The organism is Paraburkholderia fungorum (assembly GCF_046026025.1).
Taxonomy (GTDB): domain Bacteria; phylum Pseudomonadota; class Gammaproteobacteria; order Burkholderiales; family Burkholderiaceae; genus Paraburkholderia; species Paraburkholderia fungorum_E.
The window spans coordinates 57,282-110,669 of record NZ_JAQQFL010000032.1 but is presented as its reverse complement, the minus strand read 5'-3'; the positions used below and the strand labels follow the sequence as shown (position 1 = coordinate 110,669).

At 61.8% G+C, this 53,388-nt stretch carries 46 protein-coding genes and 2 pseudogenes (1 of these 48 cut by a window edge); 25 read left to right on the top strand and 23 right to left on the bottom strand.

What is annotated here, in order from left to right; all coding sequences use genetic code 11:
• Positions 1-294 precede the first annotated feature (294 nt).
• The 9 genes and pseudogenes from PQR67_RS29090 (at position 295) to PQR67_RS29050 (ending at position 12,217) form a co-directional block, all read left to right on the top strand.
• On the top strand, positions 295-1,758 hold the full coding sequence (locus PQR67_RS29090) for an MFS transporter (RefSeq protein WP_408466292.1): 1,464 nt from the start codon (positions 295-297) through the stop codon (positions 1,756-1,758).
• Positions 1,755-3,290, top strand: coding sequence for an FGGY family carbohydrate kinase (locus PQR67_RS29085; protein ID WP_408466291.1), 1,536 nt, complete (start codon positions 1,755-1,757; stop codon positions 3,288-3,290). The genes PQR67_RS29090 and PQR67_RS29085 overlap by 4 nt, the downstream gene beginning before the upstream one ends.
• Before the next feature lie 5 nt (positions 3,291-3,295).
• Positions 3,296-4,975, top strand: a complete 1,680-nt coding sequence (locus PQR67_RS29080; RefSeq protein ID WP_408466290.1) for a glycerol-3-phosphate dehydrogenase/oxidase — start codon at positions 3,296-3,298, stop codon at positions 4,973-4,975.
• Positions 4,972-6,549 (top strand): FAD-binding oxidoreductase, encoded by a 1,578-nt coding sequence (locus PQR67_RS29075; protein WP_408466289.1) that lies wholly within the window; start codon positions 4,972-4,974, stop codon positions 6,547-6,549. The genes PQR67_RS29080 and PQR67_RS29075 overlap by 4 nt, the downstream gene beginning before the upstream one ends.
• A gap of 4 nt (positions 6,550-6,553) precedes the next feature.
• Positions 6,554-7,129 (top strand): glycerol-3-phosphate responsive antiterminator, encoded by a 576-nt coding sequence (locus PQR67_RS29070; protein WP_408466288.1) that lies wholly within the window; start codon positions 6,554-6,556, stop codon positions 7,127-7,129.
• 25 nt (positions 7,130-7,154) lie between these two features.
• The gene (locus tag PQR67_RS29065) at positions 7,155-7,463 is read left to right on the top strand and encodes a putative quinol monooxygenase (protein WP_408466287.1); all 309 of its coding nucleotides are present in this window, start codon (positions 7,155-7,157) and stop codon (positions 7,461-7,463) included.
• A complete protein-coding gene (locus PQR67_RS29060) occupies positions 7,463-8,623 on the top strand; it encodes an iron-containing alcohol dehydrogenase (RefSeq protein WP_408466296.1) in 1,161 nt (386 codons plus the stop codon). Before PQR67_RS29065 ends, PQR67_RS29060 begins: the two co-directional genes overlap by 1 nt.
• A gap of 656 nt (positions 8,624-9,279) precedes the next feature.
• Positions 9,280-10,860, top strand: a pseudogene (locus tag PQR67_RS29055) (collagen-like triple helix repeat-containing protein); the annotation flags it as partial.
• A gap of 88 nt (positions 10,861-10,948) precedes the next feature.
• Entirely contained in the window at positions 10,949-12,217 is a 1,269-nt protein-coding gene (locus PQR67_RS29050) for an isoprenylcysteine carboxylmethyltransferase family protein (RefSeq protein WP_408466285.1), read from the top strand.
• Between the two features lie 207 nt (positions 12,218-12,424).
• On the opposite strand, the gene PQR67_RS29045 is transcribed toward PQR67_RS29050, so the two are convergent.
• A complete protein-coding gene (locus PQR67_RS29045; RefSeq protein ID WP_408466284.1) occupies positions 12,425-13,303 on the bottom strand; it encodes an EAL domain-containing protein in 879 nt (292 codons plus the stop codon).
• Positions 13,304-13,737: 434 nt separating this feature from the next.
• Here PQR67_RS29045 and PQR67_RS29040 point away from each other — a divergent pair, with 434 nt between their 5' ends.
• Positions 13,738-14,016, top strand: a complete 279-nt coding sequence (locus PQR67_RS29040; RefSeq protein WP_408466283.1) for a transposase — start codon at positions 13,738-13,740, stop codon at positions 14,014-14,016.
• A gap of 103 nt (positions 14,017-14,119) precedes the next feature.
• Here PQR67_RS29040 and PQR67_RS29035 read toward each other — a convergent pair whose 3' ends face one another.
• The 6 genes from PQR67_RS29035 to PQR67_RS29010 form a co-directional block, all read right to left on the bottom strand.
• Entirely contained in the window at positions 14,120-14,539 is a 420-nt protein-coding gene (locus PQR67_RS29035; protein ID WP_408466282.1) for a histidine kinase, read from the bottom strand.
• Positions 14,540-14,622: 83 nt separating this feature from the next.
• Complete coding sequence (locus PQR67_RS29030) at positions 14,623-15,378, bottom strand: COG4705 family protein (RefSeq protein WP_408466281.1); 756 nt, start codon at positions 15,376-15,378, stop codon at positions 14,623-14,625.
• A 241-nt stretch (positions 15,379-15,619) separates the two neighbouring features.
• The gene (locus tag PQR67_RS29025; RefSeq protein WP_408466280.1) at positions 15,620-16,315 is read right to left on the bottom strand and encodes a response regulator; all 696 of its coding nucleotides are present in this window, start codon (positions 16,313-16,315) and stop codon (positions 15,620-15,622) included.
• Positions 16,316-16,340: 25 nt separating this feature from the next.
• Positions 16,341-17,723 (bottom strand): sensor histidine kinase, encoded by a 1,383-nt coding sequence (locus PQR67_RS29020; protein ID WP_408466279.1) that lies wholly within the window; start codon positions 17,721-17,723, stop codon positions 16,341-16,343.
• Between the two features lie 181 nt (positions 17,724-17,904).
• Entirely contained in the window at positions 17,905-19,299 is a 1,395-nt protein-coding gene (locus PQR67_RS29015) for a sensor histidine kinase (RefSeq protein WP_408466278.1), read from the bottom strand.
• The gene (locus PQR67_RS29010; RefSeq protein ID WP_120342417.1) at positions 19,289-19,966 is read right to left on the bottom strand and encodes a response regulator; all 678 of its coding nucleotides are present in this window, start codon (positions 19,964-19,966) and stop codon (positions 19,289-19,291) included. Before PQR67_RS29010 ends, PQR67_RS29015 begins: the two co-directional genes overlap by 11 nt.
• A gap of 296 nt (positions 19,967-20,262) precedes the next feature.
• Between PQR67_RS29010 and PQR67_RS29005 the strand changes: the two genes are divergently transcribed.
• The 4 genes from PQR67_RS29005 to PQR67_RS28990 all read left to right on the top strand — a co-directional run bounded on the left by PQR67_RS29005 (position 20,263) and on the right by PQR67_RS28990 (position 23,511).
• Positions 20,263-21,282, top strand: a complete 1,020-nt coding sequence (locus PQR67_RS29005) for an ABC transporter substrate-binding protein (protein WP_408466277.1) — start codon at positions 20,263-20,265, stop codon at positions 21,280-21,282.
• Between the two features lie 53 nt (positions 21,283-21,335).
• Entirely contained in the window at positions 21,336-22,130 is a 795-nt protein-coding gene (locus tag PQR67_RS29000) for an ABC transporter ATP-binding protein (RefSeq protein ID WP_408466276.1), read from the top strand.
• A gap of 16 nt (positions 22,131-22,146) precedes the next feature.
• Positions 22,147-23,010, top strand: a complete 864-nt coding sequence (locus tag PQR67_RS28995) for an ABC transporter permease (protein WP_408466275.1) — start codon at positions 22,147-22,149, stop codon at positions 23,008-23,010.
• 183 nt (positions 23,011-23,193) lie between these two features.
• On the top strand, positions 23,194-23,511 hold the full coding sequence (locus PQR67_RS28990; protein WP_408466274.1) for a DUF4148 domain-containing protein: 318 nt from the start codon (positions 23,194-23,196) through the stop codon (positions 23,509-23,511).
• A gap of 285 nt (positions 23,512-23,796) precedes the next feature.
• Here PQR67_RS28990 and PQR67_RS28985 read toward each other — a convergent pair whose 3' ends face one another.
• Positions 23,797-24,045 (bottom strand): hypothetical protein, encoded by a 249-nt coding sequence (locus PQR67_RS28985; protein ID WP_093637584.1) that lies wholly within the window; start codon positions 24,043-24,045, stop codon positions 23,797-23,799.
• Positions 24,046-24,408: 363 nt separating this feature from the next.
• Positions 24,409-25,455, bottom strand: a complete 1,047-nt coding sequence (locus PQR67_RS28980) for a phytoene/squalene synthase family protein (protein ID WP_408466273.1) — start codon at positions 25,453-25,455, stop codon at positions 24,409-24,411.
• 475 nt (positions 25,456-25,930) lie between these two features.
• On the opposite strand from PQR67_RS28980, the gene PQR67_RS28975 reads away from it, so the two are divergent.
• The 4 genes from PQR67_RS28975 to PQR67_RS28960 all read left to right on the top strand — a co-directional run bounded on the left by PQR67_RS28975 (position 25,931) and on the right by PQR67_RS28960 (position 29,910).
• Positions 25,931-26,281, top strand: coding sequence for a response regulator (locus tag PQR67_RS28975; RefSeq protein ID WP_408466272.1), 351 nt, complete (start codon positions 25,931-25,933; stop codon positions 26,279-26,281).
• Between the two features lie 123 nt (positions 26,282-26,404).
• On the top strand, positions 26,405-27,838 hold the full coding sequence (locus PQR67_RS28970; RefSeq protein ID WP_408466271.1) for an MFS transporter: 1,434 nt from the start codon (positions 26,405-26,407) through the stop codon (positions 27,836-27,838).
• A gap of 45 nt (positions 27,839-27,883) precedes the next feature.
• Positions 27,884-29,083: a CaiB/BaiF CoA transferase family protein gene (locus tag PQR67_RS28965; RefSeq protein ID WP_408466270.1), complete on the top strand. Its 1,200-nt coding sequence runs from the start codon at positions 27,884-27,886 to the stop codon at positions 29,081-29,083.
• A 2-nt stretch (positions 29,084-29,085) separates the two neighbouring features.
• Complete coding sequence (locus PQR67_RS28960; RefSeq protein ID WP_408466269.1) at positions 29,086-29,910, top strand: citryl-CoA lyase; 825 nt, start codon at positions 29,086-29,088, stop codon at positions 29,908-29,910.
• On the opposite strand, the gene PQR67_RS28955 is transcribed toward PQR67_RS28960, so the two are convergent.
• Both PQR67_RS28955 and bla read right to left on the bottom strand, forming a co-directional pair.
• Positions 29,898-30,662: an IclR family transcriptional regulator gene (locus PQR67_RS28955; RefSeq protein WP_408466268.1), complete on the bottom strand. Its 765-nt coding sequence runs from the start codon at positions 30,660-30,662 to the stop codon at positions 29,898-29,900. The genes PQR67_RS28960 and PQR67_RS28955 overlap by 13 nt on opposite strands.
• A gap of 90 nt (positions 30,663-30,752) precedes the next feature.
• Positions 30,753-31,688 carry a class A beta-lactamase gene (bla, locus tag PQR67_RS28950; RefSeq protein WP_408466267.1) on the bottom strand — a complete coding sequence of 312 codons (936 nt, stop codon included), beginning with the start codon at positions 31,686-31,688 and terminating at the stop codon, positions 30,753-30,755.
• Positions 31,689-31,787: 99 nt separating this feature from the next.
• Here bla and PQR67_RS28945 point away from each other — a divergent pair, with 99 nt between their 5' ends.
• A complete protein-coding gene (locus PQR67_RS28945) occupies positions 31,788-32,666 on the top strand; it encodes a LysR family transcriptional regulator (protein ID WP_408466266.1) in 879 nt (292 codons plus the stop codon).
• Here the strand turns inward: PQR67_RS28945 and PQR67_RS28940 are convergent.
• Both PQR67_RS28940 and PQR67_RS28935 read right to left on the bottom strand, forming a co-directional pair.
• The gene (locus PQR67_RS28940) at positions 32,663-32,917 is read right to left on the bottom strand and encodes a hypothetical protein (RefSeq protein WP_408466265.1); all 255 of its coding nucleotides are present in this window, start codon (positions 32,915-32,917) and stop codon (positions 32,663-32,665) included. The genes PQR67_RS28945 and PQR67_RS28940 overlap by 4 nt on opposite strands.
• An 88-nt stretch (positions 32,918-33,005) precedes the next feature.
• Positions 33,006-33,491, bottom strand: a complete 486-nt coding sequence (locus PQR67_RS28935) for a lecithin retinol acyltransferase family protein (protein WP_408466264.1) — start codon at positions 33,489-33,491, stop codon at positions 33,006-33,008.
• A gap of 459 nt (positions 33,492-33,950) precedes the next feature.
• Here PQR67_RS28935 and PQR67_RS28930 point away from each other — a divergent pair, with 459 nt between their 5' ends.
• Complete coding sequence (locus PQR67_RS28930) at positions 33,951-34,238, top strand: hypothetical protein (protein WP_408466263.1); 288 nt, start codon at positions 33,951-33,953, stop codon at positions 34,236-34,238.
• A 5-nt stretch (positions 34,239-34,243) separates the two neighbouring features.
• Positions 34,244-35,014 (top strand): PP2C family protein-serine/threonine phosphatase, encoded by a 771-nt coding sequence (locus PQR67_RS28925; protein ID WP_408466262.1) that lies wholly within the window; start codon positions 34,244-34,246, stop codon positions 35,012-35,014.
• A gap of 74 nt (positions 35,015-35,088) precedes the next feature.
• On the opposite strand, the gene PQR67_RS28920 is transcribed toward PQR67_RS28925, so the two are convergent.
• The 9 genes from PQR67_RS28920 to PQR67_RS28880 all read right to left on the bottom strand — a co-directional run bounded on the left by PQR67_RS28920 (position 35,089) and on the right by PQR67_RS28880 (position 47,897).
• Complete coding sequence (locus PQR67_RS28920; protein ID WP_408466261.1) at positions 35,089-36,447, bottom strand: sigma-54 interaction domain-containing protein; 1,359 nt, start codon at positions 36,445-36,447, stop codon at positions 35,089-35,091.
• Complete coding sequence (locus PQR67_RS28915; RefSeq protein ID WP_408466260.1) at positions 36,444-39,500, bottom strand: peptidase domain-containing ABC transporter; 3,057 nt, start codon at positions 39,498-39,500, stop codon at positions 36,444-36,446. The genes PQR67_RS28920 and PQR67_RS28915 overlap by 4 nt, the downstream gene beginning before the upstream one ends.
• A 113-nt stretch (positions 39,501-39,613) precedes the next feature.
• Positions 39,614-40,366, bottom strand: a complete 753-nt coding sequence (locus PQR67_RS28910) for a peptidylprolyl isomerase (protein ID WP_408466259.1) — start codon at positions 40,364-40,366, stop codon at positions 39,614-39,616.
• 37 nt (positions 40,367-40,403) lie between these two features.
• Entirely contained in the window at positions 40,404-41,777 is a 1,374-nt protein-coding gene (locus tag PQR67_RS28905; RefSeq protein WP_408466258.1) for a beta-barrel domain-containing protein, read from the bottom strand.
• Positions 41,755-44,355 carry an FHA domain-containing protein gene (locus PQR67_RS28900; protein WP_408466257.1) on the bottom strand — a complete coding sequence of 867 codons (2,601 nt, stop codon included), beginning with the start codon at positions 44,353-44,355 and terminating at the stop codon, positions 41,755-41,757. Before PQR67_RS28900 ends, PQR67_RS28905 begins: the two co-directional genes overlap by 23 nt.
• A 226-nt stretch (positions 44,356-44,581) precedes the next feature.
• The gene (locus PQR67_RS28895) at positions 44,582-45,943 is read right to left on the bottom strand and encodes an efflux transporter outer membrane subunit (protein ID WP_408466295.1); all 1,362 of its coding nucleotides are present in this window, start codon (positions 45,941-45,943) and stop codon (positions 44,582-44,584) included.
• 369 nt (positions 45,944-46,312) lie between these two features.
• Positions 46,313-46,606 carry a hypothetical protein gene (locus tag PQR67_RS28890; protein WP_408466256.1) on the bottom strand — a complete coding sequence of 98 codons (294 nt, stop codon included), beginning with the start codon at positions 46,604-46,606 and terminating at the stop codon, positions 46,313-46,315.
• A gap of 294 nt (positions 46,607-46,900) precedes the next feature.
• Positions 46,901-47,344, bottom strand: coding sequence for a DUF4399 domain-containing protein (locus tag PQR67_RS28885; protein ID WP_408466255.1), 444 nt, complete (start codon positions 47,342-47,344; stop codon positions 46,901-46,903).
• 46 nt (positions 47,345-47,390) lie between these two features.
• A complete protein-coding gene (locus PQR67_RS28880; protein WP_408466254.1) occupies positions 47,391-47,897 on the bottom strand; it encodes a DUF4399 domain-containing protein in 507 nt (168 codons plus the stop codon).
• Positions 47,898-48,216: 319 nt separating this feature from the next.
• Between PQR67_RS28880 and PQR67_RS28875 the strand changes: the two are divergent.
• Positions 48,217-49,098 (top strand): annotated as a pseudogene (locus PQR67_RS28875) (caspase family protein); the annotation flags it as partial.
• Positions 49,099-49,122: 24 nt separating this feature from the next.
• The gene (locus PQR67_RS38280; protein ID WP_494471409.1) at positions 49,123-50,271 is read left to right on the top strand and encodes an SUMF1/EgtB/PvdO family nonheme iron enzyme; all 1,149 of its coding nucleotides are present in this window, start codon (positions 49,123-49,125) and stop codon (positions 50,269-50,271) included.
• Between the two features lie 36 nt (positions 50,272-50,307).
• Here the strand turns inward: PQR67_RS38280 and PQR67_RS28865 are convergent, their stop codons facing one another.
• Entirely contained in the window at positions 50,308-52,452 is a 2,145-nt protein-coding gene (locus PQR67_RS28865) for a serine/threonine protein kinase (RefSeq protein ID WP_408466253.1), read from the bottom strand.
• Positions 52,453-52,867: 415 nt separating this feature from the next.
• Between PQR67_RS28865 and PQR67_RS28860 the strand changes: the two genes are divergently transcribed.
• Complete coding sequence (locus tag PQR67_RS28860) at positions 52,868-53,158, top strand: hypothetical protein (RefSeq protein ID WP_408466252.1); 291 nt, start codon at positions 52,868-52,870, stop codon at positions 53,156-53,158.
• Positions 53,159-53,246: 88 nt separating this feature from the next.
• Positions 53,247-53,388, top strand: partial view of a hypothetical protein gene (locus PQR67_RS28855; protein WP_408466251.1) — the 5' portion only. Its footprint extends 143 nt past the window's final position; the window shows 142 of its 285 coding nt (coding positions 1-142); it begins with the start codon at positions 53,247-53,249; its stop codon lies beyond the right edge, outside the window.

Sequence of the window (53,388 nt, the reverse complement as noted above, 5' to 3'; positions counted from 1 at the left end):
TAACACAGCAAGGAAAGACCAACACCGCAGACACACAAACAAAACAGACCACTAAAAAAACAACGAAAGACCAACGAAGAAACCAAGAACAAAAAAAAAAGACCAACAAACAATTCCCCCATCACAACCCTTGACACTTTCCCCACCGCATCATAAAGTCTGCCTGCAGATCTAGATAAGAGACTATCTGTAAGATGGTCTCTTGCGCGTAAACGGAACGCATCCGAATACGCACTCGCGATTTGCTCCGCGAACAGCACCGGCCTCTTACAGAAAAACTAAAGGAGACCGATTGTGCAAACGATCGCGATTAAGATTCGTGGCATTGACGATGTCATTTCATTCATCGATTCATGTTCAGGCATTCCCGGTAGAGCCGGCGTCATCTGGTGGCTCGCACTCGGCGGCCTGTTTCTAGACGCATTCTCCAATTCCGCTTTGAGCGCGGGCCTCGGGCCCATGACGCGAGATCTCCATCTCGGCGCGCCTCAAATCGCGCTCATGACGTCGTTTGCTTCCTGGGTCGCCATCGCGTTTAACCCGATCGGCGGCTGGATGGCCGATCGCTGGGGGCGTATCCGTCCTTTGGTTCTGGCCAAATTGCTCGCGGTGATCGGCGCCGTGCTGGTCGTATTCGCACCGGGCTTCGAAGTCATTCTGGCCGGCCGTTTCTTTGTCGGCATGGCATACGGAATCGACTTCGCGATTGCCATGGCGATGCTCGCCGAATTCACGCCCGTCAAGCTGAAGAGCCGCCTGAATGCCTGGCAGGGCATGTGGTACACCGCTGTCTGCTCCAACCTGCTGCTCGCGCTGCTCTTCCAATCGTGGCACGTGGGTGATTCGATCTGGCGTTATTCGGTGGCTGCAACGGCCTTGTTCGGCGCCGCGATCCTCGTGCTGCAACGGGTGTTTCTGGTCGAGAGTCCAATCTGGCTGGCGCGCAAGGAACGTCTCGTGGAAGCCGCCACGGCGATGAGCCGTATCTACGGGCGTCCCTTCTGCGCCGCGCCCGTCGAAGAACGCGTGCCCGTGCTGAATCAGGCCACGCGCGGGCTCGCCAACGTCGCATTGATCTTTCGCGGCATCTATCTGCCACGCACCCTGCTTGCCGCCACCGTTCAGGTCGGCCAGTCGATTCAGTACTTCGCGATTGGCTGGTATCTGCCGTTGATCAGCGCGGCCCTGTTCGGCAAGGATTTCGTCTACGCCACGCTCGGCGCATTGCTTTTCAACGTGTTCGGTATCTTCGGCGGTTTCATGTCGCCGGTCATCGGCAAGCGATTCGGCTTGCGGCGTGCATCCGCATTCGGCTTCGCCGCGGTGTTCGCGATGCTGCTGGTGCTCGGCCTGTTCGGCTCGAAAATGCCGCTGTGGCTCGCGGTCATCGTGCCTTCGCTGTTCATTCTGTTTCACTCTTCGGGACCAGGCGCGAACGGTAAGAGTCTGTCTTCGCTGTCGTTTCGCAGTGAGATTCGCGCCGGCGCCAACGGCGTAATCGGCGCATTGGGTTCGATCGGCGCCGCGCTGGGCCTGCTGGTGTTTCCGCTGTTCCGTGAGCACTACGGTCTCGACAAGACCTTCCTGATCCTGGCCATCGTGCCGCTGGTGGCGAGCGTGATCTGCTTTGTCATCAAGTGGGACCCGACGCGCACCGCTATCACCCCTGACAACGAACCCAATGCGCCGCAATTCAAAGGCGATGGCAAGGACGCATCCGTATTCATGACCCCGGTAATCGAGAAATCCCAGCAATGATCAGCAATCGAAACGTTATTCTCGCGATCGACGAGGGGACGTCCGGCACGCGCGCTGCAGTCGTCGACGCTGACGGGCAGGTCTCCTGTCTGGCCTACCAGCCGCTCAGTGTCGACAGCCCGCGGCCAGGTGTCGTCGAGCAGGACGCGAACGTCATCCTCGAGAAAACCATCGCCGTATGCCGCGCAACGTTGGCACGCGCGGCCAGCGAACAGTTGAACGTGGTCGCCTTGGCCGTTGCCACGCAACGCGCCACCGCCGTGCTGTGGGACACCCACACCGGCCGCGCGCTGGTGCCCGCGATGGTCTGGCAGGACACGCGCCACGCAGGCGAACTGGACCAGTTGGCCGCGAAGTGGGACAGCACCCTGATAGAGCGCGTGGGACGCCCTGCCGGCGTGCGCTCGCCTTATCTGTGGGCAGCCCATCACCTGCAGAACACGCCCTCCGTGATCCTCGCGCAGCGCGAGCGCCGCCTCGCGTTCGGCACGATCGACACATGGCTGCTCTGGCATCTGTCGAATGAACGCGTGTGCGTGACGACGCCGACCAACGCGACCTCGGCGAGCGCATACCTGCTTGCCGAGCACCGCTATTGTCTCGACTGGATCGACGCGCTGGGTTTCCCGCAGGCGCTCCTTCCGGAACTTCGTCAGGATGCCGATGCATTTGGCCGCACTCGCGCCGAGCTGCTCGGCATCGACGTGCCGATCCTCGCCTGCTCCGGAGATCAGCTTGCGGGCGCCGTGGGGCTCGGCTGCCTCGATCGCGGCCAATCGATGTGCGTGCACGGCACCGGCAGCTTCGTCGATCTGCTGGTGGGCACGCAGGTCCCGCCCGTCACGGGGACTTCGCACGACGGCACGTTGACCATGACCGCACGGCGCCAGCACAACGTCTCGCACTATTCGCTCGAAACCTTCGTCGCGACCACCGGCTCGGCGCTGAACTGGATCTGCGAGAAATTGCACTGGTTCGACAATCCCGCGCAAATCAGCGCCCTTGCCGCGACGGTGAACTCGGCGCGCGGCGTGACCTTCCTGCCCGCCTTGACCGGTTTGCGCGTGCCGCAATTGCAGCCCAACGCTCGTGCGTCGCTCTGCGGTATTTCCATCGCCACGACGCAAGCCGAAATCGCCTACGCGATTCTCGAAGGCATCGCGCACTCGGTCGCGTTGTGCATCGACGCAAACCAGGCAATCGCGGACGTCGAAGCCTCCGAACTCGTGGTCGGCGGCGGCCTGTCGAGCAGCGACATCCTGTTGCAGATTCAGGCCGATCTGAGCGGCATGCCGGTGCGGCGCATGCATGAAAGCGATCGCGCGAGCCTGCGTGGCGCCGCGTTTCTCGCGGGTTCGTCCGGCCTGCTGTGGGATTCGTTGCAGCAGGCGCGCGCCACCGCCGTCACCGACGCGGTGTTCGAACCGTCAGGGGATTCAGGTGCGAGCGCGAAGCGGCGCGCCTCGTGGCAGGCAAGGGTCGAGGCCGAACTCGCCCATGCGAGTGCCTTTGATAATGGTTGTGGGGACTGATACACATGTTGTTTATTCCATCCAGAAAGGCCTCGAAAGAACGCGCCGAGATGACCGGTACCGAGCCCCTGCGCATGGTGCGCGGCGAGCAGCTCGACCGCCTCGGCAGAGAAACCTTCGACATCGTGATTGTGGGCGGCGGCGTAACCGGCGCCTACGCGGCGCTCGACGCAAGCTTGCGCGGCTATCGCGTGGCTCTGCTGGAAAAGAGCGATTTCGCCTCGGGCACCTCGTCTAAGTCATCGAAGATGGTGCACGGCGGCCTGCGTTATATCGAGCAAGGCAATCTTGGTCTGGTGCGTCACTCGTTGCTGGAACGGCAGCGTCTGCGCAAAAACGCACGGCATCTGGTGCAACGTCTGCCGTTCCTGTTTCCCGTCATGGAGAAGGACGGCGTGTTCGACAAGCGCCTCGCCAAAGCATTCGAGAGTCTTCTGTGGACCTATGACATCGCGGGCGGCTGGCGCGAAGGCATCCTGCATCAGAAGCTCAGCAAGGCGGAAGTGCTGTCGCACTGCCCCACCTTCAACGAAGAGAATCTCACCGGCGGCTTCATGTATTTCGACGCGCGCGTGGACGATGCGCGCCTCACGTTGAATCTCGCGCGCACCGCGGCGTTTCACGGCGCGGCCGTCGTCAATCACGCCAAGGTGGTCGAGATTACGCGCGACGGACACGGCAGCGTCGACGGCGTGATCGTGCATGCGGACGAGCGCGAAGTTCGCGTGCGCGGCGGCGTAGTGGTGATGGCCACCGGCGTCTGGTTGCGCGACTGGGACGGCCGCAAGAAAGACGATCCGGCTGCCTTGCAAATCCGTCCCGCGAAGGGGGTTCACGTCGCGATTCCGTGGCTGAAGATTCGCAACGACTGCACGGTGACGATCCCCGTGCCGGGCCGCAGCCGACGCGCGACGATCACCCGCTGGGGCAACGTGTCCTATCTCGGCACCACTGACGAAGACTATCGCGGCGATCTCGACGACGTCTGCTGCACCCGCCAGGAACTCGACTTCCTGATCGAAGGCGCGCGCTCCGCATTGAAGACCGATCTGCAAGCCGAAGACGTAGTGGGCAGCATCGCCGGTTGCCGGCCGCTGGTCGGGCCGCCCGGCGGAAAGACGCTGGAAATGAAGCGCAATCACGAGATTCACACCGCGCCAGACGGACTCGTCACGATCGTCGGCGGCAAGCTCACGACCTCGCGGCACATGGCCGAACAGACCATCGACGCCGCGCAGAAGGTCATCGGCAAACGCGCGAAATGCCGTACGAAGTCGGCGTATCTGCTCGGTGCGGCGGGCTACGACGCGCAAGCGATCGTCGCGTCGGGCGGCTTGTCCGCGCAACTGGGTGAACGCTACGGCACGGAAGCACGTTTCGTCACCGACATTCTCGAGCGCGATTCGAGCTTGCTGAAGCCGATTGTCGAGGACCTGCCGTACACCGAGGCGGAAGTGCTCTACGCCGTCAGACACGAACTCGCCAGCACCGTGGACGACGTGCTGTCGCGCCGCATCCGCGCGCGCCTGATGGCGCGAGATGCATCGGCACGCGCCGCCGCGCGCGTGGGCGAAATTTTACAGACGGAGCTCGGCTTGTCCGATGCGCTCGTCGCAAAGCAGGTGAGCGACTACGTCGCCGCCGTCGCACACGAAAAGTCTGTTCTTATGGGAGAAACCGAATGATCAGCAAGGAAGCAATCAAGCGTGGCTATAACCGTGGCAACTATATCGTCGGCGCGCATACTCCGCCGGCTTACGCCGCCACGCTCAAGGACACGCGCAGTGACGCGATCAAGGACACCGCGGGTGAAGCCGGTCTGCAACGCGATCCGGTCAAGGTCGGCGAGCAGCACATCGGCGCACTGCGCGAAGTCGCCGATCAGGTACTGACGCTTGCATCTGACGTCGTCGCATGGACGCGCGACTGGTGGGCCGCCTCGATGGTGACGGAAACCGCCGGCAAACCGGCCACGCCGCACGCGGTCATCGTGCGCGTCTCGACGGTCGAGCAGATTCAGGCGGTCATGCGTATCGCCCATGCCGCTTCGCTTCCGGTAACCGTGTCGGCGGGGCGCAGCAACGTGACCGGCGCGGCGCTACCCGTGCGCGGCGGCATCGTGCTGGACGTGTGCGAACTGAATCGCCTCGTTGGCTTCGACCGCGAGAGCCAGATCGTCGAAGTCGAAGCCGGCATGTTCGGCGACATTTTCGAGGAAACCATTCAACGCGACTACGGGATGACGATGGGCCATTGGCCGTCGTCATATGCGATCAGCACGGTCGGCGGATGGGTGGCCTGCCGAGGCGCGGGTCAACTCTCGACGCGCTACGGCAAGATCGAAGACATGGTGTTCGGCATGGACGTGGTGCTCGCCGACGGCAGCCTGATCAGCGTGGGCGGTTACTCGCGCGCGGCCGTCGGCCCCGATCTGCAGCAGCTTTTCATCGGCTCCGAAGGCACGCTCGGCGTGATCGTGCGCGTGCGTCTGAAGCTGCATCGCCTGCCGGATTACGGCCGCGCGATTGCCTATGGCTTCACGACCTTCGCGATCGGCCTCGAAGCCTGCCGCCAGATCATGCAGCAAGGCGCGAATCCGGCCGCCCTGCGTCTCTATGACGAACTCGAAAGCGGCGTGCAATTCGGGCTGCCGGAATCGAATGTACTCCTGATCGCCGACGAAGGTCCGCGCGAAATGGTCGAAGCCGTGCTGACGATCAGCGAACGCGTCTGCCAGCAACTGGGCGAACAACTGGACGACACAGTCATCTTCGAGAAGTGGCTCGACACGCGTTACCTCACTGGCAAGAGCGCGGAGGGTTTCAAGCGCAGCCCGGGCTTCGTGGCCGATACGCTGGAAATGATCGGTCCGTGGAAAGACCTGCCGGGCATCTATACCGACGTAGTGGCCGCCATCAACGCGGTGCCCGGCACGCTGGCCGGTTCAGCGCACCAGTCGCATGCGTATGTGGACGGCGCGTGCCTGTACTTCTCGTTGCGCGGCGAAGTCGAAGTCGAGCATCGCGCGAAGTGGTATCGCGCGGCATGGGACGCCGCCAACGCGGTGCTCATCAAATACAATGCAGCGCTAAGCCACCACCACGGCGTCGGCCTGTTGCGCGCGCCGTATATGAGCGAATCGCTCGGTAGCGCATTCCCGGTTCTGCAGGCAGTCAAGCGCACGCTCGACCCGAAGAACATTCTCAATCCCGGCAAGCTTGGCCTGACTGACGAGCAAGCTCAAGACGCGAAGCAGTAATCACATGGATAAGTCACTTGGGGCGCGCCTCACACGCCACCCGGTCATTGCGACGCTGTTCGGCATCGAGCAGATCGACATCTTTCTGAAAAGCGCCGCTGAAATCTCGATCGTCGCGAATGTCGAATTGCGCAAACTGCACCCGGTGGTCGCGGCCCTGACGAAAGCCGGCAAGTATGTCATCGTCAATATCGACAGCTGCGATGGGCTCTCGCAAGACAAGGGCGGTGTGGAGTACCTGGCGGACATCGGCGTCACCAGCCTCGTCTCGACCCGGGTGGCGACTATCCAGCGCGGCAATCGGGCCGGTCTCGTCACGATGCAGAAAGTGTTCGTGACGGACCGCTCGACCTGGCCGCGCAGCGTGAAGGCACTGGAACAAAGCGATCCGAATCTGGTACAACTGATGCCCGCACCCATGCTCTCGCATCTGTCCGCGCAAGACCGCAAGGCCTTGCCGCCGATCGTCGCCTCGGGCTTCGTCTGCAACAAGGGCGACGTGTTGGATGCGTTGAAGAAAGGCGCTGTCGCGGTCTCCACCAGCGACAGCGAATTGTGGAATCTGGATCCTGAACGTTGAAGGTCCCATCTAGTTGGAGTCATCGATGGCTAATGCTTACCTGCAGGTGATCGCGCATTTTTTCGCCAAACCCGGCAACGGCGACGCGATTGTGCAGCCCCTCATGGAACTCGCGGCGGCGACCCGCTCGGAACCCAAAAACCTTTACTACGAATTCTTCCGCTCGCCGGTCGATCCCGATCACTTCGTGATTCTGGAGCAATACAGCGAAGCCGATGGCCTCGCCGTGCATCGCGATACGCCGCACTTCCAAAGGCTCGGCTTCGGCACGATCATTCCGCTGCTCGAGCGGCGTGAAGTCACGAGCCATATGGTGCCGGGAGACGCAGCATGATAAACGCGTTCCGGTTTCAAACCGTGCCGACCATGGTCGTCGAATTCGGCGCGGCACGCCGTCTCGGCGCTTTGCTACGCGCGCAATTTCCGTCGCTCACGCGCCTGTGCGTGGTGACGGACGGTTTTCTTCACCAGAGCGGGCTGCTGAATCCGGCGCTCGCCGATCTCGCGGCGCACGGCTGGAACGCCAGCGTGATCGACGACGTGATCGCCGATCCGCCCGAGCACATCGTGCTCGAAGCGACCTCGCGCGCACGCGAGGCCGGCGCGGAGATCGTGCTGGGGCTCGGCGGCGGTTCGTCGATGGACGTCGCCAAGCTGATCGCCGTGCTGGCCCCGCAGCAGGAGCAGGCACTCAGCGAGATGTACGGCGTGAACAAGATCACAGTATCGCGCTTGCCGCTCGTACAGATGCCGACCACCGCGGGCACCGGCTCGGAAGTCACGGCCGTGTCGATCGTGACGGTGGGCGAGGCGAAGAAGATGGGCGTGGTCGCGCCGCAACTGGTCGCTGATCTCGCCATTCTCGACGCGGAACTCACGCTCGGGCTGCCGGTTGCCGCAACGGCAGCCACCGGCGTCGACGCGATGGTGCACGCAATCGAAGCGTACACGTCCGCGCATTTGAAGAACCCGGTGTCGGACATGCTGGCGGTGAAGGCGCTCGATCTGCTGTCGCGCAATCTGTTGCCCGCCTGCGAGAACGGCCAGAATCGCGCGGCGCGCGAAGCGATGTTGCTCGGCGCGGCGTTCGCCGGTCAGGCATTCGCCAATTCGCCGGTGGCCGCGGTGCATGCGCTAGCGTATCCGATCGGGGGCATTTATCACGTCCCGCACGGTCTTTCGAACGCGCTCGTGCTGCCGCACGTGTTACGGTTCAACGCTCAGGCGGCGGCGCATCTTTACGCGGAACTCGCGGACGTTATCGTGCCGGGGCTGACCGGCAGCGCCGGGAGCAAAACGTTGGCGCTGATCGAGCGAATCGAGCAGATGATTGCCGCGACCGCGATCCCGGCCCGGTTGCGCGATGTCGGCATCGAACGTGGCGGGCTCGAGCGGATGGCGAGCGACGCAATGTTGCAAACGCGGCTTCTGGTGAATAACCCCCGGCCTGTTACCGAGGCCGACGCGTTGGCGATTTACACCGCCGCGTTTTAATCGTCGGCGTGGAGCGTCAGTCAGGGCGGAAGTCGCCCTGCGTGGTGTTTGGCGGCGGCTCCGCGTCGTTACGCAAACGGGACACGTTACGTAGCATGCATGTGGAACACGGTATCTGCGCGTCGGTTGAAAACGTGTTTCTGCCGCGATAAATTCTTCATATTTTATCTTTCCCGACCGTATATGCGCTGAATCATGGAGATGAAGCGATAACTCGCATTTGGCGTGTAATTTGCAGTGATACCCCTTACCAATAGTTTTTCTACGGGGACATCATGCAAAAATTCGCCGGTCGGACAGTCATCGCTGTCGCGACATCAACATTACTCGCGCTCTATGGTTGTGGGTCGACCATTACTTCCCCCGGCACCGGGCTTGGTGGCGGAGGACTAGGGGGCACGTCGGGGTCTAGCTCGGGCGGCAGTTCGGGCGGCTCCTCGGGATCCAGCTCAGGCGGTTCCTCTGGATCGAGCTCGGGCGGCACCTCCGGCTCAAGCAGTTCGGGTACCAGCAGCTCTGGTACCAGCAGCTCTGGTACCAGCAGCTCCGGCACCAGCAGCTCTGGCACGAGCAGCTCAGGCACCAGCAGCTCCGGTACAAGCAGCTCAGGCACCAGCAGTTCGGGTACCAGCAGCTCAGGCACCAGCAGCTCTGGCACCAGCAGTTCCGGCACGAGCAGCTCTGGCACAAGCAGCTCCGGCACAAGCAGTTCCGGCACCAGCAGTTCCGGCACCAGCAGTTCCGGCACCAGCAGTTCCGGCACCAGCAGCTCCGGCACCAGCAGCTCCGGCACAAGCAGCTCCGGCACAAGCAGCTCCGGCACAAGCAGCTCCGGCACAAGCAGCTCCGGCACAAGCAGCTCCGGCACAAGCAGCTCCGGCACAAGCAGCTCCGGCACAAGCAGTTCCGGCACAAGCAGCTCTGGAACCAGCAGCTCCGGTACGTCAGGCACCTCCTCCACTCCTATCGGCAACGTGGTCACCCAGGGCGGCAACCTCATCACTGCCGTGGGTACGACCGTCGCCGATACGGGGTCCAAGATCACCGGTACCTCGATCCCTGGCGTCAACGGCGCAACGACTTCGAATCTCGGCGCCGCACTCACCGATCTCGGCAACGGCGTCAAGGTGCTCGGCAACGGCACGGCCGCAGGCCTCGGCACGCTGGGCAGCTCGACCAATCCGCTTGGCCCGACCCTGACCTCCGCATCGGGTCTCGTCAGCAATGCGGGCGCGGCCGTTACCGCCGTCGGCGGTGTGGTGACGAGCCTCGGAACCGGGCCGCTCGCGCCGCTCGCCCCCGTCACGTCGACCTTGGGTGCGGTTGTCGGCGGTGTGGGTAGCGGTGTCGTCAAGGTTGGCGCCGGACTGAACTCGGCACTGACCAGCGCGCCGGTTCAGCAACTCGAGACACAACTGAGCACGGTCATCAATCCGATCACGCTGGTGGTCTCGAACACGACGCAGACCATCGGCAACACCACGGGTCTTGGCGCGCCGCTCAACGGCTTGCTGAGCACCATCGGCAACGGACTCGATTCGGCCGGTCAGAAAGTGTCGGGCGCGACCGGCGATCAGATCGGCAAAGATGTCGGCGGCATCGTGAGCCAGTTGGGCAAGACGGTCACGAGCACAGGTGGGCTGCTGACGGGTGCGACGACCAATCCGTTGGCGCCGATCGCCGGCCTGCTGGGCCCGCTCGGCGGACTTGGCGGGCTGGGCGGAACGGGTAGCGGCGGCATCGGCATTCCGCCGCTGACCGGCTTGATCGGCAACCTCGGTTCGCTCGGCGGGACCGGCAGCAGCAGCAACCCGCTCGCGCCAATCACCGGACTGCTCGGCGGCCTGGGTTCGCTTGGCGGCACGTCCGGCACCGGCGGTCCGCTTGCACCGGTCACCGGACTGCTCGGCAGTCTGGGTTCGCTTGGCGGCACCTCGAGCGCCGGCGGTCCGCTCGCACCGGTCACCGGCCTGGTCACAACGCTGACCTCGACACTGAGCGGCGCCGCAGGCCAAAGCTCGCCGCTCGCACCTGTCACCGGTCTGGTCACAACGCTGACTTCGACACTGGGCGGCGCAGCCGGCAAGACCTCGCCGCTCGCGCCGGTCACGGGTATCGTGAGCGGCCTGACCGGCGGCACGGCCAGTACGGGTAGCGGTTCGACGGGCAGCGCGAATCTGCTGGCGCCGGTGACGAATCTTGTCACCGGACTGCTCGGCGGCGCACCCGCTAAATAAGCCGCGGTAAGCGGCAACTCGGCACAGCGGCCGGGACTTACAAAATCAAAAGCCCGGCCGCTCTCAATGTCATGAATACGAGGATGACATGAACTCCACTCTGGATAACGTAGGACACGTGGAAGAGCAGCGGCCGCGTTCGGCGACGCCGTTTTCCGTAGGTCTGCTTGGCATCGCGATCGGGCTATCGACGCTCTGGCTCCTGCGCGACAATACCGCGCTGGACGGCGCGGCCCGCAGCACCGCCGCATGTCTCGCGATCATCGCAACGATCGCCCTGTACGAACTGTTTGTCGCGCGCGCGTATTTGCGCCCGAGCGCTGGACTTGCCGGCCAGGCGGTTCGGCCACTCAGTATCGCGCGCGTGGGTTTGCGTCTAGCCGCGCTGGCCTCAGTGTATGTCGGCATCGGGCTGCTCTACTGGCTGTTGCCCGAGTATCACGGCACGTTCTATCAACCCTTCTGGTCCCTGATCAGTACGCTCGCACCGTATCTGATCGTCGCCGCGCCGTTTTACTTTGCCTGGATGGACAGACGCCAGCGCGAAGTCGACGACGCCTATATGTTGTGGGGCCGCCTCGTATTTCTCGGGCAGCGCCCGGGCAACTGGAAGCCCGTGCGTGAAATGCTGGCAGGGTGGATGGTGAAAGCCTTCTTCCTGCCGCTGATGATCACCTATCTTTCCACCGATGCGGACCATATCGGCGCATCGCTTGCGAACGCGATGAACGCGCCGTTTTCGCTTGCGACGTTCAGGTTCATGTACGACCTGTCCTTCACGATGGACCTGATGTTCGGCACGGTAGGCTATCTGTGCACGCTGCGCATTCTCGATACCCACGTGCGCAGCGCGGAGCCCACCACGCTCGGCTGGCTGGTTGCGCTGGTCTGTTATCAGCCGTTCTGGTCGCTGATCTCCGGCCAGTACATTCACTACCAGGGGGCGATGTTCTGGGACAACTGGCTGATATCCGTGCCCATAGTCCGAATCGTTTGGGGCAGCGCGATTATCGCCCTGGTGTTCTGCTACGCGCTTTCCACGATCGCGTTCGGCTTGCGGTTTTCGAACCTGACCAATCGCGGCATCATCACCTCGGGACCGTACCGCTTCACCAAGCACCCCGCCTACATCACGAAGAATCTCTCGTTCTGGATGGTCTCGGTACCGTTCATCGAACCGTTGGGCTGGCAAGTCGCGCTCACGCACTGCGCGGCGCTGACGGCCGTGAATCTGCTGTATTTCATGCGCGCCAAAACCGAGGAACGGCATTTGATGAACGATCCCGACTATCGGGCTTACGCAGAATGGATCGAGAAGAACGGCTTGTTCGCCAGAATCGCGCGCGCGTTTAAATAAGACGTTTATTCTACAAATGCGATGCGTTGCATTTTCCGCAGCGCACCATTCCTCACATGAATAAGCGTGATGGTGGTATTTTTTACCGTTGATGCCCGATTGCCGATGGAAGCAGACGATAACTTTCGCTGCTCATTCCCCGTGAGCAACAGATGCCCGTCTCAGCGGAATTGCGCGCAGGACGTTACGTAACGTCCTGCGCCGTGATCAGGATTCTCGGCCGGGTTCCAGCATGGTGGCCAGCCCGGCCTTCGGGCGCGAGAACAGGAAGCCCTGCGCCAATGCTTGCGGCCATGCGCTCAACCATTGCAGTTGTGCCTGGGTCTCGACGCCGTTCACCACCACCCGCACATCGAGCGTGTGGAGCAGATCCAGCAACGCCGACATCACCGCAGAGGCGCGCGGATCACGCGGAACCGTTGCCATCAGTTCGGGCGCGATCGTGACCGTGTCCACGTCGAGTGCGCCGAGTAGCGCGAGCGACGACGCGCCGTTGCCCCAACGGCCCAGCGAGATCGCGGCTCCCGCGGACCGTAGTCCGGCTGTCAGCGTACGCAAAGACAACAGACGTGCTGCATCCGCGCTATCGGGCACGTCGATTTCGAGCAGATTGGCCGGCACGCCATATGAGCGCGCGATACGTCTGAGGTCGCCGGCAAACGATTCGCTCACGGCCACCTGTGGCGGTACCGTGATCGCGACCGGCAACAGCGCCATCTTCGAGGAGAGGCAGTCGCGCAACTCGCGACACACGCCGTCGATGACGAACAAGGCCATCTCCTGCGCGACCTGCGGGTGCTCGAGGGGCATCATGAAAATGCCGGGCAGCAGCAGTCCATAGTCGGGATGCGTCCATCGCACTTGCGCCTCGAGGCGCGCCAGCGCGCCGCCTGCCACGCGATAGGCCCCTTGAAACACGAGATGAAACTCGCCCGCGCGCAGACCTTGGCGGACGCGGCTTTCGAGTTCGCTCAGCGTCACAGGATCGTCGTGCGAGTCGTCCCAATCGGTCTGCTCAACGCAAGCGTTGCGCGTGCCGAACGTCGTTGCGAGCGAGAGGGGTTTTTCGTAGTCGAGCGTTAGCATGGCGGAGGCGCAATTTTTTAACCCGGCTAACGCATGCACATGTCGTGCCAAGCGAGGCGTTCACTACGCAACCCAACGGCAAGCATGACCAATAAACCCTACGGGACAACGGTTTACGTCGATACAGATTGAATCTGCCGAGGCGTGTTTTCCATCGCCAAACGTTTGTATGAGTGCGCGTGTTACGTAGCGCTGCGCATCGACGTTACGCTACGTCACGCGGAACATTGAAGGCGGCGATTACCCCATGCGTGCCTGTTCGCACTGAGAAACCGCGACATGCATCATGAATAAGATGCGATTAACGATCGGTAAAATTGCGACTCTCGCACCGCAGCAATAAAATTTGACCGATAAAAAAAGATTTACTAGTATCGGCACCAACGCAGCATGCAACGACTGCGCATTCCTCACACAGTCATTCTAGGCGGCCGATGCTTCAGATCCCTCTCACCGACGCCGATTGGGCGCGCGTTCAGAATCTCTTTCCCACGACGTCGCCCGGTCGCGGACGTCCTCGTCGCAGCGATCGCGAGATCCTCAACGCGATACTCTGGGTGCTGCAAACGAAAGAAAAATGGCACAGGCTTCCTGGGACTTTCCCACCGCAGCAGACTTGTTATCTTCGGTATATGACCTGGAAGAAAACAGGCGTTCTAGACCAGGTGAATGAACGCCTGCCGCTGTGTGATCGGGCGATGTCAACATGCTGATCTGGCAGCACGCACTACTTTCCATGCCCTGTCGATTCAGAAGCGATCTGCTGTGTCACGGATCGCTTCTGTGAACACCTGCGCCCGGCGCCGTATCGGCACATCAGCCCTTGCCGTTCATTCGATCCATCACGCCCAGTAGATCGATGAGCGACTGCCTGCATTCCGCGGCGTTCGGCGTGCTGGCGCGCAACGCGCTTAGGGTGCGGTCGATCGCTTTGTCGACGATGTGCCAGTCAGCCGCGGCACGCGGCTTCAACGAAGGCTCAGCGTCGTCCCATGCAAGCTCCAGGTCCTTGATGCGCGCCTTGCCGCCCGCGAGATTGCCTTTGTCCACGAGGATTGCGGTATCAGCGGCGATCTTGCGGAATGGCGCCAGGTCGCCGAGTTTCGACGCCTTGGCGGGTTCTGCCGCCGCGGCCAATGAAACGCCGATCCCGGCGCCCTCGCGATGCCCGAAGCTGATAGCGGAGATGGCGATAAAAGAAGCGATGATGGCTTTGTTGAGGGTGCGTTGATTCATGATTATTCTCTTCCGTTTGAGTCGGTTGATTCGACAGACAATTGAAAATGAACGACGTATATGATTGGTCGAGCGGAGCGCGCTCAAGGTTCGCGTGCTGCAACCGCGCGCACGGACCGCTGTTCGAGCGCACTGGCGAAGATAACCAGCGCGACGATGGCGCTCAGGAATAGAACACTCGTATTGATCGTGCCGAGGCCAAAGCCGCCGTAGGCTCGCGATTGCGAAAGCAGGTCGCCAAATGAAGCGCCCAGGGGTCGCGTCAGAATGTAGGCAAGCCAGAAAGTCAGCACCGGATTCCCGCCGACGTAATAGACCACGCTCACCAAGGCAATCAGCGCCCCGAATATCACAACGCCGAACATGAAGCCGAGCCCCAGGGCTTCGGTCGCGAGATCGCCGGCGGCAGTGCCCAGCGCGAACGTGAACAATATGGCAGCCCAGTAGAAAAGCTCCCGTCGCGTCGTGTAGATGGTGTGAATCGACAAGGTCCGCTCACTGCGATACCAGAGCGCGAACACCACAGCCAACGCGAGAGAAAACGCGATCGTGCTGAAATGAAGACTGACGCCGAGCTTGTCGGTCAGTGCATCGGTAATCTGCGTGCCGACCACACTCACCAGCACCACAGTCAACCAATAAATCCACGGCACGTACTTGCGCATGCGGAGCTGAACCGCGAGGGCGGCGATCAGCAACGTGAGCATCATCGCGCCGGTGATCGCGGTACCGAGCCCCACATGCACGGCAAGATAGTCCGCGCCCGTTTCACCAACGGTGGTCGCCATGATCTTGATCGCCCAGAAGACAAGTGTTGCCTCGGGCACTTTGTTGCTCATCTCGGCAACACGATAATTCGATGTCTCTAGCAAGCCGGTTCTCCCATCGGTCAGCATTGATTCGGCGTTTCAAGCAGGCGCGCTTGCGCCTGCTCAACGCGACGAATAATGCAATGCCGATGCTTATGGAAACCTTATGTGAGACATCGATCAGATCGCCGGCGTAGTGGGCATAGCCGGCATTCACACGGAAGACGCAATCGTTCTATTCAAAGCGCCGAAATAACGATCGACGGTTTTACTATGCCTCGGCAAAAACTTCGCGAGGCACTTCTTCGCGCAGGATGTAGCCGAGCCCGCGCAAGGTCATGATCTTTGCGCTGGAGCCGGCAAGATGTTTACGCAGGCGGTGAATGTAGATATCGATGGCATCGGCGCTGGGTTCGTCGTCGAGTGCGAAGACCTTGTCCATCAGGGTGGTCTTCGAGACCGTCTTGCCCTGCTTGAGCATCAGCGTTTCGAGAATCGCATGTTCGCGCCGCCGCAACGGAAACGGTTCGTTCTGCAACACGAATTCACGGGAATCGAACAGATAGCGTAGATCACCGCAGTCGATCGACTGGCCCTTGTCGCCGGCCGCCTGGCGGCGGATCAGCGCCTTGATGCGCGCCACCAGCTCGCGTGCGTCGAAGGGTTTGACCACATAGTCGTCGGCGCCGGCCGAGAAGCAGGCCACCTTGTCGTCCGTCGAGCCATTGGCGGTGAGCATCAACACCGGCACGTTGTCGCGTTTGCGGCGCAGACGCGCCAGCACGTCCTTGCCGCTCATGCCCGGCAAGCGCAGATCGAGCAGCACGGCGTCATAGCACTGCAGGCCGAGCAGCGTCTCCGCCCGCTCGCCGTCCTGCGCCCAGTCAATCGAGAAATTCTCGACCTGCATCAGGTTCATCACCCAGCGTGCGAGGTCGGCGTCGTCTTCCACGAGCAGCAGTTTCATCAGTGTCTCCTCATTAGGCGGCGTATCAAGCCACTGCCGACCATAGCCGCATCTCGACGGTCGCGACCAGACCGACACCGCCCTCTCCCGGCTCGAGTGTGACTGTGCCACCTTGCCGGTGAGCAATCTCGCGCACGATCGGCAAGCCAAGGCCGGTTCCGTCGGCATGACTCGACGCGCGATAGAAACGTTCGAACACGCGCGCCCTCGCTTCGGCTTCGATACCCGGTCCATTGTCGATCACCCGCACGATCGCCTTGTCATGGCTGCGCTGAGTGTGCACGGTGACGCGGCCACCGGGTTGCGTATAGCGCAGCGCGTTGTCGACAAGATTGGTGACGAGCGCCGCCGCCAACGCCTCGTCGCCGGTCACATATAAACCGTCTTCCAGTTCGGCGCCCAGATCGATTTCACGCGACTGCGCGAATGCAATCAGCTCCTCCAGCACGCCCGCGATCAACGCGCTCAGATCGACCCGTTCGCGCGTATTGGACGGTGCCGCCGACTCTGCCTGAGCGAGCAGCAACAGTTTGTTGGTCAAGGTGGTCAGCTTGCGGCTGCTTTTATGCATGCCGGCCAGTGCTTCGGCAAGCGGCACGTCGCGATTCTCACGTTGCCGCGCGAACTGGATCTGCGCCACCAGCAGCGCGAGCGGCGTACGCAACTGATGCGCGGCGTCGGAGATGAACTGGCGTTGAGTCGCGGCCTGCTGGCCCATGCGCGCAATGCACTGATTGATCGCTTCGACGATAGGCCTTAGTTCGACATGCAGGCGCGCCACGCGTATCGGTTCAAGCTGCGATGCGTTGCGATCGGCGACGTCGTCTTTCACCTTCATCAACGGCCGCAGTTCGAAGGTCAAACCGAGGTAGACGAATACCATGGCGAGCACCAGCGTGAGTACCTCGCCGAACAGTTGCGGACGCAACAGACGCCACAGCATGGCGTCGCGCGAGCCTTCCGTCTTCGCGACCGCTACGATGACTGCCTCGGTGCGGCCCGAGTCGTAGAGCTGCCGCACGTAAGCAGCCGCTCGTACGGGCCGGCCATCGTCCAGATGGGTGTAGTAGAGCATCGGGAGGTCGCTCACGCCACGCGGCACCGATAGCTCAGGACTACCGGCTATGAGGCGGTGGCCGCTCGCTTCGACGCGATAGAACACGCTGTCCTGCTCCGGCGATTCGAACAGCTCGAGCGCGGCCGGCGGAATCTGGATCGAAACACTGCCGTTATCCCAATCGATGTCCTCGCCTATGATGCGCATCGACGATAACAATGCGTTGTCCTGAACCAGGTCGGCCGTGGTCTGCGCGTTGCGGTACGAAATCAAGCCGGAAATGGAAACGAACGCCGCCAGTGGCAGCAGGAGCCACCACAGCAAGCGTCCGCGCAAACTGCCTGAAAACACGATTCGTCGTTCCTCTTTACTGAAACTGGCGCGCCTCGCGGCGGGCGCCTGATGGATCGCGTGCCAAAAATTCCAGGGGTGCGAATCCTTCCCGAAGCTTTCGCACCCACGTTTCGTGCACCGATTGCGGGTTTGTCCCGACCACGCCCAAACCCGCGGATCGGACACGCTTGATTTAACCTTAACCGGGCTGCGGCCCTGCGGCCAGCGCGCGCGGAAACGAGACGCTCACATGCACGCCTTTGCCACCTTCTCCTGGCTTGAGCACGATCTCCGCGTGATGCGCGTCCGCGATTTCGCGCACGATGGCGAGACCCAACCCCGTTCCTTCCGTATCCGTCGACACCCGAAAAAACGGTTCGAATACACGGCTGCGCGACTCGGCCGGAATGCCGGGGCCATCGTCCAGCAGCGACACGGTAACCGCGTCCGCATCGGCGTTGACGGCCACCGTGACGTGACCGCCATTGCCGGTATAGCGAATTGCGTTCTCCGCGAGATTCGCGATCAGCGCCTGAAGCAGGCCGCGATGTCCCGCCACCGGTGCGGGGCCGTTCAACTCCGCGCCCAGATCGATGTCCCGGGCCTGCGCGAGCAGCGCAAGGTCTTCCACCACTTCCATGGCCAGCGGCACCAGATCGACCGTTTCCACGGCCAGTTGTCGGTTATCGGCGGCCTCGGCCTGCGCCAGCAACAGCAGCTTGTTGGTGAGCCCGACCATCGAACGGTTACTGCGATGCATCGCCGCGAGCGCTTCGTCGAGCGCGGGATTCAGACCGTCTTGCTGACGCGCGAACTGCAACTGCGTGCCGAGCAGCGTGAGCGGCGTGCGCAACTGGTGCGCGGCGTCGGCGATAAAACGCCGCTGTGCGGCCACCTGCACGCCGAGCCGGGCGATACATTGATTGATCGCTTCGACGATCGGCCGCAACTCGGTATGCAGGCGCTCGACGCGAATCGGTTCGAGCTGCATGGGGTCGCGGTCGGCCACCTCTTCCTTGACTTTCATTAGCGGCCGCAACTCGAAGGTGAGGCCGATGCAGACCAGCGCGACCGCCAGCACGATCATTTCGATCTGCCGAACGAGTTGCGGCTGCCACAATTGCTGCGCCATCGCGTCGCGCGAGCGCACCGTCTTGCCCACTGTCACCCGCACCCGGTGCGTCGCGCCGTTGTCGTACATCAAACGCACGAGGCTAACGGCGCGCACGGGTTGGCCATGAAACTCGGCGTCGTAGTGATCGGCCTGGTCGGACGGCAACACGTCATGCCGCGGAAAATCCGGCGTGCCGGCCAGCAAACGGCCATTGTCGACCCGCACGCTGTAGAACACCTGATCGCGATACGGCGACACGAATACTTCAAGCGCGGCGGGCGGCACGTCCACGCGCAGAAAACCGTCCACCCACTCCACTTCGCCGGCAATCATCCGCGCCGACGAGATCAGCTGGTTGTCCTGCACCAGATCCGCCGTGCGCCGCGCGTTGTCGTACTCCGCCTTGCCGGTGACGAACACATACAACGCGAGCGGCACCAGCAGCCACCACAGCAGGCGCATGCGCAGGCTATTGGTCATCTTCTTTCTTGCGCAGCAAATAACCCAGCCCACGCAGCGTGACGATCGCCGCGGAGCTGCCGTCGAGCTTCTTGCGCAGCCGCGAGATATAGATTTCGACCGCGTCTTCGCTCGGCTCGTCCGCGAGCGTGAAGATCGCGTCGACCAGCGCCGGCTTGGTCACTGTCTTGCCCAACCGCAGGATCAGCGTTTCGAGCACCGAGCGCTCGCGCGGTGTGACATTCAGCGGCGCGCCCTTCAGCGTGAACTGGCGCGTGTCGATGTCGAACGTGAGATCGCCGCAGATCACCTCGCTGGCTTTGGACGGCGATTGACGCCGGATCGCGACCTTGATCCGCGCAATCAGCTCGCGCACTTCGAATGGCTTGACCAGGTAGTCGTCCGCGCCCGCGCCGAGCAGTTCCACTTTTTCGTCGATCGAACCGCTCGCGGTCAGGATCAGCACCGGCGTGGCGTCACCACGCTGACGCAGACGGCGCAGCACGTTTTTGCCCGACAGCTTCGGCAGATTCAGATCGAGCAGGATCACGTCGTAGTGATTGGTGCGCAGCAAACGGTCGGCGGCGTCGCCATCCTGCACGGCGTCGAGCGCGAACGCCTCCTGCTCCAGCATCTTCGCGAGCCAGTGCGCAAGGGTCGGGTTGTCTTCGATAAGCAGCAGCTTCATGGCGGGAACGGCGAATTGGGTAACTCAGTTGGGTAGCTCAATGCGCGGCAAAAGTCAGGAGGCCGATTGTGCCGTAAAACAAGGGCTTTGCGCGCGGCTTCCGCATTTCGTGGCGCACGTCATGGGGTTTGCCTGAGGGTAGCGGGAGGGTTGCGGCAAATTCTCGGGTTAACACCCATAATTTGCCCCCAGCCCCGAAAGCTGCCAGAAGGTTTCCAATTTCTATAATCGCCGTCATTCATCCAGAAAGCGCCGCATCCGCAGATCGCGGCGACCAAACCTAAGGAGACTGCTTCATGCGTACCTTGCGCCAGATTGCCGCTGTGTCAGGTGTTGCGTTCACCCTTGCCGCCGCTTCGGCCGCGGCTCATGCCGAGAAGCTGACGATCATGGTCGGCGGCGCCACCAAGATCATCTATCTGCCGGCCAAGCTCACGGAGCAGCTCGGCTACTTCAAGGACGAAGGCCTCGACGTCGAAATCCTCTCGCAACCGGCCGGCGTGGATGCGGAAAACGAATTGCTCGCAGGCGCGGTGCAAGGCGTGGTGGGTTTCTACGATCACACCATCGATCTGCAGAGCAAGGGCAAGGAAGTTCAGGCGCTGGTGATTTTCGGTCAGGTACCGGGTGAAGTGGAAATGGTCTCCACCAAGGCCTCCGAAACGCTCCAGAGCATGGCCGATGTAAAGGGCAAGACGCTCGGCGTGACCGGCCTCGGCTCGTCAACCAGCTTCCTCACGCAATACCTCGCGCAACGCGCGGGCGTGCCGTCCACGCAATACACGCTGCTGCCGGTCGGCGCGGACAACAGCTTTATCGCCGCCATCAAGCAGAACCGCATCGACGCGGGCATGACCACGGAGCCGACCGTCTCGCAGTTGCTGAAGACCGGCGACGCCAAGGTGCTGGTCGATATGCGCACGCTGGAAGGCACGCGCGCCGCGCTCGGCGGCACGTATCCGGCGTCGAGCTTCTATGTGCAGCGGGCATGGGCCGAGTCGCACAAGGACGACGCCGCGAAACTCGCGCATGCGTTCGCGAAAACGCTGAACTTCATCGCGACGCATAGCGCGGAAGAGATCGCCGCGAAGATGCCGAAGGACTACTACGGCAACAACAAGGACCTGTACGTCGGCGCGCTGAAGGCGTCGCTGCCGATGTTCACGAAGGACGGCAAGATGCCCGCCGACGGTCCTGACACGGTCCTGAAGGTGCTGTCGGCATTCAATCCCTCGGTGAAGGGCAAGCATATCGACCTCGCCAAGACCTACAGCAACGACTACGTGTCGGTGCCGGTCAAGACCGCGGCGAAGTAACGCCCGCGACGTCACGCCCTTTCAACATCAAGATAACTGCGAGGCACCAGCAGATGAATCAACCCATGTCACGCGATACGCCCGCCATCGAAATGCGCAACGTATCGTGCCGTTTCATTTCTCCGGACGGCAAGGCGACCGTCGCATTGCGCGACTTCAGCATGTCGGTGGCGCGCGGCGAATTCGTCGCCGTGGTCGGCCCGACGGGTTGCGGCAAGTCGACCACGCTCAGCCTGATCACCGGCTTGCTCAAGCCGACCACCGGCGAAGTGCGCGTGATGGGCGCGCCGGTGGACGGCATCGATCCGCGCATCGGCTTCGTGTTTCAAGCCGATGCGGTATTTCCGTGGCGCTCGGTGCTCGATAACGTGGCAGCCGGCCCGCTGTATCGCGGCCGCTCGAAATCCGCCGCGTACGACGAAGCCAACGAATGGCTGCGCCGCGTGGGCCTCGACAAGTTCGGCAAACACTATCCGCATCAACTGTCCGGCGGCATGAGAAAGCGCGTGGCGCTCGCGCAAACCTTCATCAACAAGCCGGAAATCCTGCTGATGGACGAGCCCTTCTCGGCGCTCGACATGCAAACGCGCACGCTGATGCAGGACGAACTGCTGCAACTGTGGGGCGGCGCCGGCTCGGTGGTGTTCGTCACGCACGACCTGGAAGAAGCGATTGCGCTCGCCGACCGCGTGTTCGTGCTGACGGCGCGCCCGGCGACGCTGAAGAAAGTGTACGAGATCGATCTGCCGCGTCCGCGCGTCACGTCGGAGATTCGCTACGAACCGCGTTTCATCGAAATCTCGCGCGACATCTGGCATGACCTGCGCGAAGAAGTACAGATCGGTTAATCAAGGAACGGCAAATATGTCTACAACCCCTCAACAAGTCATGCCTTCGGGTATCGATCCCGTGACGCTCGCGCAGGTCGAGCGTGTCGCGCAAAAACGCATTCGCCAACGCCAGGCGCTGGTGATCACGTTACGCGTTGTCGTGCTGGTGGTGGTGCTCGGCGGGTGGGAACTGTCCGCGCGCCTGAAGTGGATCGACCCGTTCTTCTTCTCGATGCCGAGCGCGATTTTCGATCAGATCGTCGACTGGTTCGTGAACGGCACGTCGCAAGGACCGCTCCTGACACAGGTGTGGGTCACGCTTGAAGAAACCGGCCTCGGCTTCATTATCGGTTCGGTGGCGGGCGTGTTCTGCGGCATCGTGCTCGGCCGCAACAAACTGCTCTCCGACGTGTTTAGCCTCTACATCAAGATCGCCAACTCGATTCCGCGCGTGGTGCTCGGCTCGGTGTTCGTGATTGCGCTCGGTCTTGGCATGGCGTCGAAGGTGGCGCTGGCGGTGGTGATGGTGTTCTTCGTCGTGTTCGCCAACGCGTTTCAGGGCGTGCGTGAAGCGGACCGCTACATGATCGCGAATGCGCAGATTCTGGGTGCGTCGCGCCGTCAGGTGACGACCTCGGTGGTGATTCCGTCGGCGTTGAGCTGGATTCTTGCCAGCCTGCACGTGAGCTTCGGCTTTGCCCTGGTGGGTGCGGTGGTGGGCGAGTTCCTCGGCTCGAAGCAAGGTATCGGCCTGCTGATCTCAACGGCGCAAGGTGCGTTTAACGCAGCCGGCGTGTTCGCGGCAATGATCGTGCTGGCGGTGGTCGCACTGGCTGCGGACTACCTGTTGACCGCGCTCGAACATCGGCTGTTGAAGTGGCGGCCTGCCGCGGTTTGATCTGACCGCGGGGTCGTGTGAGGAATAAGGGCGCCAGTGGCGCCCTTTTTTATTGCAAAATTCGCAACAAACATTAGCTGAATTGACGATTACTCCGGCCAGATCGCAAAACTACAATGCAATCACGGACTACGAACAAGAACGCTCGTAGCAAGACAAAGACCGAACTGGAGGTAGTTCATCATGAAATCGCTCATTCAAGCCGTTGTTATCGCCGCTGTGCTGGCCGCTCCTGTTGCCTCGTTTGCGCAGTCCAACCAGCCCGTGACCCGCGCCCAGGTGCGTGCCGAACTGATACAACTCGAAAAGGCCGGCTACCAGCCGGGCCGCGCCGACCCGTACTACCCGGCTGACATTCAGGCTGCGCAAAACCGTGTCGTCGCGCAAAACGGTACCGCGCAATCCGCGGAAAGCAGTTTCGGCGGCGTGGTGAGTGGCTCGTCGCAGTCGGGCCATCCGGTTCCGGCGAACGGCCCGAAGTCGATTTACTTCGGCAACTAAGCTGTAACTAAGCCGCAACCAGGCTAGAACCAGGCTGTCCAGCGGAATAAACCGCCGATGTCAGACTCCTTGCCCTCCCGGCCGCCAGGCGCGCAGAACAACTGCGCGCCCTGATTCAAACGAACTGGCCCGCGACCGAATTTCTCCGATCGCGGGCCAGTTCTGTATTCGATACCTCCGTCATCGGGCTCCCGATGACCTCGCCTGGACCTTTGCGGTCTGGGCACTTTTTCTATCTGTAACGCTACGTCTCGCAGAAGCCTTTGCAGGGCCGGGCCGCCTGCGTTATTCGCGAGCGATCAGATCGCCCACCTGGCCGCGCCCCGTGACAAGACAGCTCGACAGGAAATTTTCACCCTGGCTGCTGGCCCCGGCGTCACCGAAACCCTTTTTCAACGCGTTCGCCTTGACCAGCTCCGCGCCTTGGTGGCACGTTATTGTTCCCATTTCTCCCGCTTGTGCACGCATCAGCGCCCTATCCGCCATCAGATAGCCAAGTAACAGCACCACGGCAATATTGAACGCCTGTCTCATGAATCGTCTCCTCTTTTGAAGAGACTAACGCGAACCATCGACACAGGATGCTAGGGGTTTCCCGATTGCCTGCGATTCAATGATGCCGATTAAGTGAAGGGGCATTCATGAGTGAACCCGCCATGCGGCGTGACTGGATCGTGCGTGGCCACATGGGCTCATGCAAATCGGCACGGCCGGATGCGAGCTTGTACGCGTTTCGGATTCTGCTAGAACAGCAGGTCAATCGCGAACGCGTATACCTGGACCCGAGAAGAATGAATGAAGGACAACCAGCATGGGCGCAAACATTCACGCCCCTTCGGCCTGGTTTTCCGGGCAATTTGCACGGATAACTAACTATCTCTGGAGCAAGCTCGACACTCAGAGTCGGGCTTCGATCTGCTTGATGCGTTTTGCAACCGACGCCCGCACCAGGCCGTTCGAAAGCACCAGCAACAATGACGACGCCATGATTCCATACACCTGATTGCGCCGGACCTTGGAGACCTTGGCCGGATCGAGCCAGGCGTCGTTATCCACCAGCAGCAACAGCGTGTCCAGGCCGATCAGGATCGGCCACAAACAGGCAAGACGCAAACGCATCGACCACGCGGGAATCGCCAGCGTGTAGTCGAGAGCCTCGCGGAAGTGATCCAGTGCGCGGCGCACGAGTTCGACCATCAGAGGCCTCGCACGAACCGAGTTTGCCGGCTGCAGGAGATCTTGCGCGCTCAAACCGTATTGATCGAGCATTGTCTGCGGCAGGTAGCAGCGGCCGATCCGCAAATCCTTGCCGCAATCTCGCAGCACATTGGTCATCTGCAGCGCCTTGCCGAAACGCACGCCACGGCGCGCCATGATTTCGGGCCGCTCTTTCAGCGTACCGGGCATGTGCGCGTAAGTCATGCTGGTCCAGAATTCGCCGACGCAGCCCGCCACCAGATAGGTATAGCGGTCGAGTTCCGCGTATTCGCGCAGCGCGGCGATCTGGCCGGAACGTTCGTCGGGGAACGCACGAAGGTCGAATTCCATGCCCTCCGTCAGCGTCGACACGATTTCGCGTACGGCCTTGCGGTCGGACTCGCTCAGTTGAGAGAGCACTTCGAGTGCGGGTCCAAGCGATTCAAGCAGGAGCTTTTCATCGGACTGGACCTGCTGGCCCGCTACTTCGGCAGCCATGCGCTGGAACAGCGCGCCGCCGTCCGGCGCACCGTTCACCTGGTCGCGCAGCGACAGCAGCAACGCCAGGCGTTGCTCGGGCGAGATCAGCGAGGTGTCCGCAATGGTGTCGGCCGCGCGCGCCAGCAGATACGCAAGGCCGATCGGATCGCGCATCCCCGCGGGCAGCACGCGCAGGGTGAGATAGAAGGAGCGTGAAACGCCTTTCAGGAGCGGGCCGAGAAGAAAGGCCCGGGTCGGATTCGGCATGAGTGAGATCAGATAAGTAAAAGGCAAAAATCAGGCGCTGCCGAATTGTATATGGCGAAGCGCCTTTGTCTCACGCTCTACCACTTCGTTACATCGAATTGAAAAACTCACCCACACGATGGCGATCGCTATCGGCGGATCCCGCTCGCGCACGCCCATCAACGTCGCACACATACTGCGCGCGATCCGCCAACCGGGCGGGAGCTCAGGCCCAATCCATTGCTTGCACGCGGCGTCGACACGATGAACGGGAACGTGAATTGCTGACATGGTGAGATTGAACGATGCATGTTTCGCTTGATTTCAGTTGCAAGCTGTCGCTTCTCCGCGCTTTGAACGCCCTATCGACAATGACCATCCACGAATCTCAGGCATCGTCCCGGCCCGGCGCGCAAACGCGTGTCGCCGATCTTGACGAGGTCCGGGGCGGGGTCTGGTCAGCGGCAAGGTCCATCTGCGGGAAGGCTAACCGTCCATGAAAACCATCCTGATCGTGGACGACGAGACCGACATCCTCACGGCCTGGCTACTGTTGCTGGAGCGGCACGGTTATACCGTGCTGACGGCGACCAATGGGGCGGCTGCGCTTGAACAGATCCACGAAACCCGGCCCGACATCGTCGTGTCGGACTGCAAGATGCCGGTCATGTCAGGGCCACAACTGTGCGCCGCTTTGAATGACGACCGCGATCTGCGCGCCATTCCGATCATCCTGTGCAGTTCGGCCGCGGATATCCCCGCGCAGCCGAATCCCACCATCGAATACGCGCGCAAGCCGCTTCCATTCGCCACCCTTCTCGCGATGCTGGAACGGATCGCGGCTTGACGGCTAGGTAAAACCCCGAATTCCTGCCAGCGACCACACAGATTAATCTCGGCACATTCGTTAAATAGAACGTCGTTCTGTTAGACGGAACGACACAGGCAAGAGACCCCGAAGGAGGATTCCATGGCAAGCCTGCCGCTCGACGCACCCGGCGCGTCGCCCGCTTCAAGCACCGGCGCGCAGGCGCTCACGCCGGGCATCAACGCGCGCATCGACCGTCTGCCCGCAACGCGCACGGTATGGATGCTGGTGTTCCTGCTGTCGATCGGCGGCTGGTTCGAGTTCTACGACCTGTTTTTTACCGCGTATGTCGGCCCCGGCCTTGTCAAAAGCGGGCTTTATGCAACGACAACCGCGTCGTTCTTCGGGGTGTCCGGGCTGGGCGCCTTCGTGGCGGCGTCATTCGCCGGGCTCTTCATCGGCACGTTCTTTCTGGCGGGCCTGGCAGATCGCTATGGCCGCCGAACCGTGTTTACCGTTTCGCTGCTGTGGTATTCCGCGGCCACGCTGGTCATGGCGCTGCAAACCACCGCGCCGGCCATCAACCTGTGGCGCCTGATCGCGGGCATCGGCGTGGGCGTGGAACTGGTGACGATCGACACCTATGTCAGCGAACTCGTGCCGAAACACCTTCGCGGCCGGGCCTTTGCTTTTGTGCATCTGGTGCAGTACACCGCCGTGCCGTCGGTCGCCCTGCTCGCGTGGTGGCTGGTGCCGCAAGCGCCATTCGGCGTGGACGGCTGGCGCTGGGTCGTGATCATCGGCGCGTTCGGCGCGGTGATCGTGTGGGCAATCCGCCGGCGCGTGCCGGAAAGCCCGCGTTGGCTCGCGCAGCAAGGCCGCGCCGCCGAAGCGGAACAGGTCCTGCAAGCGCTCGAAGCGAAAGTCACGCGGCAATACGGCAAGCCATTGCCCGCGCCGGTACCGTCTATCGAGCCTGCTACCACCAAGGCCGCCTTCCGCGAAATCTGGCAGCCGCCGTATCGCAAGCGCGCGATCACGATGCTCGTGTTCAATCTGTTCCAGGCGATCGGCTTCTACGGTTTCGCGTCATGGGTGCCGACGCTGCTGGTCTCCAAGGGCGTGACGATCACGCACAGCCTGCTGTATTCGTTCGTGATTGCGATCTCGAATCCGTTTGGACCGCTAATCGGCATGGCGATCGCGGACCGCATCGAGCGCAAGACCCTGATCGTGTTGTCCGCGTTCGGTATCGCCGTGTTCGGCAGCCTGTTCGCGACGCAAACCTCGCCTGCCATGCTGATGACGCTCGGCGTGCTGATCACGCTGTGCGGGACCTTGCTCTCGGTCGGCTATCACGCGTACCAGACCGAATTGTTCCCGACCCGCTTGCGGGCCCGCGCCGTCGGCTTCGTTTACTCGATGTCGCGCTTATCCGCGATGTTCTCCGGCTTCATGATCGCCTTCGCGCTGCGCCACTTCCAGGTGCCAGGCGTATTCGCGTTGATCACGCTGTCGATGGTGATGGTGATGGGCGCGATCGGCTTCTTCGGACCGCGGACCAACAATCGCAATCTCGATGAAATTTCGCATTGAACGCAACTGAGCGCAACTGCGCGCATTGAACAAGAGGCTTCAAAAATGACGCTGCCGTTAGCCGGGGTGCGGGTACTGGATTTATCGAATGTATTGGCGGGACCGTTTTGCGCGTATCAACTCGCGCTGCTCGGCGCGGAGGTGATCAAGGTCGAGCATCCCGAAGGGGGCGATCTTGCCCGGCGTCTGGGCGCCGACAAGGAAGCGTCGATGCGCAACATGGGGGCTTCGTTCGTTGCGGTGAATGCCGGCAAACAGTCCCTCACGCTCAATCTGAAAGACCCGCGCGGCAAGACCATTTTGCGCGAGCTCGTCAAAACCGCGGACGTGCTGGTCGAAAACTTCCGGCCCGGTGTCATGACACGGCTCGGCCTCGATTTCGACGCGTTGCGCGAGGTGAATCCGAGGCTCGTGTACTGCGCGATCTCCGGCTTCGGCATGGACGGCGAGTTTTCGAAACGCCCTGCCTACGACCAGATCATCCAGGGCATCTCGGGTGTGATGAGCGTGACCGGCGACGCCGGCAGTGCGCCGTTGCGCGTCGGTTATCCGGTGTCCGACACCGTGGGCGGTCTCACGGCCGCATTCGGCATTTGCGCCGCGCTGATCGATGCCCGCGCGAGCGGACACGGCCGCATGCTCGACGTCTCGATGCTGGAAGCCACGCTGGCGACGATGGGCTGGGTCGTCTCGAACTATCTGAACGCCGGTGTTACGCCCGAGCCGATGGGTAACGAGAACTTCACCGCCGCGCCTTCGGGCACCTTCAAAACCGGCGACGGCCCGCTCAATATCGCGGCGAACGAGAACAAGCAGTTCGCGAGCCTGTGCCACCTGATCGGCCGCGCCGATCTGCTCGACGACACGCGCTTTTCCGAGCGCAATGCACGCAAAGTGAATCGCGCGGCATTGAAGGCTGAAATCGAGGCCGCACTGGCAAGCGACAGCGCAACAAACTGGGAAGCAAAATTCTTCGAGGCAGGCGTGCCGGCCGGGCGCGTGATGTCGGTGCCGGAGATCCTCGCGCACCCGCATCTGGAATCGCGCGAGTTCATCCGCGAATTCGCCGGCGACGGCACGACTGAGCGGCAACGCGTCACCCGCGCGGGCTTTCGGCTCTCCGATGCCGACACCGCGCCCGCCACCCCCGCGCCGGTTCTATCGGCTCACACACGTGAACATCTCGCCGCGCTCGGTTACGACGACGCACACATCGACCATCTACGCTCCGAGGGAGTGATCTGAACATGACGCAAGCATTCGACGCCGCCAGGCTCGCCGCCGAGTACTGGAGCACCTCGATCATCGATATTCATCCTGGCACGATCAAGGTGCGGGGTTTTCCGATTCAGGAGTTGATCGGCAACGTCAGTTTTCCGCAGATGATCTGGCTGATGCTGCGCGGCGAACTGCCTGACGCCGCGCAAGCGCGCTTGTTCGAGGCGGCGCTGGTGGCATCGGTGGATCACGGCCCGCACGCCCCCTCGATTGCGATCTCGCGCATGGCGACCAGTTGCGGTTTGCCGTTGAACGGCGCGATGGCCTCGGCGATCAATGCGCTGGATGACGTGCATGGCGGTGCCGGTCAGCAGGCGGTCGAACTGTACGATTCGATCGCCGCACGGATGGATGCAGGCGCCGCGCTGGAAGACGCCGTCGCACAAGGTGTCGATGCTTTTACCGCCGAACGCGGCAAGTATCTGCCCGGTTTCGGACACCGCTTCCATCCGGTCGACCCGCGGGCAATCCGGCTTCTTGCGCTCGTGGACGAAAGCGTCGAACAAAAGAGTATCGGCGGCCGATACGCCGCTATTGCGCGCGGCATTGAAGCCTTGCTCAAGCAGCGCAAGAACAAACCGGTGCCGATGAATATCGACGGCGCAACCGCCGTGATCTACGCGGAACTCGGCTTTGCGCCGGAGTTGGCACGAGGCGTGTTCTGCCTGTCACGCGCGGTCGGCATTCTGTCGCATGCGTGGGAACAGCGCGGACGCAACGAGCGCAACAAGGGCCCCATGCCGCGCCAGATGAGCTACACCTATACGGGCAAGCCCGAGCGTCACCTGTCCTGAACCGCGGCCGCGCGCCGCTGCGCGTTGCGCATCGCGCGCGAGTCGCCGCCTAACGCATCCGTGGCGCGCGCGGCGCAATCGAACAACGCGTCGAGATTCTGCTCGAAAAATGCCTGATCGATACGCGAACTCGGACCCGCCAGCGTCAGCACGCCTCGCAAACTCTGACGCACACCGAATACCGGCATTGAAATCCCGGCTGTCTCGCGATCGCGCTCGCCGATCGACACACAGTAGAAGTCCTCGCGAATCTTCTCGTACGGCGCACCCGCCGCGCCGCCGAACGCCAGCAACGCGTGGCCGCCCGAGCCGCTTTCCAATGGCAGCACGTCACCTTCGCGCACGTGAAAACGCACCGCATGCGTGGAGTCCACGCGATGCAGGCACACGCGCACGGCTTCGTCGCGTACATAGAAGGACACGCTTTCGCCGCTCGTTTCCGCGAGTTCGCGCATCAGCGGAACGAGAATATCGCCGACGTTCAGGCTGCGCTGATACAGCGCGCCGAGCATGAAGGTCGCGGGGCCGAGTTGATAGCGGCCGTCGTCCAGACGCAGCAGCAGGCGATGCTGGATCAACGAGCCCGCGAGCCGTAACAGCGTGCTCTTGTAGAGCCCCGTGCGCGCCGCGAGTTCGGCGAGCGTGAGCGCGGCGTCGTCCGGCCTGAAGGCGAACAGAATCGCGCAAGCACGATCGATGACGGCTACGCCCTCGGTTTCCTTTGAGTTTGATTTGTCCGCAGGCGTTGGCATGAGTTAGCGTTAGTCACTGGCTTCATATCGAAGCTGAATTTTACGCCATGTTGCGTGCGATGACCCATGCTCGCTCAAGCCACGCTTCGATCAAACCGACGCCACCACCAACGCGCCGACGCTGGCGATCGCGGCATTGCAGCGCGCCGCATCGCCGCTCGTCCCAGTGAGGTACACCGTCACGAGAATCGGCCCGCGCCCTGGCGGCCACAGAATCGCAATGTCGTTTGCCGTGCCGTGATCGCCCGTGCCGGTTTTGTCGCCAACGCCCCAATCCTTCGGCAGCCTGGCGCGAATCCGTTCGCCGCCGGTTTGATTGGCCGCCAGCCAGGCCAGCAGTTGCGCACGCGAGGGCGAGGACAAACGCTCACCCAGCAGCAGTTCGCGCAGATTGCCAAGCATTGCGTCGGGTGTGGTGGTATCGCGCGGATCGCCGGGGGTCGCTTCGTTCACCGTCGGCTCGTTACGGTCCAGACGTGTGACACCATCGCCGATACTGCGCGCGAAGGCGGTCACAGCGGCGGGTCCGCCAAAGCTTGCCAGCACCAGATTGGCCGCGGTGTTGTCGCTGAGCGTAAGGGCCGCCTTGCATAAGTCGGCGACGCTCATCCCTGCGTCGCCGGTACGCTCGCGGGTGTGCTGGCTGGTGGCCGGCGAGTACGGCACAAGATCGCTTTTCGAAAACACAATGCGCCGTTCCAGATCCTCTTGACCATGCTCCACGCGCGTCAGCACAAGACCCGCCGCCAGCAGTTTGAAGGTGCTGCACATCGGAAAGCGCTCGTCCGTCCGCAAACCGGCATGCAATCCGGACATGGTGTCGAGGATCGAAACGCCGAGCCGTCCGCCGCTTTCCGCTTCGATCTGCGCGAGCCGTTGGCGGATGGCATCCACCCCGAGCGCGCCGCCGCCCTGCCTGGTGGGGCCCGCTTTCAGCACTTTCCCGAACGCGCCGCCGCTACCAAGCGCAACCCCAGCTATCGAAACGCCAAGCACCGCACCTGCGAATTTCCGTCTTGTGATCATCGCCGCTCCTTATATGAAGCCGCAACTATCGGTGTTCTACCGCCCGTTGGCAAACGATGATAAGTTAGTCGATCCCCAAGAAAAACTTGTGCTTTCGCCATGAGACCGAATCTCCCGTTGAACGCGCTGCGCGCCTTCGAGTCGTCCGCACGGCATCTGAGCTTCACGCGCGCCGCGCTCGAGTTGAACGTCACCCAGGCGGCCGTGAGCCAGCAGGTCAGGACGCTGGAGGAGCGGCTCGGCACCACGCTGTTCAAACGTTTGCCTCGCGGACTGGCGATGACGGACGAAGGCCTGGCGCTACGCCCTGTCCTCACCGACGCGTTCGATCGCATCGAAGCCGTGCTCAAGCAGTTCGAAGGCGGCCACTTTCACGAGGTATTGACCCTCGGCGTGGTGGGAACCTTCGCGGTGGGCTGGTTGATGCCGCGGCTCAAGTCGTTTCGCGAAGCGCATCCATTTGTCGAGCTGCGTCTGCTGACGAACAACAATCTGGTCGATCTCGCCACGGAAGGCCTCGATTTCGCGATTCGCTTCGGCGACGGCACCTGGCCCGGCTCGCTCGCCACCCGGCTGCTCGACGCGCCGCTCGCGATTCTGTGCGCACCTGAAATCGCCAGGCGTCTGTCCGAACCAGCGGACCTCGCCAATGAAATCCTGCTGCGCTCCTACCGGGTCGACGACTGGACAGCCTGGTTCGCGGCCGCCGGCATCCCGCCACGGCCGATTCGCGGGCCGGTATTCGATTCGTCGCGGCTGATGGTGGAAGCGGCTATGCAAGGTGCGGGTATCGCATTGGCGCCCGCGCTGATGTTCGATCACGAGATCAATACAGGCAGGCTGGTACGCCCGTTCGACGTGAAAGTTCATGCCGGCAGCTACTGGCTGACGTGGTTGAAGGGTAAGCCGATGACGCCGGCCATGCTGCTGTTCAGTCAGTGGATCGTCAAGGAAGCGGCCTCGCTCGCGCAAAGCTAGCAAACTGCCACGCGGCGATAGCCGTTCATGGCTGGCCGCTCGGCTTGCGGCGGAAACACGTTCCACGAGCCGTCGTCATGACGGAAGAAGAAGATCGACAGCAAGCCGCCGGGGCGCAATGCTTCCACGCAGACATAGCGCTGATGCTGCGATGCGCGGTGGCAAAACCGCACGACGTGTGCGGGCATCGACGGTGTCGGCGCGAGCCATTTATCGACGGCCCAGTGCAAGGTCTTTTCTGCGGTAACCATGATGTGCTCCTTGAATCCTTAAATCCCTAGGTCCTTAAGTCCGTTATTCCTTCAGTTCCCGAACTCATTCCTGCTCGATCGCGTTCGCTCAGGCGAGCTGGACGGCAGCCTGATCATTCTTTGCAGCGCGCTCGACAAACGCCTTCACCAGACACACCAGCGTGAGCACACCGGCGCGGGGATGCCGCAGGCAGCAATGCACCTGTTCGCTGCGGCTTTCGCCAAGCAGGCACCACGCGCAGAAGTGCTCGCAGTTGTTCGTGAGCAGGCGGTACTGGTTTTCTCCGAGGCGGGAGCGCGCACGGCGCACGGCTTCATCGCCGACATAGCGGGCACTCGGGGTCGCACGGATCGTCAATGCATGACCGGCTGCGAAGCGGGTTAATTCCACCTCTTCCACCGGACCGCGATGCGCCGAACTCGCAAAGCCCGCGTAATGGACTACGCGGCCATTGCCGACGTAAATGCCATGATGTTCATAGCCTTGCCGTTGCGTGACGAGATGCGCGCCGACCGGCAGGTCGATGCTCGACGCTTCGTTGCCGCTGCTCGCCGGAAGAAAGTGGGTGTTCATGGCTGGCCTCGCTTCAATATCCAACACTGTTGCGAGATCTTTTGCATCATTCGGGCCATGCGAGGAAAAGCCTTTATTTAAAGGGCTCACAGGAATTTCAGGCGGGGTTGGGAACGGCAGGTGTCCGTTGTGAGCCGACAGAAATCACGCCGATGTGTTGGCCTGCGTCGATCAATCTGGCGCACTGGCTGGTTTCTCGCGTGCCACTGCGAGCGTCGCGAACATCTGCCTGAGGTGTTGGGTCCCGCACCGGTGCGCGCGCCCGGATGTTGGGTACGTCCCGACCTCTGCGCCACCGTGTGAACCGGCGCTGCCTGCACAAGCGTCTGGAATCGCCGCGCAATCAACGTGTTACGTGAAAGCGTGCGCGCGCGCCGCAAATTGGCATGGCACTTGCACCATTACGCCCAGTTCCTTTTCAAGCGCGCGCCCGACGCACGCAGCCAACCGGAGAACGACATGGCTTCCATCACTGTGAACGACCTCTCGCTCAACCTCGCGCTCGACCGTAAAGCAATGGCGGCGATCCGCGGCGGCGGCGGTGCGCCGTGGGTGTACGGCTGGATTCAGCCCTATGTGCGGGAAACGCCGAGCATTGGTCCGGTTGTGAACCTGTACGACGTTTCCAACAACTTCTATGCTAACCAGATGATCAACACGTTCCAGTCGGTGGATGTGCGCAACACCGGCGCGAACTCGAACATCAACGTCTCCCCGGACGCACGCAGCAGAAACGATACGGTGTAGCTCCTGTGACTTGTCCGAGCCAATTTCGATGGACGTCGTCCGCGCGTTCCGACGTCGGGCGCGTCCGTGAAATCAACGAAGATGCCTGCCTCGACCAGCCCGAACCCGGGCGCTGGGCCGTCGCCGATGGCATGGGTGGGCACGCGGTCGGCGATCTGGCGAGCCGCCTGGTGATCGATGCGTTGAGCCGCCTTACGCCGCCGCTTGCGATGAAAACCGGCATCGCCGACGCGCGCGCGCGGTTGCAAACCGCCAACCGTCAACTGCGCGACGAAGCCGCGCGCCGCCAGGTGCAACGGATCGGCAGCACAGTAATCGTACTGCTCGCGTGCGACCGCTTCTGCGGCTATCTGTGGGCTGGCGACAGCCGCCTTTATCTGTATCGCGACGGACAATTGCGGCAACTCACACGCGATCATAGCCAGGTGGAAGAGCTCAAGTCACTCGGCGTGATTACCGACGAACAGGCGCGGCATCATCCCGCGCAGCACATGATCACGCGCGCGGTAGGCGCCACGGATCTGCTCGAACTCGATGACGATGCAATCGAAGTGGCGAATGGAGACGTCTTCCTGCTATGCAGCGATGGACTCAGCAACGAAGTCAGCGATGCGGAAATACTGGCGGTACTGACCTCGGTGGCGTGTGAACACGCGTCCGACGAACTGGTCGAACTGGCCATCGCCCACGGCGGGCGTGACAATGTCACTGCGGTGGTGGTGCACGCTGAGGACCCGTATGCGTCCGACAAAACGCTGCTGAACCCCGCGCCTTGAACGCACAGGCCTGAAAGTGCGGGACTGAACGTGCGATCGCCGCGCGAATGGCGCGTTACGCCTGCTCCCCCGTTTCAACTATCCTCGTCTTCGTCGTCGTGTTCGTCACTGCCGTTTTTTCCCGTAGGCAGCGCATTGCGGTTGCGAAAATCCTTTGAATGCAGGCCGTGCTTCTTCAGAAGCATTTGCAGATGCGAGCGATTCATATCGATGCGCCGGGCCAGTTCCGCAACGGTGCCGCTCACTTCTCGAAGGCCGCGCTCCAGGAAGGCTTTTTCCGCGTCGTCGCTCGCGGCGCGCTTCGCCTCGCTTAGCGACATCAGATTCGCCACGCTAATCGGCTCCTGCCCCGCCGCAATGCCTTCATGCGACAAAGCCGTGCCTGAACCAGACGCGGCCGGCCGCATATCCACCGGAAGATGATCGAGATCCGCCATCTCCCCCGCCAGACACGACACCCGATACATCACGTTGCGCAGTTCGCGAATATTTCCCGGGTATGCATAGCTCAGCAGAAAGTCCCGTAGACGCGGCGTCAATCTGACCGGCCTGCGTTTCAGCGTGCCGGCAGCCTCGTCGCCGAACCATGCAATCAGCAGCGGAATCTCATCGCGCCTCTCGCGCAGCGGCGGCAAAGTCACGTGAATCACACTGAGACGGTAGAACAAATCCTCGCGGAACTTGCCCGCTTCGCTGAGTTGCCGCAGATTGCGATTGGTCGCCGCGACGATCCGCGTGTCGACGGCAATCGTTTCATCGGAGCCCACGCGCTGAATCTCGTGCGCTTCCAGCACACGCAGCAGTTTCACCTGACCGGCCAGCGGCAACTCGCCGATCTCGTCGAGAAAAATCGTGCCGGTATGCGCGCTTTCGAATTTGCCCTTGCGGTCATTCGAGGCGCCCGTAAACGCGCCTTTGCGATGACCGAACAATTCCGATTCCAGCAGATTGTCCGGAATCGCCCCGCAATTTACGGAGATGAACGGTTTGTCGGAGCGCGAACCATTCGCGTGAATCACCTTCGCCATCAGTTCTTTGCCCGTGCCGCTTTCGCCGTCGATCAATACCGGCAAATCGGTCGGCGCCGCCTTCTCGGCAATTTCGAGCGATTCGAGCAAATGCGGATTGTCGCCGAATGTCCCTTCGAAAATGAAACTGCGCTCGATCAACGCTTTCCTGCGCGCGCCTCGCGACTGGTCGGCAGAAGCGCCGGGTTCCGCAGCCGTCGCGGCTTGTACAAAACGTTCCTTGTGCGAGAGTTGCATCACCTCGTCGCGTAACGAGGTGGCTTGGCGGAGCAGCTTGTCGATGTCGGCGCGTTCGAGCCGCGACGACCAGCGCAGCGTCGAGCGCAGTATCTCGATGCGCTCGATCAGGCCCGCATACGAAATCGCCGGGCTGAGCTCTTCGACCTGGTCGAGTATCTTCATCACGCACTCAACTGTTTCTGGACCAACTGGTAATACATGCCGCCACGCTGGATCAGTTCGTCGTGGCGGCCCTGTTCGACGATCGCCCCTTCGTACAGCACCAGAATCTTGTCCGCACGCATGATGGTGCTGAGCCGATGCGCGATGATCACCGCGGTTCGGCCCTGCAAAATATCGTGCATGTTGCCGAGGATATTGCTTTCCGATTGCGAGTCCAACGCCGAGGTCGCCTCGTCGAAAACCAGCAGACGCGGGTCGTGGTACAGCGCCCGCGCGATGCACAACCGCTGGATCTGGCCACCGGACAAGCCAATGCCACGTTCGCCGACAATCTGCTCGTAGCCGAGCGGCATCTTGCTGATGAACGCGTGCGCGTCGGCCATCTTTGCGACTTCCTCGATGCGGCGCCGTTCGGGCGCGTCGTCACCGCTTGCAATGTTCTCGGCTATCGTGCCGGAAAACAGCAGATTGCTCTGCATCACATAGCCGATCTGCGCACGGTAATAGGCTTTATCGACCACACCGAGATCGTAGCCGTCGATCGTCATCTTGCCCTCGCTTGGCGCGTAGAAGCCGACCAGCAGCTTCGCAAGCGTCGTCTTGCCGGAACCGCTGCGGCCCACAATCGCCACCAGCTCGCCAGGCTTGATGTCGAAGCTGATATTTTCCAGCACATACGCCGAATCGTTCTCGCCATAGCGGAAATAGACGCCGCTGAGACTGATTTCGCCTTGTAACTCAGGCAGCATCACGCGTGACGGCAAGTCCTGCGGTTTCTGTTCCGGCTCGATATCGAGCACGTCGCCAAGGCGTTCCATTGCCACGCCCGCGTCGTTCAACATGCTCCATAGGCCCACTAATCCCATCAGCGGACCCAGCACGCTGCCCATGAAGGCGTTGAAAGCGATCAGTTGGCCGATGGTCATTTCGCGCGCCAGTACCAGATTCGCGCCCACCCAAAGAATGGCGATCGTGGTCGCCGCGTTCAGCAACTGGCTGCCAAGCCCAACCAGAATGTTGAAGGCATGCGCCCGGTATTGCACTTCGAGCGCCTTCGCGTATTTCTTCTCCCAGCGTAAGCGCACCGGCCGTTCAATCCCCATGCCTTTGACGGTCTCGACACCGGCGAGCGCTTCCATCAGAAATGATTTCGATTCGGTCGACGCCGTAAACACCTCACGCGCGTAGTTCTTGATCTTCGGCGTGGCCAGCGCGGTCAGCGCCATGATCGGTATCACGAACGCGATCAGCACCAGCGTCATCTTCACGTTGTAGACGAACATGATGGTGAAGTAGATAAACACCATCAGCAGATTCAACGCGGTGGTCACCGTCGACTCGGTGAGGAAGGCGCGGATCGTCTGGTTCTCCTGAAAGCGCGCGAAGATGTCGCCGGTCTTGCGCTTGGCAAAAAACGAAAACGGTAACGACAAGGTGTGCTTGAAGAACTGCGACATCATCGCGAAGTCCATGTTGCGCACCATGAAATTGGCGAGATACGCGCGAATCGACGACATCAATTGCGAAAACACGTTGGCGATGATCAAGCCGCCGATCAGCAAATGCAGCAGGCTGACGTTCTGATGCACGATCACCCCGTCGAGGATGTTCTGAATAATGAGCGGCGGAATCACCCCGAGCACCTGAATGACGAACGTAGCAAGGAACAGGTGGCCGAGAATCTTCTTATACGGCCTGAGATAGCCGACAAACCGTATCCATGGCGAACGCGCGGCTGACAGGTGCAAGAGATCCGGTCCGCCGGTAAAGAGCAGACACGTGCCGCTCCAGCCGCGCTCGAAATCCTCAACCGTCATTTTCCGAAAACCGAGTGCCGGGTCGGCAACCCACACGTAGTCTTTCGACAGCCCGTACACCACCACATAGTGGTATCCCTCCCAATGCACAATGAAGGGCAGCTCGAAACCGCGCAATGAGTCGAATGTGCATTGCACGCCGCGCGCGGTGAAGCCGAGCGATTCGCCCGCGCGCGCGAGACTGTCGAGCGTCGCGCCTTGCGTCGTCACATTCGCGAGTTCGCGCAGCTTGCCGAGCGTCATGGGGATGTTGTAGTGGCGGCATACCATGGCGAGACACGCCGCGCCGCAATCCATTTCTTCAGCCTGCTCGACCAGCGCAAAGCGCTTGATGACCTTCTCGCCGAATTCGGGTTTGGTCTGCAAATCGAGCATCAGCGGCAACTTGCGTCGCTGTTCGAGGCGCTTTTGCCGTTGCAATTCGCGGTCGCCGTAACGGATCCGCTCGTCCAGGACTTCACGCAGCTTCGGATTGCGCTCCAGAATGAAATGGACTGTGCGCTCCGGAATCACCAGTAGCCGCGTATCGACCGCCGCCACGACCGACGCCATTTGCTCCTGTCGCATCAAACACGCTTTTTCGCCGAAGATTTCGCCTTCGCCTAGTGTCGCGAGCGTGTAGTCATGGCCTTCCTCATGACGGACAATGCGTACTTCGCCCTGGCGCACCACGTAGAGCCGCCGGTCATCGCGCCCGTCCTGCTTGAGGATCTCCTTGCCGGCGGCCACCCGTTTCACGCCGACGCTGCGCACATACTCTTCGAGTTCGGCCTTATTGAGCTTGCCGCGCAGATCGAATAACTGCGCGACGAAACCGCCCGCCGAGTTGATTGCCACGTAGCTCGCGATAAATGCCAACGCGGCCTGATTGGCGGCGAGCACGGGTTCGATCGCGGCGCGGGGAATGAACAGCAACTCGGTTTTTGCCGACGCCCGTACCGACGCCTCATGCACATATGCGCGCAACATCGCAATGTCGGCGAAAATCTCGCCGCTCTTGCGCACCCCCATGCTGGTTTCCTTGCCATGCTCCTCGGTAAAGATGCGTACCGAACCCGAGCGGACCACGTAAAGACCGTCGGCCGTGTCGCCCGCCGAGCACACCGTTTCGCCGAACGAATAGAAGCGTGCCTGCGCGTATTCGGCGAGACGCTCGATCTCGTCGCGCGAAAACGGCGAGAGGATTTCCACCGAGGTGAGAAACTCAGCGGCGGAGGGCGCGGTTTGGGGTGCATCCATATGCTTGCGGACCTCGATTCGGCTGTGCGTAGCTTTGCTTTACCTTGCGTCCCGATGTTGCGTTGCGTTGCGTTCCGTGCGTGCTGGGATGTGACGCGATGCCAGCTACGCGCTTAGCGCGCTTCGATCACATGCTCCTGCGCACGCGCAATCAACCAGTTTTCGCGCAGCAGACGCCTGACTTCAGCGGCCACGTCCGGGTCAAGCGTCGCCGGATATTTCGCCGTTACGGCGAAAATCTCGAAGCACGAGCGATCCGCCGACGTAAACGGCCCGAGCAGATCACCCACCGCCGCGTTGAAAATCTTCGCTTCGATGTCCGGCTTCAACGATCCGCGCAACACTTTGCCGATCACGCCGCCGGTTTCGCGCGTATCCGCAATCGAATGCTCTCGCGCCATGTCGGCGAAGCCGTCGGGATCGTCGTGCAGGTACGAGATCATTTCCTTCGCCTTACCCTCGCTGTCGAGCACGATATGGCTCACCTCGATCGCGTCGAACTTCGGCGAATTCAGCGCGAAGTAATCCTTGATCGCCGCCTCGTTGCCGACCACGTCAAGCATCTTCTCCTGATACAACCCGTCTGTAATGAACGCTTCGAACTCGTCGAGATTCACGCCGAGTGCATCGAGGTACTGATTCATATCCGTCGCGCGATGCAAACCACGCACACGGCGGAACTGATCGGCGCGTTGCTGGATTTCATCCGCGGTGACGGAAATACCCTGCTTTTTCGCCGTGTGCACCGTGAGCTTGTCGCGCACGATCTGCTCGATCAGGCTCTCGAACTGGCCGGTCAATTTCAGAAGACGAATAAACTCGGAAACGTCCACGACTTCGTCGTCGATTCGCACTATCGCAGTCATGTCATCCGCTCCTTTAATTGACGTATAACCGGTGCGCTCAACCCGCGACCTGCCTGAACGGATCGAGACCCAGATCGATCAGGCGCCGTTCGCGCACCACGATTTCCGCGCTCGCCGTCATGCCATAGCGCAGCGGATAGCGGGTGTCGGCGATCTGGTAGTAGTTCTTCTCGAGCGTCACACGGCCTTCGTACACCGGCTGCTTGTCCTGCAGGGACGGCTTGGTGGCCGGCGAAATGTAGGCAAGCGTGCCGTTGATCAACCCGTAGCGCTGATACGGGAACGCATTGAACTTCAGCTTCACCGGCTGACCCTCGTGCAGAAAAGCGCGATCGTGTTCAGCGATTTCGATCTTCAGCACCGGCTTCGCATCTTTCGGCGCAATACCGCCGAGCGGTGCGTTCGCCTGAATCTTGTCGCCCCGCTGCGTGGAGGTCACGTCGGTGATAACACCGGAGACCGGCGCGAGGATCAGCAGAAAATTATCTTTGTCGATGTTCTCAAAGCGTATCCGCGCGGCGGCATCGGCCACGAGGCGCGCGCTCTGCAATTGCAGGCGAACTTTGTCTTCGGCGTCGGTGATGTCGCGAACTGCCGAGTCGTACTGGAGTTGCAGGTCGGTGGTCTGCTGCCCGCTGGTTTCGAGTTGGGCATTGGCCTGCGCGTATTCATGACTGAGGCGAAAATCCAGTTCCGCGAGTTTCGATTGCGCAACCCGGTAGGCGTTATCCGCTTCCATCGCCGCGGTCCGTTTCTGCTCCACCTGCAATTCGGCAATACCGCCGCCACCTGGCTGTGCGAAGAGCTGCGAATAGCGGTCCAATTCCTGATGCGCGGCCTCACGCGTGCGGCGCGCGTTGTCGAGTACGCTGCGCGCTTCGTCGAGTTCGGCCTTCTGGCCTTCAGCGAGCTTCGTCGTGCCTTCGGAAACGCGGTTTTCGTGCAGATGCGCTTCCACTTCCATCTGCGCCTTCAGCGCCGCCGCCTTGCGCTCCATTAGCGCCTTCTTCTCAGGGAACTGTTTCCAGTCACGCTCGGCGTCTTCGAGTTTGAGTTGCGCCTGCAACGCATTGCTCGCGGCCTCGATCGCTCCACGCGCATTCAGTCGCGCCAGCACGTCGCCCTTCGACACGGGTTGCCCCTCGGCGATGTACAGGTCGGCAAGCTCGCCGTCGATCGGCGCATAGATGCGGCGGACCTCCGATTCCGGCGAGAGCGTGCCTTGCGCGCTGACGATCACATCCGCGCGCCCCACGAACGACCACAGCAAACCGGCCACCACCAGCGCGACCATCGCCCAGATCAGCGCGCGCGCGAGCCGCACCGGCTCCGCGGTCAGAATCGCAATGCCTTCGACGCTGTGATCCTCCAGCGCCTCCGACAACGGTCTAGGGTGATTGTCGCGCTTCACTTTGCTCGCCTCCAATCAACGCCAGTTTCGCCTTCAATAGCCCAGGGTCCAGCACCATGCGCAGTTCGGTCAGTGAGCGGCGTTGCAAATCCGCCTCGGCGTCGATATCCGCCAGCAGCCTGTCAAAATCGGCCGGATGATCCGCCTTCAGTTGCGTATAGATGCGCATCCCCTGTTGCGCGGCAGCTTGCGCATCGGAAAGCAGACGCGCCTCGTTACGAAAGCCGGGCGAAATCCCCGCTTCCAGCCGTTGCGTACCGCCGATCGGACCATTCGCCCGATACTGTTTCCAGAGGCTCTGCGCGCTCAGCAGCAGGTCTTGCGCGCGCGCCAGCGCTTTGTCGTGCAATGCGGCGACGTCTTTCTGGATCGATTGCAAGAACCACGCATCCGCCATCGGATCGAGACTGGCGTAGAACGACAGCAGGCGTTGGTCGTAATCCTTGCCGCCGCGCGTCTTCTGCAAATCTGCGAACTCACCGAGCAGCGCTTTCTTATGCGCCAGTTCCGCGGCGATCACGTCGGACCACGGCCCGGCAGGCATGGCCTGCAAGTCGCCCAGCGCCTGCTGGGTATCGCCGCGCTGCCACGCCGCGCTCGCCGCGTCATGACGCTGGATGAGGTCCGCCGACGGCAGACGGTTCGCGGCCAGTAGCTGAAACTGCGCCTGAAATGGCGGGGTACTGAAACGCGCGGTTTTGAGCAACGCGAGCAACGGCGTCAATTGCCGACCGAGCGCGGCGTTCAGCACATCGGTGTAATGGCGCAAATCTTCGCGTACCCGATCGAGACCGGCGAGACGCGGATAACGTTGCGCGTAATCGTCGAGGACAGCAGGCAGCGCGTCGGGCTTGTCACGCGCCAACTCAGTGCGAATGATGCCGTTCAGGCGGTCGATGGCGGCGATATACACCGAGTCGTCGCTTTCCAGTTTGCGCAGATGGCTCAGCGCCTGCGCGTAGGGCTCCGCAAAAACGGACACATACGAGGCAATCCGGTCGAGGGCGCGCTGATGGCCTCCCGCGTCGTCGTCCCAGCGCTGCAGCAGGCGGCTGATGGCGCTCTCGTCGGCGTACATGCGGATCGGCGCCTCGACGCCGCCGCGCCCCATCACGAAGCGCTCCAGATCACCCACCCATTGCAATTCGCCGACCAGAGACGCAGCGTCCGCATTGTTCGTACTCAACGATCTCATCTCCGTGAGCAACGCGTCGGCCTGATCGAACTGCGCCTTTTGCAACGCGTTCAACCACCTGGGGAGTTTTGCCTTCAGTAGCGCTTCGCTCGCCAACGCGCTGATTTTCGCGTCGGCGGGGTGGTTTGCCAGATAGCCGTTCGCCACCGTGACCGCGCTGGTGTAATCGCCGCTCGCCAGCATATTTCTCAGATCGCGCTCGGATGAACCGCGTACGTAGAGCGTCAATGCGATGGCCAGCAGAACGGCGAAGGCCGCGCCACTCCACCACACGGCACGACGCTCCATGATGTGATCGCCTCCCGCAAAGGCTTTGCTGAGTTCACCCGCAAGCAGGCGCCAACGCTGTGGCGGGCCTTTCGCTGCGTTCGTGCCATGTGAGCCGTTCGAGTCTTGCTTGCCGTTCGTTTTGCTGATTCCGCCGCTTCCGTTGCTTCCGCTCGCACCGCCTGTCTGCGTATCGCGCTTCGCTTGCGTGGAGGCGGCCTGTGCGGCCTCATTCACTTCGTCTTCGCGCTGCAGCCCCGGATCGACACAAAAGATATCGAGGAACGAATGCGCGGCGCCGACGAAAGTCGTCTTGTCGGCATCAGCAGTTTCGTCGGCGGCGGGATTGAGGGATAGCTGGGTCACGGTCGGCTCGACATCAGAGGGTTCTTTCAGTGTCACCCTGTAGACGAAGTGGTCGCCGCCAAATGCAAGGACGTCCCCCTCCACAAGCGGCACCGCTGCTTCATCGAGCCGCTTTCCACCGACGAATGTGCCATTCGTGCTACCGAGATCTTCCAGGTAGAGTTCGCCGCCCTTCAGAAAGACGTGTGCATGACGCCGTGAAATATAGTTGACCTGATGCGGATAGCGATCCTTATAGCGGGAGAAGACTTCGTCCGCCTTGCTGACGAGAAACGGAAACGCCTGCACGTCGATCGGCTGAAGCCCGAGGTCGTCGCGCTGTGGCACCAGCAGCAGTTCGGGCGCGGGTGTTACTGTCGCCGCGGCGACGATGCGCGCGCGCGGATCGATACTTACCCGATAGCAGAGCTCACCGCCGAAGCACAACGCGTCGCCGGCACGCACCCGCGCGGGGGCTTGCCGCACCGCAATGCCGTTGAGCGTGGTGCCATTCTTGCTGCCGAGATCGGCGACATAGACGGCGCCGTGCTCCGTGAAAATCCGCGCATGCCGGCGCGACAACCGGGCAATCCGCTCGGCAGGATAGTCGGTAAACGGTGCGTCGCTTCGGCCGATCGCAAACAGGCTGTCGACAATCCGGATCGCGTCGAGTGCGGGACGTTGCGCGGACGCAACCGGCGACAGCACCACGTCGAACGTGGCGTCCAATGTCGCGCGCATCTCAGCAATCGGAATTTCGCCGTCTGTCATTTTATCTGCATCACTAATCGTTTACCCGCTGCGGCGAGAACGCAGCGGAAACGGAAAGAAGAACTACGGCGAATAGTGGATTCTTTAACGAGCCGCGCAGAACCCGGCTCCTTACAAATTTTAAGTCGCGCATGGCCAGTGTCAATTTCCACATCGTCGCTTGTATGGGCCATTTATGTGCCATATGCAGTCGAAATACGCCACACGCACGCAGTCCCGGATTAGCTCAGTGTTCCTTTACTTCCGTTTGCACATCCACGCTCGGCCAGCCACCACCCAGTGCCTTGTAGAGCAACACCGTATCGGACAGAATCAACTGATGGTTGGCGAGCAGTTCCTGCTGCGCTTCCAGCAAGGTCCGTTCAGTTTCGAAAACCTCCAGTTGCGACACCACGCCAAGGCGCAACTGCGACTGAATCTGATCGGCGACGATTTGCAGGCGCGACACTTCCTGCTGCAACTCCACCCGCTGCGCCTTGTGTGAATTCAGATTGACCAGCGCGTTTTCGACTTCCTCGAAGGCGCCCATCACGGCTACCCGGTACTGTTGTTCGGCGACCGTGGATTGCGCTTTCGTGACTTTCACATGAGCCCGCACGCCGGGATCGAGAAGCGGTATATCGATGCTGGGCATGAATCCGTAGGTGAACGACTTCAGCAAATCGGTCAGCGCGAAGCTTGCGGTGCCGCCGTGGCCGGTGAGGTTGATGGTGGGCAGTTGCGCGAGCTTGGCCTGGCCGACCAGGTTATAGGCTTCCAGCACTCTGAACTCGGCTGCCACCACGTCGGGACGTCGCGCCAGGAGTTGTGCGGGCAAGCCGTCGGGCACCACGGGCAATTGCACGCGTTGCTGCAAATGCCCTTTCGGCAACTGGAACTCGCCCGCGGGCACGCCGAGCAGCGTGCATAGCGCGTTGTTCGCGAGATCGCGCGAGCGGCGCAGTTCGAGCAACTGATTCGTCAGGCGGTTGATTTCGGCCTGTTGGCGCAGCACCTGAGTTTGCGGTATGAGGCCGTTGCGGCGTTGGCCTTCGTAGATCGTGAGAATCTGCCGGTTGGTGACGAGCGTCTGTTGTTGCTGCTCGATCTGATCGTCGAATTGCAGGATCTGGAAATAGGTACTCGATACGTTTGCCACCAGTTCCAGATAACCGGCACGCCAATCCGCCTCGCTTGCGTGAAATTCGGCCTTTTGCGCCTGCACGCCCTTCTCCACTTTGCCCCAGATGTCGATGTCCCAACTCACCTGCGTGGCGACGTTGTACTGTTTGGCGAACGTCTGCCCCGTACTCTTTTCGAAATCGGCGCCACCGCCGAGATCCATGGTCGGCAACGCGCCCGCTTTGGCCTCGCCGATCTGCGTGCTGGCTACGTCGATGCGCGCGGCCAGCACCTTGATATCGAAGTTGCCCGCGATCGCCTTCGCGACCAGCGTGTCCAGATACGGATCATGGAAGCCTTTCCACCAGTCCGGCTCGATGGTCGCGGCGGCCGATACCGGTGCGCCTTTCTGATCTGACCACGACGCCTTGGCGGGCGTATCGGGCCGCTTGTAGTCAGGCATGCTGACATCGACACATGCGCACAACGACAACGCGCAGATCGTTGCGGCGCAGAGTCCGCGCAACGCTGCGGCCCGGCGGCTCGCACTCGCCGCTTGACGGTTCGCACCGCACCGCGGCAACGCGTTGAAAGAGCGCTGATGAACCATTGAATCGGACAACGCTGACACGATTTTCTCCGATGACACCCGCTACGCCGCACGAGAAGAACGCGCTGTTTAAGTAAAGCAGGTCCTACCCGGCTTCACCATCGAAGCGGTACAGGAAAGTCGGCGCGGGGATGGTGCGGTGACGCTGGGGTCGTATGGAAAGAACGATTGGATGCGGAATCTTTTGACGGGTCGAGCCTGCGCGTCCCGCGGAGGCCCGAGAGCCTCCGCGGCGGCTTGCGCCGTTCAATACACGTTGATGTTGTTGCTCGAACTCACATGCGGGTCGATCGTGGTCGTCACGCCGGCAACAAACGCCGCGTTGTTGCCGTTGGCATTCTGAATGTTCATCGTTGTGTTGATGAGTTGAGTGGCGTCGACGGCCTTGCTGTTGTTCGGTGCATACACCGGCGAGAAGTTGAGAAACGACGACGACGACGGATAGCCGTAGCCAAGGCCGAGGCCACCACGCACGGCGCTCATGACCTTGCTGTCAAGTTGAGCGGTGGTGGACAGGTCTTTGATCATCAGCGTGTTCATGGTAAATCTCCTGGAAGGGAAACAGCACAGTCTTGCGGTTGGGTTCGAGCATCTTGTCTGCTCGAGTCTCACTAATGCATGGGCTGTGCCAGTTTTCATTCCCGATCCTAAGAAATCTTCGGAACGACTGTAGATAAAGGATCTCCGGGAAGCGAAGCCGCCCGACACAATGCGACGGTTACGAAGCGATGGATCGGAGCTGGTGGATCGCAGCCAACAACGCGCGCGGCGGTGTTGGCTGCGGCATGACACTGAAGCGAGCAAGCCGCGTTATGTCGATACCCCTATGGTCTGCTAGCGCGCAATGACGGTGATCTTCTTCGAATACACCGGCGGATTGTGGGGCATATGCATGTCGTCGCCCATCAACAGTTGCAACGTGTGCTTGCCGGGCGGCAGTTGAATCATCGTTTCCGTTTCGCCCGCGCCGAAATGCAAATGGTTGCGGTCATTCGGAATTTCCTGATCCATCGGCGGCAGCTCGGTATCGATCAGCAGATGGTGGTGTCCGGTGTTCGGATATTTGACGCCTTTCGGCGCCACGCCCATATAGCGCAAGCCGAACCAGACCCGGAATGGCTTATTGGCGGCCACAACCTGTCCATCGTTCGGATAGCCGATATAGGCGTGCGCGCCCGCCGGCGACGGTGTCGTACCGGCAATCGCGATATCCGGCGAGGCCAGTGACGTCAATGTCGCAAGTGCCACGAGCGCCGCGAACGCAATGATCCTGTCCATGTTGGTCTCTCCGTCCTGACGAACCCGCCTTGAATGAACGGGATCGCTAGTCTTTTAGTACGGTGATGGTGATCTTCTTCGAGTACACGGGGGGCACGTGCGGCACGTGATTGTGGTCGCCGAGAATGAGTTGCAACGTGTGCTTGCCCGGTGGCAACTCAACGCGCGCATCGGTCTCACCCGCACCGAAGTGCAGGTGATTTCGATCAGACGGAATTTCCTGGTCGAGCGGCGGCAGGTCGGTATCGATCAGCAGATGGTGGTGTCCCGTGTTCGGAACCATCACACCCTTTGGGCAGACGCCCATGTTGCGCAGTCCCATGCGCACCCACAATTTTCCGCCGTGAATCACCGCGCCATCGGGCGGCCAGATGATGTATTCCTCGGCGCCAGGCGGCGAAGGCGTTTGTTCGGCGCGAGCGGAGTCTGGCAGTGACACGATGCCGAGCAGGAGGAGAATCGTGGCGAACCAGACGGTGCAGCGCGCTGCAAGCGACGCCTTCGTGTCATGACGTAGGTCGACGGGCACGCCGGGTGTGAGGGTTCTTCTCATTGCGCACTCTCCCGAAGAATGGCGATCGCCGCCTCGGCTGCGCACAGCGCGCCGGATGCTCCGGCTGAATGTCGCGGACACTTGCGTACTTCCACGTGGCTTCACGTGGCGGGTTCGCGTCACTCGTCGATGAGCGGCAGCACTATTAAAACGGACGTACTGCGCTACTTTGTGAATTAGCTTAGGACGTAACTTGCCAAAAAGATACGCCACGCTCGTTAACCGAATAACGCATGGACGGCGTGCGGATCAGCGTGGCGTGCAAAGCGCGTGCTATCGTTGTTCATAGGTTGTCGATGGATTGCCGATAGCGGTGCCGATGCTTCGCCGATCCACCTCAACGGCTGCTGCGAGCTTCGCGGTCGTCGAAAACCTATGTTCTGTCCGGAACAAACAGGATATGAATATGTGGCGAACATTCCTGCTGGTGTGCATGGCTGGAGCAATTCAGGCGCATTGGGGCAGTGTTTGTGCCGCGGCGCAGCGCGACGACGCGATGCATAGCGCGACGAACACGCGCACGACGGCGACGCTCAGCGCGCCGCTCACAGTTCAGAAGAACACTCCGCAGCCTGCGCGCATCGCGCTGGTGATCGGCAATGGCGCGTACGGCCAGCACGCGGACCCGGTTGGCCACAATGCGCCGCGCGACGCTGAAGCCATGCGCGACACGCTGCACGCGCTCGGTTTCGAAGTCATCCTCCGCATTGACGCGACGCCGCAGCAGATGCGGCAAGCCATCGGCGAATTCCGCCAACGTCTGCGCGAAGGCGGAACAGGGCTCTTCTATTTCGCGGGACATGGCTTGCAAATCGGACGGCAGACGCTGCTTGTGCCCGCCGGCCTCGATACACGCACGCCTGCACGGCTTGTCAGCGAGGGGGTCGATCTGAATGCCATATTGCAGGCGATGGGCGCACCGCGTGCCGACGCACTCAACCTCCTGATTCTCGACACGTGTCTGAACAATCCCTTCTCCGCTGACGTATCCCGCGATACAGTCACCCTGCCAGCCAATACCCTGATCGCGTACGCAACAGAGCCTGGCGGCTTTGCGGCAGATGGCGCACGTCACGGCGTGTACACGAGCGCGTTGCTGCACGCGCTCAACGACGCATCCCCATCACAGACTCTTGCGCAATGGTTTCAGCGCGTAGCGGCGAGGGTGAGCGAGCTTACCGATGGTGAGCAAACGCCGCGGATTGTTTCATCCTTTGCCGTAGACGTGAACCTGAGCGATCTGGTGTCTCGCGGCGCTGGCGCGAAGCTCACGTCCGCCACCGTCGACGAACCCATCGTCGCGCTGCACAGCAGAGGCATTCTGCCAAAGGACAGCAGCGAGCAGTACGAAATCACTTTCTGGAATTCCATCAAGGACAGCAACTATCCCGGCGATTACGAGGCCTATTTGAAGGCCTATCCGAACGGGCGCTTCGCCACACTTGCCCATGCACGCATTGACCGGCTGCGAGCCGCGGCACCAGCGAGTGCGCCACCGGTCGCACAGTCACCGCAGGCCGCGCGGCCAACACCACCCGCCAGCGCGGTCACGCAAGATCACTCGCACGTTGCTGCGCCGACAGCGACGCCGGTCGTCCCACCTGCGGCATCTTCCACGCCGGCCGTCGCGCAGAAGCCCATCACGCACCCGCCGAGTGCAGGCGAAAGCCGCGATTGCGCCACCTGTCCGATCATGATCGCGCTGCCCGCAGGCGCGTTCTCAATGGGCAGCAACACAGACGATCCCTCCGAAAAGCCTGTCCATCGCGTGACCATCGGCACGCCATTCGCGATCGGCAAATACGAGGTGACTGTCGAGCAATGGAATGCGTGCGTCTCGGCGAACGCCTGTCCGAAGCTGACCCCGGAAAGCAATACGAACAAGACGGCGCCGGCACGCGACCTCAGTTGGGACGACGCGCAGCAGTACGTGAAGTGGCTAGGCAAAACAACCGGCAAGCCGTACCGCTTGCCCACCGAGGCCGAATGGGAATACGCGGACCGTGGCGGCACCACCTCGGCCTACTGGTGGGGCGACCAGATGCGCAAGGGCAACGCCAATTGCACGGATTGCGGCGCTCCGTGGCACAAGGAAGGGCCCGAGACCGTCGGCTCGTTCGCACCGAATCCGGTCGGTTTGTATGACATGAACGGCAGCGTCTGGGAATGGGTCGCCGATTGCTGGCACAACTCCTACCAGAGCGCACCCGCCGACGGCCACGCGTGGGACAGCCCCAGTTGCGACATGCGGGTGATTCGCGGTGGTTCGTGGCGCGAAGGCGGGAGCTACATGCTGAGCGCGACACGTTTCAAGTACAGCGCGAGCGTACGTCAATCGCAGGATGGCTTCAGGGTGGCGAAGGATCTCAAGTGATGCGAAGACAGGTGCGGCAGCGTGCGTTGCGCGCCGCTACGGGGTGCGCGGCTTCGTTGTGATCGGCGCGAAGTCGGCGACGATATGGTCCTGGCCGTATTTGCCGGCGATCTGCGCGAGCCGCGTATCGAGTGCGCGCAGATAATCGGCACGTGATTCGCTTTCGGGCCGCGGCTTATCGAATAGCTGCGCCGGCGTAATCAGAAGCACCACCATCTCCGCTCCAAATGGCTTCGAAATAATCCAGTCACCGCCGCTGCCGATGGTGGCCGCGTAGTGCGGGGGCGCCTGATTGTCCTTGGCGCGCGGGCTCGGCACCATGTGCACGACGCTGCCGTCGAGCTGATAGTAGTCGAGGTTCACGTACGAGTCGTAACCGGGCGTCGTCACGTCGACGACCAGTGGATCGCCCTCACTCAACTGACCGCCGGGTGGCCGCACGTGCAGCGACGCAACGTGGCCTGCTTGCCAGTTGTGGATCCAGTAGGGGGCGAGCGCTTTGATCGTGTCGCATTTGTCGTCCGCGAGCGGCTCGACCTGGAGCGTCAGCGCATCGACGCCTGGCAGTGCCGATAGCGTGTCCTTCAAATGCGCCGCGCCGTAGCGTTGCGAAACATAGCCGCGCACCGTCAACGAGTGATCCTGTGCCGAAGCGGACAACGCCGAGCACGGCACCTGCGTCAGCACCGGCGTGACAGCGCCCAGGGTCAGCGCGGATTCGGGCGCGGGCGGTGCGGAATGTGCCACAGGCGCCACCGCGGTTGGCGCGGCAGGTGCCGGTGGCTCAGGCGCACTCGCCACCGCTGCGGCCACAACAGGCGTCGCCGCCGAGGCCCCCTGCCCCACAGAGGCTTCAGAAGCACCTGCAGCCGGCTGAGTCCCGCTCTGACGATTCGGCGCCGAACGCAAGGCAAACACACTGACAATCGCGGCACACACCACCGCCAGTCCCGCGAATCCCGTCTTGACCAACGTACCGGACTTTTCCGCGCGCGCTTCGTCATCGAACTCCGCGATGAAACGCGCGACACTCGGCATGCGCGTGTTGCGATCGAACGACAGCGCGGCACGCAACGCGCGCCACTGCTTCGCATCGAGATCGGCTGGCCGCTGCGGCTTGAAGTCCGCATTGCGGGCCTGTGTCGCGGATAACCGGTCGAACGGATGGTGGCCCGTCAACAACTCGTAGGTAATGCAGCCGAGCGCGTAAATATCGTCGCGCGGGTCCGGCTCACGATGCTCGATCATTTCCGGGCTCGCGTACGCCGGCGTCAATGCCCCGAGACTGCCGGGGTCGAAGACCGTTGCATCGCTCTCCTCCTCCGGCCGCTGAAACACGCGGGCGATGCCAAAGTCGATTACTTTCACTTCGGCATTCGTCGTGAGAAAGACGTTGGCGGGCTTGAAGTCACAATGAACGAAGCCGTGTTCGTGCGCGTAGGCCAGCGCATTGCACATGCCGCGCACGATCGGCAGTGCTGCGCGAACCGGCATTCCCTGATAGCCCGGCGTGCGCAATAGCTGGCTCAGCGGCTTGCCGGTGAGGTACTCCATCGTCAGGTAGACGATCGGCCCATCGCGGTCGAAGTCGTACACCGCGATGATGTTGCGGTGCGCGAGCACCTGTGCCTTGCGTGCCTCGCGTTGCAGCGCAACGAGGGAATTCGGATTGCCGCGGAACTGGACATTCAGCACCTTGATCGCGACATGTGGCTTGCGATCCGATGCCTCGAGCTTACGCAGGTCGAGCGCCTTGTACACCGTGCCCATCCCGCCTACGCCCAGACATTCCTCGAGAACGAAGCGGTTGTTCAGCGTATCGCCAGTGCCTTTGACCTGATCGTATCCCGGCGCACCGGTGGCGCTCGCTGCGCCTGCAACGCTCGCCGGGTTCGGCCCGCTCGCGGAGCCCACCGACGGTATCTCGACGGTGGTCTGCATGCCGGTTTCTTCACCGCCGGCCGCCACGTTCGACACGCGCAGCTGTTCGATGCGCCGCCGCACTTCAACGTAGAGATCATCGGGCAGCGGGGTTTTGCGGTGCGCTACGCCGAGCATCTCCAGCAGCTGCGTGGGACCCAATCCTTCGGTCGTCAACGTGCTGTCGAGTTGCGCGACGAACTCATCACGGGATAACTCGCCGCGCTGATAGTCGCGAATTACGTGCGCAAGGCTAGCCATATGTGCGAAGCGCCCCCGCTGCCGTTGGGCCGGATCGCATGCGACCGGAGCCTGTCGGGCCGATTGAAAACCTGTCGTAACCAGTTACATGTGCCGCTTCGATACTAGTCCCCGACCCGCGCTTTCGCAAACCAGGATTGCCCCGCTGCGCGCCCTGCCCGCAAGTGTCTTGCCGCATCCAACAGGATCCGGCGCGCTGTTGGGAGCGTGCCGTCAACTTGCGCCTGTTTGTTAATGGCCGCGCCGCGGCTCCGATGCAGCGGTATGACGCGAAAGCCTTGTACATCAAGGCTTTTCCGATTTTGTTAGGAGGGACGAATAAAACTGGCACAACCCATGCGTTAGTGACACTCGAGCAGACAGGATGCTCGAACCCAACCGCAAGACTGTGATGTTTCCTTCCAGGAGATTTACCATGAACACGCTGATGATCAAAGACCTTTCCATCACCGAACAACTCGACAGCAAGGCCATGCGCGCCGTGCGTGGCGGCCTCGGCTACGGCTTCGGCTACCCCAGCAGCACGTCGTACACCAACATTAGCCCGGTGTTCGCGCCGAACAACAGCAAGCAGGTCAGCGCCACCCAGTTGATCAGCAACGAGATGAACATCCAGAACGCCAACGGCAACAACGTCGCGTTCGCCGCCGGTCTCACTTCGACGATCAATCCCTGCGTCACGTCGAGCAACAACATCAACGTTTGACGTCTGATTCGGCGAAGCGGAGAGGCCCTCGGCAGTTTCCGCTTCGCTCCGATCCCGCCCGTCTTCCGCGCACCTTTGGAGAATCACCATGTCATCCCTCACGATTCGCGATCTATCCCGCACCCGCGAGCTCGACCGCCGCGCAATGTCGGCGGTGGCCGGCGGCACCGGCAGCAGCGTGCCAGGCCTGCCGTCGATGGCCGGTCTTGGCGGCATCGCCAATGTCAACG

What these genes read in the sequence shown, in the direction of transcription:
- PQR67_RS29080 (WP_408466290.1), top strand. Translation starts at nt 3,296, where the DNA reads ATGTTGTTTATTCCATCCAGAAAGGCCTCGAAAGAACGCGCCGAGATG.
- PQR67_RS29005 (WP_408466277.1), top strand. Translation starts at nt 20,263, where the DNA reads ATGCGTACCTTGCGCCAGATTGCCGCTGTGTCAGGTGTTGCGTTCACC.
- PQR67_RS28860 (WP_408466252.1), top strand. Translation starts at nt 52,868, where the DNA reads ATGAACACGCTGATGATCAAAGACCTTTCCATCACCGAACAACTCGAC.
- PQR67_RS28885 (WP_408466255.1), bottom strand. Translation starts at nt 47,344, where the DNA reads ATGGACAGGATCATTGCGTTCGCGGCGCTCGTGGCACTTGCGACATTG.
- PQR67_RS28910 (WP_408466259.1), bottom strand. Translation starts at nt 40,366, where the DNA reads ATGACTGCGATAGTGCGAATCGACGACGAAGTCGTGGACGTTTCCGAG.
- PQR67_RS29070 (WP_408466288.1), top strand. Translation starts at nt 6,554, where the DNA reads ATGGATAAGTCACTTGGGGCGCGCCTCACACGCCACCCGGTCATTGCG.
- PQR67_RS29045 (WP_408466284.1), bottom strand. Translation starts at nt 13,303, where the DNA reads ATGCTAACGCTCGACTACGAAAAACCCCTCTCGCTCGCAACGACGTTC.
- PQR67_RS28890 (WP_408466256.1), bottom strand. Translation starts at nt 46,606, where the DNA reads ATGAACACGCTGATGATCAAAGACCTGTCCACCACCGCTCAACTTGAC.
- PQR67_RS28945 (WP_408466266.1), top strand. Translation starts at nt 31,788, where the DNA reads ATGAGACCGAATCTCCCGTTGAACGCGCTGCGCGCCTTCGAGTCGTCC.
- PQR67_RS29075 (WP_408466289.1), top strand. Translation starts at nt 4,972, where the DNA reads ATGATCAGCAAGGAAGCAATCAAGCGTGGCTATAACCGTGGCAACTAT.
- PQR67_RS29015 (WP_408466278.1), bottom strand. Translation starts at nt 19,299, where the DNA reads ATGACCAATAGCCTGCGCATGCGCCTGCTGTGGTGGCTGCTGGTGCCG.
- PQR67_RS29085 (WP_408466291.1), top strand. Translation starts at nt 1,755, where the DNA reads ATGATCAGCAATCGAAACGTTATTCTCGCGATCGACGAGGGGACGTCC.
- PQR67_RS28985 (WP_093637584.1), bottom strand. Translation starts at nt 24,045, where the DNA reads ATGAGACAGGCGTTCAATATTGCCGTGGTGCTGTTACTTGGCTATCTG.
- PQR67_RS29050 (WP_408466285.1), top strand. Translation starts at nt 10,949, where the DNA reads ATGAACTCCACTCTGGATAACGTAGGACACGTGGAAGAGCAGCGGCCG.
- PQR67_RS28940 (WP_408466265.1), bottom strand. Translation starts at nt 32,917, where the DNA reads ATGGTTACCGCAGAAAAGACCTTGCACTGGGCCGTCGATAAATGGCTC.
- PQR67_RS28980 (WP_408466273.1), bottom strand. Translation starts at nt 25,455, where the DNA reads ATGCCGAATCCGACCCGGGCCTTTCTTCTCGGCCCGCTCCTGAAAGGC.
- PQR67_RS28970 (WP_408466271.1), top strand. Translation starts at nt 26,405, where the DNA reads ATGGCAAGCCTGCCGCTCGACGCACCCGGCGCGTCGCCCGCTTCAAGC.
- PQR67_RS28995 (WP_408466275.1), top strand. Translation starts at nt 22,147, where the DNA reads ATGTCTACAACCCCTCAACAAGTCATGCCTTCGGGTATCGATCCCGTG.
- PQR67_RS28915 (WP_408466260.1), bottom strand. Translation starts at nt 39,500, where the DNA reads ATGGATGCACCCCAAACCGCGCCCTCCGCCGCTGAGTTTCTCACCTCG.
- PQR67_RS28975 (WP_408466272.1), top strand. Translation starts at nt 25,931, where the DNA reads ATGAAAACCATCCTGATCGTGGACGACGAGACCGACATCCTCACGGCC.
- PQR67_RS29000 (WP_408466276.1), top strand. Translation starts at nt 21,336, where the DNA reads ATGAATCAACCCATGTCACGCGATACGCCCGCCATCGAAATGCGCAAC.
- PQR67_RS29035 (WP_408466282.1), bottom strand. Translation starts at nt 14,539, where the DNA reads ATGAATCAACGCACCCTCAACAAAGCCATCATCGCTTCTTTTATCGCC.
- PQR67_RS28930 (WP_408466263.1), top strand. Translation starts at nt 33,951, where the DNA reads ATGGCTTCCATCACTGTGAACGACCTCTCGCTCAACCTCGCGCTCGAC.
- PQR67_RS28960 (WP_408466269.1), top strand. Translation starts at nt 29,086, where the DNA reads ATGACGCAAGCATTCGACGCCGCCAGGCTCGCCGCCGAGTACTGGAGC.
- bla (WP_408466267.1), bottom strand. Translation starts at nt 31,688, where the DNA reads ATGATCACAAGACGGAAATTCGCAGGTGCGGTGCTTGGCGTTTCGATA.
- PQR67_RS28955 (WP_408466268.1), bottom strand. Translation starts at nt 30,662, where the DNA reads ATGCCAACGCCTGCGGACAAATCAAACTCAAAGGAAACCGAGGGCGTA.
- PQR67_RS29010 (WP_120342417.1), bottom strand. Translation starts at nt 19,966, where the DNA reads ATGAAGCTGCTGCTTATCGAAGACAACCCGACCCTTGCGCACTGGCTC.
- PQR67_RS29025 (WP_408466280.1), bottom strand. Translation starts at nt 16,315, where the DNA reads ATGAAACTGCTGCTCGTGGAAGACGACGCCGACCTCGCACGCTGGGTG.
- PQR67_RS29040 (WP_408466283.1), top strand. Translation starts at nt 13,738, where the DNA reads ATGCTTCAGATCCCTCTCACCGACGCCGATTGGGCGCGCGTTCAGAAT.
- PQR67_RS29030 (WP_408466281.1), bottom strand. Translation starts at nt 15,378, where the DNA reads ATGAGCAACAAAGTGCCCGAGGCAACACTTGTCTTCTGGGCGATCAAG.
- PQR67_RS28865 (WP_408466253.1), bottom strand. Translation starts at nt 52,452, where the DNA reads ATGGCTAGCCTTGCGCACGTAATTCGCGACTATCAGCGCGGCGAGTTA.
- PQR67_RS28900 (WP_408466257.1), bottom strand. Translation starts at nt 44,355, where the DNA reads ATGACAGACGGCGAAATTCCGATTGCTGAGATGCGCGCGACATTGGAC.
- PQR67_RS28965 (WP_408466270.1), top strand. Translation starts at nt 27,884, where the DNA reads ATGACGCTGCCGTTAGCCGGGGTGCGGGTACTGGATTTATCGAATGTA.
- PQR67_RS28990 (WP_408466274.1), top strand. Translation starts at nt 23,194, where the DNA reads ATGAAATCGCTCATTCAAGCCGTTGTTATCGCCGCTGTGCTGGCCGCT.
- PQR67_RS28935 (WP_408466264.1), bottom strand. Translation starts at nt 33,491, where the DNA reads ATGAACACCCACTTTCTTCCGGCGAGCAGCGGCAACGAAGCGTCGAGC.
- PQR67_RS29065 (WP_408466287.1), top strand. Translation starts at nt 7,155, where the DNA reads ATGGCTAATGCTTACCTGCAGGTGATCGCGCATTTTTTCGCCAAACCC.
- PQR67_RS28880 (WP_408466254.1), bottom strand. Translation starts at nt 47,897, where the DNA reads ATGAGAAGAACCCTCACACCCGGCGTGCCCGTCGACCTACGTCATGAC.